The following is a 54,617-nucleotide window of genomic DNA, read 5'->3' on the forward strand; positions in this document are numbered from 1 at the left end:
CGGGTGCTGCTGCTGGGCCGCACGCCCGTCCCGCTGGACTCCCCCGACCCGGCGGCCGGCCTCACCCCGCTCGCCCTGGTGGTGCTCCAGCAGCGGCTGCGCTCGGACGCCGCCGAGACCCTGCGGTACTTCGAGAGCCAGCGGGTCAGGGCCAAGGTCATCTCCGGCGACGCGGCGGTCTCGGTCGGCGCGGTGGCCGGCCACCTGGGCCTGCCGGGCGCCGACCACCCGCTGGACGCCCGCTCCCTGCCCGCCGACCCGGAGGAGCTCGCCGAGACCGCCGACCGGACCAGCGTCTTCGGCCGGGTCACCCCCCAGCAGAAGCGCCGGCTGGTCGGGGCGCTGCAGTCCCGCGGCCACACCGTGGCGATGACCGGCGACGGCGTCAACGACGTGCTCGCGCTCAAGGACGCCGACATCGGCGTGGCGATGGGCACCGGCTCCGACGCCACCAAGGCGGTCGCCCAGATCGTGCTGCTCAACGACTCCTTCGCCTCGCTGCCCTCGGTGGTGGCCGAGGGCCGCCGGGTGATCGGCAACATCGAGCGGGTCGCCTCACTCTTCCTGGTGAAGACCGTCTACTCCGTCCTGCTGGCGCTGCTGGTGATCTTCACCCACTCGCCGTACCCGTTCCTGCCCCGGCACTCCACCGTGCTGTCCTCGCTGACCATCGGCATCCCGGCCTTCTTCCTCGCGCTCGCCCCCAACAACGAGCGGGCCCGCACCGGCTTCGTGAAGCGGGTGCTGCGGCTGGCGATCCCCGGCGGCGCCATCGCCGGTGTCGGCACCTTCGTCGCCTACACGCTCGCCCGCACCGACCACGCGACCGACCTCAAGGCCGACACCAGCGTGGCCACCCTGACGCTCTTCCTGATCGCCATCTGGGTCCTCGCCATCGTCGCCCGCCCGTACAGCTGGTGGCGCCTGCTGCTGATCGGCACCATGGGCGGCGCCTTCGCGCTGGTCCTGCTGGTCCCGCCGCTGAAGAGGTTCTTCGACCTCTCCCTGGTCGGCTTCCGCGACCCGCTGACGGGCGTCGCCGTCGCGGTGGTCTGCGGCATCGCCCTGGAGGTCGCCTGGCGCGTCATGAAGCGCCGCGGCATGGAGTGACGGGCCAGGACCGCCACTGCGTGACAAGCTCCCGCGCGCACCCGATGATGACCCCGAAGGGGGTGCCGGATGGCGCGCAGGGGCGGGGACTTGGAGGCGTTCATCGCCTTCCTGGGCGGGTTGCCGGCCGTCGGCCTCACCGCCCTGGCGATGGCCGGCCTCGGCATGGCGGTCAGGCCGACGCCCGCGCTGCGGACCGCCGCGCTGGTGACGCTCGGCGCGGTCTGGCCGACCGTCACCGTCACGGTCTACCTGCGGCTGCGGGCGCGCCCCCGCTGAGACCGGGTGCGCGCCCGTCCGGGCTCAGCCCTCGAAGTCGCGGGCGGCCGAGAGCTCGTAGGCGCGGTCCGGCTCGCTGAGGGCGGCCAGCACCTCGAAGCGGCGGTGCCACTGCCCGACCGACCAGGCCAGGCCGGCGGCGAGGCCCTCCGGCGTGGCCGCGTGCAGCAGACCGGGCACCGGCGGGACCTCGAACTCGTCGTCCTCGTCGCCGGCCTCGGCCAGCTCCGGGTCGTACGGCGGCTCCGGGGTGTCCGCCCCGGTGTCCCAGCGCCAGTCCACCGCCGCCTCGCCGCCGTCGGGCCCGACGACCAGCAGGTCCTCGTGCTCCTCGTACGCGACCGGGCAGCCCGGCAGCAGTTCCCGCACCACCGCGGGGACCCGGTGCAGCACGCCCTCGGAGAGCACCCGGCCGCCCGCCACCTCGCTGGCCAGCGACACGTGCAGCCGCTCCGCGAGGTCCGCGGCCAGCGCCGGGGCGACCGGCAGCAGCGGGTACGGGTGCAGCAGCTGGACCAGGTCGGGGGCGTCCGCGACGACCGCCTCGGTGGCGTCCACCACCACCGTGTGGTCCGGCCGCCGACCGGTGGCCGGGTCCAGCGGCGGCAGCGCCCGCACCACGTCCAGCGGCTCGATCCGCCCGGTGTCCACCCGGGCCAGCGCGGTGTGGATGCCGTGCAGCTGGCGGTGGCCGACCTCGGCGGCCGGGTCGGTCATCCGGTCCAGCACCTCGTCCGGGCCGTGCGGCTCGGCGAGCAGCGCGGCCAGCGTGGTGCGCACCCCGAGCGCGTGCAGGAACTGCTCGTCCAGGGTGGTGCGGGCCTCGTCGTACAGGCCGCGCAGCAGCGGGTCGGCCCCGGCGGACCGCAGACCGGCCGGCTCGCGGCCCTCCAGCACCGGGTGGTCGCGCAGCCACCACGCGGTGTACGGCGGCAGGTCGGCGTACGAGCCGTCCGGCAGCAGGGTGCGCACCGGGGTGACCACGGCGTCCCGGTACGGCGGGCGGGCCAGCGCGGCGAGCGCCTCCGGCCAGGCGTCGTCGTCCACCAGGTCGAGGTCGCGCACGGCCAGCAGCTCGGCGGCCACCGGCGGGACGCCGACCGCCTCGTCGGCCTGGAGCGCCTCCAGCACGTCCTCGGCCCACTCGGCGAGCCCGTCCGGCGCCTCGTCCAGCAGGCCGGTGGGGTGGCCGCCGGCCGCGCGGTCGGCCGGGGCGGTGGGGTCGAGCCGCTCCAGGTCGTCCGGGTCGAGCACCACGTCCTCGGCCCGCACCAGCACGAAGTCCGCCGGCACGCCGACGGCGGCGAGCACCTCGGGGCCCCAGCGCTCCAGCAGCTCGTCGTCCACCCAGCCGGCGTCCTCCTCGCGGGCGAGCATGGCGAACGGGCTCCCGGGCAGCACGAGTTCACCCGCCCGGGCGGGCTCGCCCTCGTCGTCGAGCAGCGCCAGCCTGGCCAGCCACGGGTGGGCGCCCGGCTCCGGGGCGGCGGCCTTCACCAGCGCCAGGACGGCGTCGGCGAGTTCCAGCGCGGCGTCCGGGTCGTCCTCGGCCAGCTCGTAGGAGCGGGCGACGGCGGCCCGCACCTCGGGGGTGTCCAGCACCCCGGCCGGGGTGGCGGTGCCGGCGCCGAGCCTGGCCAGCAGCGGGTGGGCCGCCTCGGGGTGGGCCAGGCGCAGGTCGAGCGCGGCGAGCGCGTCCGCGAGCGACTCGGGGTAGCCGGGGAAGGCCGCCCAGTCTGCGTCCTCGGAGGGCAGCAGGACCCGCCGCGGCCCGGTGACCGTCCGCCCGTCGGCGAGCGGTACGGGCAGCGCGCCGAGCGCCTCCGGGTCGGCCGCGCCGAGCGCCGCGTACAGGTTGCGCCACCACGCGGGCTCGCGGTCCAGGCCGCCCAGCTGGTCCACCACCTCGGCCAGCGGCACCCGGCGCACGTTCAGCACCCGCAGCTCGGTACGCCGCTCCAGACCGGCCGGCAGCAGCCCGGGGAAGATCGGCGAGAGCGCCTCGACCACCGAGCCGTCCGCGCCCTCCAGCAGCGTCGCGTCCCGGGGCCGCAGCGCCGGCGTGCCGTCCTCGACCGGCGCCGGGTGCGGCAGGAACGGCGTTTCGGGCAGCCGGGAGAGCACCGCGGCGCGCAGCGCGTTGTCCAGCGCCCCCTGGCCGAGCGGGGTGGGCACGAGGCCGAGCGAGCCGAGGTCTGCGCCGCGGGCGCGCAGCAGCTCGGCGTAGCTGTCGGCGGCCCGCTCGGTGAGGAAGTCGGCCAGCGGCCCCGGGGCGACGTGCCGGCGGGTGGAGTCCAGCGGGTAGGAGGCGATCAGCAGCGCGGGCAGGCCGACCGGCTCGTCGCTCGGCGTGGGCGCGTGCAGCACGGAGGCGATGGCGGGGCGCTGCGGGACGCCGTCGGGGCCGACCGGGACGGCCCAGGTCACCGTCCAGTACGGGCGGGCGCGCTCCTCGGTGGGCCGGTCGGTGAGCAGCTCGGCGTCGAGCCGGCCGGAGGTGCCGGCGGTCTGCCAGACCGTCTGCCGCGGCCGGCCGTCCGCGTCGTCGGTGACGGTGACCTCGGTGACGCCGTCGGGGCGGGTCTCGGCGGCCTCCCTGGTGAGCGTCCGGGTGCCGTCCGGGGTCTCCACCACGACCTCGCGCAGGCCGGGCAGGGTGAGCAGCAGCGCGTCGTCGATCCCGGCCAGCAGACGGCGGGTCAGGTCCTCGGCGGCGGCGTCCCGCAGCGGCAGCACGACCACCGTGTCGTAGCCCGCGGGGGCCGGGCCCTCGGCCGCGAACGGCAGCCGCAGCAGCGGCACGTGGCCGTCCCTGCGGCGCAGTTCGTCGGCCAGCTCGGGCTGCGCCCCGGCCAGCGCCCCGGCCTCGCCGAGCGACCAGCGAACCCCGCCGGTGGCACTCAGCACGGCGGGCTCGTCGGTGACCGCGAGGACGGCGGCGAAGCCGACCCCGAACCGGCCGACGGCGGGCTCCTCGCCGCGCTTGGAGGAGGCGCGCAGGGTGGACAGCGACTCGACGGCGGCCGCGTCCAGCGGGGCGCCGGTGTTGGCGGCGGCGAGCACGCCGTCGGCGAGGGTCAGCCGCAGCCGGCCGGGGCCGTGGCCGGCCCGGACCGCGGCGTCGGCCGCGTTCTGCGCCAACTCCACGACCAGGCGGTCCCGGTAGCCGCCGAGCGCCAGCTCCTCCTCGGCGTTGGCGTCCTCCCGGAACCGGGCCGGCGAGGCGGCCCAGGCGTCCAGCACCCGCCGGCGCAGCGCGGCGCTCCCGAAGGGGTCCGCGGGGTGCTCGTCCGTGCCGCTGCCGATGATCCGAGGTTCCACTGGACCTGCCGCCTTCCGCCGCCCTGTACGTCGTAGGGCATTCTTCCCTGCCCCACCGACTGCTCCCGACCACGGCCCCGCCGCCCGCGGCCCGGGCGGGGCCACAGGGCGGCGCCGCGGGGCGCGCGGCGCCGGGACGGGTCCGGCCGGTCCCGGGCCGGCCCCGGAGCGGCGTGCGCCGCCCTGAGGCGCCCGGAAAGCACCGCGGCCCGCGCCGGTCGGTGACCGGGCGGGCCGCGGAGGCGATCGGGCTCAGGAGTGGCCGAGCTCCTCGGCCGGGGCGTCGGGTTCGACGGAGCCCGAGGTGCGGTCGGCGTGGAGCGGGAGCGGCTCGACCACCAGCTCGTCCAGGATCAGCTCGGACGGCGCCGGCGGGGCCGGGATGACGGCCGCCTCGGAGTGCCCGCCGCAGCCGTACGCGAAGGAGACGATCTGGCCGTCGGCCGGGCCGAACTCGTTGCCGCACACGCCGAAGGCCTGCCCGATCGAGCCGCCGATCGGGACCAGGAAGCCACAGCTCGCGCACGAGGCCGGGGCGGCCTGCGCCATCGGGGTCTGCGGTCCGTGGGCCTTCTCCCAGCGCTCGGCGGCCAGGTGCAGGCCGAGCCGGGAGAGCACCCGGCTGCGGCCCATGCCGAGTTCCTCGGCGACGGCGTCGATCCGGGCACGGGCCGGGGCGGGCTGGACGTGCGGGTCGGTGACGACCAGGTCCTCGTCGTCCGCCAGGGCGACCACGGAGTTCGGCGCGGGTTCGTCCTCGCCGCTCCAGCCGGGCTCCAGCCGCACGTCGTCGGCGTCGGTGGGCAGCAGGTCGCCCGGGCCCATGTCACCGGGGCGCAGCCGCTCGCTCCACGGCACCCACTGGGGGGCGAGGACCGCGTCGGCTCCCGGGAGCAGCACGACCTCGTCCAGGGTGACGTTCTTGGCGCGCGGGGCGCGGGCGACGGTGACCGCCCAGTGCCAGCCCCGGTACGCCGCGTCCAGGCACTCGAAGGTGTGAGTGACGACGCGGTCGGCGTCCGCCTGGACGCCCAGGTGCGGCCCGACGGCCTCCGGCCCGACGGCCTCCTCGGCTGCCTGACGGGCGAGTTTGACGGCCTCGGCACAGAGCCGGTCGGGGGTACGGCTTCGCATCGCAGCACTCACGGCGTCGATTCTCTCCCAGTTCTTCTGTCGCCCACGGCGTGTTGCCTGTTCCGTCGCGGCTCGGTAGTCCCTCGTCCATTCTGCGCGACCGGAAGCCCCCTCGGGTACCGACCGCGCCGCTCGACCGGCCGACCGGCGCTGTGGCGACTCGGAGGGCGGACCTTGGGCAGGCTACCCGCCGCTCGGTGCCCCGGCACAGTCCGGGGCGGACGCGACCCTTCCGGGGCCGCGCCGAGCGGGGCCCGATCCCGCGTCGGCGCGGCGTTTCTGGGGCAGGATGGGCTTGTGGCGGACCACGACCCGTCGCAGCACGCACTGCGCGCCTCGCAGGCCGACGGACCCGACCGGACGGACGCCGTGCCGCGACAGCAGCCTCCGGTCCCCGGCGCGGGCGAACCGCGGCCGGCGGACCGCACCGAGGTGTCCGCCGCCCCGGTGGACCTGCGCAAGCCCGAGGACCCGAGCGGGCCCGAGGACGGCGCGGGCCCGGCCCCGGCGGAACCGGACGAGGGCGAGGTCCCCGAGCCGCGCCGCCCCTTCCTGCTGCGCACCGCCTCCGCGGCCGGCGCCCGCACCGGCAAGGTGGTGCACGGCACCGGCCGCCGGATCCGCCGGGCCACCTCGGCCGAGGGCGCGGGCGAGTCCGGCCTCGCGAAGCTGATCGAGCTGCACGCGCTCAACTCCTTCGGCGACATGCTGATCACCGTCGCGCTGGCCTCCACCATCTTCTTCTCGGTGCCCACCGGCGAGGCCCGCGGCCGGGTCGCGCTCTACCTGATGATCACGATGGCCCCGTTCGCCGTCCTGGCCCCGGTGATCGGCCCGCTGCTGGACCGCCTGCCGCACGGCCGCCGGGCCGCCATGGCGATGGCGATGCTGGCGAGGGCGGTGCTGGCCTGGACGATGGCCGGGGTGATCGTCGGCGGCGGCATCGCGCTCTACCCGGAGGCGCTGGGCGTCCTGGTGGCGTCCAAGGCGTACGGCGTGGTGCGCAGCGTGGTGGTGCCCCGGCTGCTGCCGAGCCGGCTGTCCCTGGTGAAGGCGAACTCCCGGGTCACCCTGGCCGGGCTGCTGGCCACCGGCGTGGCGGCCGGGGTGGGCGGGCTGCTGCACCTGGTCGGCCCCGGCTGGCCGCTGCGCGGCGCCTTCCTGGTGTTCGTGATCGGCACCCTGATGGCCTTCCACCTGCCGCCCGCGGTGGACTCGGCCAAGGGCGAGCAGCGCGCCGTCCTGCACGCCGAGGTGCACGGCGAGGGCTCGCACCTGATCCACCACAGGACGCCGCCGGTCCGGGCCTCGCTGCGCACGGTCGGCCCGTCGGTGATCCTGGCGCTGCGGGCGATGTCGGCGATGAAGTGGCTGGTCGGCTTCCTGGTGATGTTCCTGGCCTTCCTGCTGCGGCAGGAGCCGATCGGCGGCCTGCGGCCGACGGTGGCGCTGGGCGTGGTGGCGCTGGCGGCCGGGACGGGCAACGCGCTGGGCTCGGTGCTCGGCTCCTGGCTGCGCACCCGGGGCCAGGAGCCGACGGTCGCCGTGATGCTGCTGCTGGCGACCGGCGTGACGGCGGCGGCCGCGCTCTGGTACGGCGTGGTAACGGTGGTTCTGGTCGCCGGGGTGGCCGGGATGGCGGCCTCGCTGGGCAAGCTGGCGCTGGACGCGCTGATCCAGCGGGACGTCCCCGAGGCGGTGCGGACCTCGGCGTTCGCCCGTTCGGAGACCCTGATGCAGCTGTCCTGGGTGGCCGGCGGCGCGGTCGGCATCCTGCTGCCGCTGAACGGGCGGCTGGGTCTGTCGATCGCCGCCGGTGTGGTCGGACTGGCGCTGCTGTGGACGATCCACTCGCTCTTCCGGGTGGGTCTGCGGCGCCACTCGACGGCCCCCCGGGTGGCCTGACGGGGCGGGCGGCAACACGCGGTGGCCGACCCCCGCGTCGCGTGATCGGCCGGGCCCGGTAGATTCTGACGCATGAGCCTCAATTCCCGTGCCATCGCCGCCCTCGGCGCCGTCGTCGTGGTCGGCGCCGCCACGGTGGGCACCTCCGTCGCCATCGCCGCCGGCCAGACCGCGCACGTCTCCCACCAGGCCACGCTCACGGTCGGCAACTCCTCGATCGTCGCGGAGCCGCTGTGCTGGAACGCCGGCAGCCCGCTGACCGAGGACATCCAGGAGGAGTGCCAGCGCAAGGCCACCGAGGCCCTCAAGAACGGCACGCTGCCCTCCTCGGACGTCGTGTCGAGCGACCGGGTCGGTGTCGGGGTCTCCCCGAACGTCGCCAAGACCGGCTGGTGGGCCTTCACCAACGGCGGCTCGACCGGCCAGGGCGGGCGCTACAGCCTGTCCTCGTTCGCCCAGGGTTCGACCTGGTCGGGCGCCCAGCAGGCCAACAAGGTGCTGAACGCCAGCGGCAAGACCCTGGTCACCGTGGTCGAGGCCGAGAAGGACTCGGACAACCCGACCGCCGTCTGGTACTTCCAGCTGAACACCAAGGACAACAGCTGACGGTCCCGCGATGACCGCGCACGCCGTCACCGACGGCCGGGGCGAGCGGCCGGGCCCCGCACGGGCCCGGCTGCTCGTCGTCGTCGCGGTGCCCGCCGAGGCCGAGGCGGTGCTGCGCGGCCTGCCCGGCGGGTCCGCCGCGCTGCCGCTGCCCGGCGGCACGCTGCACCGGGCCGCCCGGGCGCCGGTGGACGTGCTGGCCGCCGGGGTCGGCCCGGCCGCCGCCGCTGCCGCCACCGCCACCGCGCTGGCGGCGCACCCGTACGCCCTGGCCGTCTCGGCCGGGATCGCCGGCGGCTTCGCCCCGGTCGCCCCGGTCGGCGCCACCGTGCTGGCCGACGCGATCGTGGCCGCGGACCTCGGTGCGCAGACCCCCGAGGGCTTCGCCGACGTCACCGAACTCGGCTTCGGCACCGTCCGGCACACCCCGCCCCCGGCCGCCGTCGCGCTGGCCGCGCGGGCGCTGGGCGGCCCGGACCTCGCCGTCGGCCCGGTGCTGACCGTCTCCACCGTCACCGGCAGCGCGGAGCGGGCCGCCGCGCTGGCCGCCCGTCACCCGGGGGCCGCCGCCGAGGCGATGGAGGGCTTCGGCGTGGCCGAGGCCGCCGCCCGGTACGGCGTGCCGGCCCTGGAACTGCGCACCGTGTCCAACCCGGTGGGCCCGCGCGACCGGGCCGCCTGGCGGATCGGCGAGGCGCTGGCCGCCCTGGAGCGGGCCTTCGCCGCGCTGCCCGTCCACGAACTGGCCACGGCCCACGAACCGGCCGCCGGCCACGAACCGATCGAGGAGGCCGGCCGTGGCTGAACGGCTGAGCATCGCGTACTCGCCCTGCCCGAACGACACCTTCGTCTTCCATGCCTGGGCGCACGGCCTGGTGCCGGGGGCGGACGCCCCCGAGGTGACCTTCGCCGACATCGACGTCACCAACGGCCTGGCCGAGCGCGGCGAGCTGGACGTGCTGAAGATCAGTTACGGCGCGCTGCCCTGGGTCCTGGACGAGTACGTCCTGCTGCCCTGCGGCGGCGCGCTGGGCCGCGGCTGCGGCCCGCTGGTGCTCACCCTGCCGGGCGTGGACTCCCCCGCCGACCTGGCGGGGAAGACCGTCGCGGTGCCCTCCGAGCGCTCCACCGCCTACCTGCTGTTCCGGCTCTGGGCCGCGAAGGCGGTGCCCGGCGGCTTCGGCGAGATCGTCGTCCTGCCGTTCCACGAGATCATGCCCGCCGTCAGGGACGGCCGGGTGGACGCCGGCCTGGTGATCCACGAGGCCCGCTTCACCTACCGGCAGTACGGACTGCACAGCCTGGCCGACATGGGCGAGGCCTGGGAGCGGGAGACCGGCCTGCCGATCCCGCTGGGCGCGATCGTCGCCAGGCGCTCGCTCGGCGCCGAGCGGCTGCGGGCGATCGGCGACGCGATCCGCGCCTCCGTCCGGCAGGCCTGGGCGGACCCGGCGGCGAGCCGCGGGTACGTGCTGGCGCACGCCCAGGAGATGGACCTGGGCGTGGCCGAGCAGCACATCGGGCTGTACGTCACCGAGTTCACCGAGGACCTCGGCGAGGAGGGCTACGCGGCCGTCCGCGCGCTGCTCACCCGGGCCGCCGCGGAGGGGCTGGTGCCCCCGCTCGACCCGGGTGCGCTCGCGTTCTAGCCGCTCGTCCCCGCGGTCAGACGTCGAACTGGTCGGCCACCGCGCGCAGCAGGCCGGCCAGCTTCTGGCCGGTCGGCTTGGCCGGGTAGCGCCCGCGCTGGAGACCGGGCAGCACCGCGTCCAGCGTGGTGATCAGGTCCTGGACGATCGGCGCCATGTCGTCGGCGCTGCGGCGCTGGGCGGCGGCCACCGAGGGCAGCGCGTCCAGCAGCTGCACGGCCATCGCCTGGTCCCCGCGGTGGCCGGCGACCACGCCGAACTCGACCCGCTGGCCCGGCTTCAGCGACGTGACACCGTCGGGCAGCGCCTTGGTGTGGACGAAGACGTCGCCGCCGTCGTCGCGCGACAGGAAGCCGAAGCCCTTCGTCTCGTTGAACCACTTGACCTGGCCGGTGGGCATCTCGAACAGTCCTCGAATGGGTGTGAGGGATCCCGGCCCTGGCCGGGGATCACTGGGTGGTGGGGAGAAGCGGCCGACCGCGGCTCGGCGCCGGTGGGCGCTCGTGGTCGGCACGCTGTCAGGAGCAGACTAACGGTCCGTCACTGCCTCGTCCGCGTTCCGCGAGGGATACGCGCTCCGAGGCCCGTACGGGGCGGCGGGAACGCGGGATCTCGAGGTCGGGGGCAACCCGGCCGTGGCACGGCCGCGGCGCGGCTCCGCGCGGTCCATCGGCTCACACCCCCGGGTCTGAGGACTCGGGACGCGCCTACAGCGCCCCTCGGCACCCCGTGCATACCCCCGCTCAGCAGGGATCAAAACGTTCAGCTGCCGGAAAACTGCGCAACGTGACCGGCCCGCTCCGGTGGGCACCCCCGGCGGCCGCTCTGCCAGACTGGGGGCAGTTCCGACCGGCCCGTAGGAGTGAGCAGACGTGAACAGCCAGAGCACCGACCCCGGCGACGTGTACGTCAAGGCCGGGGCGATCGTCTTCGGTCTCGGCGCGCTCGCCACCCTGGTCACCTTCGTCCCGCTGTTCCTGCACCTGACGCCGCTGCCGACGGTCGCGTACTGGCTGAGCATGCTGATGCCGGCCGGCTTCCTGGCGGCGCTGACCGGGCTGCTGCTGAACGCGCGGGCCCAGCGCCGCCGGATCGGGCCCGTCGAGTCCTGAGCGCCGCCGGGGGCCAGGGCCGGTACCGCGACGGCGCTTGCGGCGCTAGTGCCCGGCCAGGTGCCGGGCGAGCCAGTCCGGGAAGCCGGTGAGGTCGTCCAGGACGACGTCCGCGCCCGCCGCGCGCAGCTCGTCCGCGCCGTACGGCCCGGTGGCCACGGCGACCGCGACCGCGTCGGCGTGCCGGGCGCCCCTGATGTCGCCGAGGTGGTCGCCGACGTAGACGCTCGCGCCGTGCTCGCGCAGCGCCTCGCCCTTGGTCTCCGCCCACAGGTCGCCGATCACGGCGTCAGCGGCCATCCCGGCGTGCTCCAGGTGGAGGCGGGCGTTCGGCTCGTACTTGCCGGTGATCACCGCGACCCGGCCGCCGTGGGCGCGGACCGCCTCGACGGCGGCGTACGCGCCGGGCAGGGCCACGGTCGGGGCGAAGGCGTGGTCGCGGTAGAGCTCCCGGTAGCGGGTGGCCACCCGTTCCACCTCGGCCTCCGGGAACCAGTTGCGGATCTCGTCCAGCAGCGGCGGGCCGAGCCGGGTGACCGCCAGGTCCGCGTCGATGTGGGTGCCGGTCTCGGCGGAGAGCGCCAGGTAGGTGGCGCGGATACCCGGCCGGGTGTCCAGCAGCGTCATGTCGAGGTCGAAGCCGACGGTCAGCGGAGCAGATGAGGTCGCGGGCATGCCGCCAGGCTACCCAACGGGCGCCGCGGCCCACGAGGCGATTTGCCCCGGCTTCGCGGTGGAACTTAGGTTTGCCTGAGTTGTCTGCGGAGAGGGCCCATGACCGACACCAGCGCACCGCCCGGTGCGCCCCGCGCGCCGTACCGCGCGCCGCGGCGCCGAATACTGTGGCTCGCCGCCGCACTCGCCGTCCTGGCCGCCGCGGTGCTGCTGAGCCTGGCGGTCGGCAGCAGGACCGTCCCGTTCGGCGAGACCCTCGACGCCCTGCTGCACGGCGGCGACACCGCCAACGCCGTGGTGATCCGCGAGCTGCGGGTGCCGCGCACGGTCGTCGGACTGGCCGTCGGCGCGGCGCTCGGCCTGGCCGGGGCCGTCATGCAGGGCCTGACCCGCAACCCGATCGCCGACCCCGGCATCCTCGGCGTCTCGCAGGGCGCGGCGGCCGGCGTGGTGGTCGCCATCTCCGGCTTCGGCGTCTCCACCCTCACCGGGTACGTCTGGTTCGGCTTCGCGGGCGCGGTGATCGCCACCGTGCTGGTGTACGGGCTCGCCGGGCGCGGCCGGGGCGGCGCGACGCCGATCAAGCTGGCGCTGGCCGGCTCGGCGATGTCCGCCTTCATCGCCTCGCTCAACACCCTGGTGCTGACCACGGACGCGGCCACCATGGACCAGTTCCGCTTCTGGCACGTCGGCTCGCTCTCCGGGCGGACCTCCGACGTGGCCTGGCAGCTGCTGCCGTTCCTGGCGGTCGGCACGGTGCTGGTGGTCGCGGTGGCACGCGGACTGGACGCGCTGGCGCTCGGCGACGACACCGCGAAGGGCCTGGGCGCCAAGACCGGCCCGGTCCGGGTGGTCGGCGCGCTCGGCGCGACCGTCCTGACCGGCTCCGCGGTCGCGGCGGCGGGCCCGATCGCCTTCGTCGGCCTCGCCGTCCCGCACGCCGCCCGCGCGGTGGCCGGCGCCGACCACCGCTGGATCCTCGCCTTCTCCGCCGTCCTCGGCCCGGCGCTGCTGCTGCTCGCCGACACCCTCGGCCGGGTCCTGTTCCCGCCGTCCGAGGTCCCGGCGGGCGTGATGACCGCCCTGGTCGGCGTCCCGGTGCTGGTCGCCCTGGTGCGCCGCAGGAAGGTGGTGGCGGCATGAGCGGGCTCACGGCTCCGGTCTCCCTGCGCGGCTACGGCGTCGTCCGGGCCGGGCGGGCGTCCTTCCTGGTGCACCGGCGCTCGGTGGCCGTCGCCGCCGGGCTGCTGGTGGCGCTGGCGGTGACCGTGGTGGCCTCGCTCTGCCTCGGCGAGTCCACCGTGCCGCCGGGCGAGGTGGTCAAGGTGGTGCTCGGGCAGCCGAGCCCGCACGAGCTGGTGGTCGGCGAGTTCCGGCTGCCCCGGGTGGTGGTCGGGCTGCTGGTCGGCCTGGCGCTCGGACTGGCCGGGGCGCTGATCCAGACCGTCGCCCGCAATCCGCTGGCCAGCCCCGACGTGGTCGGCGTGACCTGGGGCGCGACCGCGACCGTGGTCGGCCTGATGGCGTACGGCGTGGTCGGCTCGACCGGCGAGGCCCCGTACGCGGCGGTGGCCGGCGGCCTGGTGGCCGGGCTGCTGGTGTACGCGCTGGCCTGGCGGCGCGGCCTGCACGCGCAGCGCTTCGTGCTGATCGGCATCGGGATCAGCGTCGCGCTCTCCTCGCTGACCTCCGTCTTCCTCACCAAGGGCGACGGCTTCCAGGCCCAGGCCGCCAAGGTCTGGATGACCGGCAGCCTGAACGGCTCCGGCTACGACCAGGCCGGGTGGCTGGCCTGGGTGCTGCTCGCCGCCCTGCCGGTCGCGCTGTGGGCGGCCCGCGCCCAGCGGTCGATCTCCTTCGACGACGCCACCGCCGTCGGCCTCGGCCTGCGCCTGGACCGGATCCGCCTGGGCATGGCGCTGCTGGGCATCGTGCTGGCCTCCTGCGCGGCCGGGGCCGCCGGGCCGGTCGACTTCGTCGCGCTGATGGCCCCGCAGATCGCGCTGCGGCTGGCCCGCTCGGCGCAGGTCCCGCTGTTCTGCTCGGCGCTGACCGGCGCGCTGGTGGTGGTCCTCGCCGACCTGATCGCCCGGCGGCTGCTGGCGCCGACCGAGCTGCCGGTGGGCGTGGTGACCGGCATGGTCGGCGCGCCGTACCTGATGTGGCTGCTGATCCGATCCCGCCGTGGAGGTTCCTGATGTCCGCCCACCCGCCGTCCGGACACCAGCCGTCCGCGCACCCGCCGTCCGGACACCGTCTGGAGGCCAGGGGCCTCACCCTGGCCTACGACGCGCGCACGGTCGTCGAGGACCTGGACGTCACCGTCCCGGACGGACGGGTGACGGTGATCGTCGGCCCGAACGCCTGCGGCAAGTCGACGCTGCTGCGGGCCCTCGGCCGGCTGCTGAAGCCGGTCCGGGGCGCCGTGCTGCTGGACGGCGAGGAGCTGGCGCGGATCCCGACCAAGCGGATCGCCCAGCGGCTCGGCCTGCTGCCGCAGTCGCCGACCGCCCCGGAGGGCATCTCGGTGGCCGACCTGGTCGCGCGCGGCCGCCAGCCGCACCAGAGCTGGTGGCAGCAGTGGTCGCCGGAGGACGAGACGGCGGTCGCCGAGGCGCTGGAGCGCACCTCCACCGCCGAGCTGGCCGAACGGAGCATGGACGAACTCTCCGGCGGCCAGCGCCAGCGCGCCTGGATCGCGATGGCGCTCGCCCAGGGCACCGACATCCTGCTGCTGGACGAGCCGACCACCTACCTGGACATCGCGCACCAGGTCGAGGTGCTGGACCTGGTCCGCCGGCTGAACGTCGAACGCGGCCGGACCGTCGTCGCCGTGCTGCACGACCTCAACCAGGCCGCCCGGTACGCGGACCACCTGGTGGCGATGCGGGACGGCCGGGTGGTGGCGCAGGGCGCGCCCGGGGACGTGGTGACGGCCGAGCTGGTGCGGGAGGTGTTCGGGCTGGACTCGGTGGTGGTGCCCGACCCGGTGACCGGCACCCCGCTGGTCGTGCCGGGCGCCCCGTGGGCGACGAAGGCGGCGGCCGTGGAGGCCTGAGGGGAAGGGGGCGCACTCGGCGGCTCCCGCGCCCGGCCACGCCCGCACTTAACGGCACTTTAGCCTCCATTTCGGACATAATTCGACGGCGCCCCGATCCCGCCTCTCCGCCCGAGGACCGCCGATGCCCCGGATCTCCCGCCGCACCTTCCTCACCGGCCTCGGCGGAGCCGCGCTCGCGGGGACCGCGGGCTGCACCGCCCGGCCGCCGGCCCCGGGGGCCTCGGACGGCCTGGGCACCGGCGCCTCGCCGTCCCCCTCCCCGGTGCCCCCGGTGACGGTGAACGCCGCCACCGGCCCGGTGGTGGTGCCGGGCGCGCCGATGCGGGTGGTCGTGCTGGACACCGACGTGCTCGACTCCGCGCTGACCCTCGGCATCACCCCGGTCGGCGCCGCGCTCCCGGGCCGCGACACCCGCTACCCCGCGTACTGGCCGGACTCCAGGACGGCCGGGATCCGGCTGGTCGGCCCGGCCGGCGCGCCCGACCTGCCGACCGTACGGGCCCTGCGGCCCGACCTGATCCTGTCCAGCCAGACCCGCGACGGCGACCGCTACGAACAGCTGCGGGAGATCGCCCCGACGGTGCTCACCCAGACCACCGGGGCGCCGTGGAAGGCGAACGTCCAGCTGCACGCCCAGGCGCTGAGCCGGGAGGCCGCCGCGGCGGCCTTCGCCGGGTCGTACCAGAAGCACGCCGGGCAGGTGGCCCAGACGCTGGCGGCGGCGAAGCTGTCGGGGCGCAGGGTGAGCCTGGTGCGGTTCGTGGAAGGCGGCGGCATCCGGATGTTCGGCCGGCAGAGCTTCCCCGGGACGGTGCTCGCCGACGCCCAGGTGGGCCGACCGGACGCGCAGAACGTCGACCAGCCGGACGTCGAGGTCCCGCCGGACCAGCTCGCCAGGGTGGACGGCGACCTGCTGCTGTACGCGACGTACGGCGATCCGGACCTGTCGGGTGCCAACGCGACGCTGGCGAGCCCGGGCTGGCGGGCGCTGGGGGCGGTCAAGGGGCACCGGGCGTTCCCGGTGGACGACCAGCTGTGGTTCCAGGGCATCGGGTACACCGGGGCCAACTACCTGCTGGACGAGTTGCAGCGCTTCCTGGGGTTCTAGGGCGTGCGGCTCCCCGCCGGGGCCGCGTAGCGGGCCGGGGAGACACCGGCGGCTGCGGTGAAGTCCCTGGTCAGGTGCGCCTGGTCGGCGTAGCCCAGTTCGGCGGCGAGCGCGGCCAGGTCCAGCCCGCCGTCCGCGCCGGCCCGTTCGGCGGCCTCGTGGAGGCGGGCGCGGCGCAGCACCCACTTCGGGGAGGCGCCGACGTACTCGGCGAACAGGCGCTGGAGGCGGCGGACGGTCAGGCCCAGCTCGGCGGCCAGCGCGTCGACCCGGCAGAGGTCGGGCCTGCCGGTGATCCGGTCCACCACGGCGGCGACCTCGGCGGCGACCGGGTCGGGGGCGGGCAGCCGGGGGCCGAGGAATGCGTCGGCGAGGGCGGCGGGGCTGCCGGGCGCCGCCAGGATCTCCGCGGTGAACCGGTCGGCCCCGGCTCCGAAGTACTCGGCGGCGGGCACCGAGCGGTCGGCCAGCCGGCTCACCGGGTGCCCGGCCAGCGGGCGGAACGCACCGGGGCGGAACCGCACGCCCAGCACGTGCCCCGCGCCCTCCAGCCGGCGGACGAAGAGCGAGCGGTCCACCCCGTACACGCGCGCCCCCGGAGCCTCGAAGACCAGGTGGACGTTGGGGTGGGCGAGCACCTTCTGCTCGTACGGCGGCAGGCCGTGCAGGTCCCAGCGGACCAGCCAGTAGTACTCGACGAACCGCGCCACGGCCGGGTCGGGCGCGAGCCGGTCCACGGTGATCAGCTCGGCCGCCCTGGCCGGGTGGAGCACGCCGCGGCCGAGGTCGGGAGAGTCCGGGGAGTCCATGGCGGCCAGGCTAGCCGTCGCGTTTCTTCAAGACCGGCGGGTGCGGGCCGGTGCAGGATCGACGCCATGAACGCCCACCCGATGCACCCGTTCCTGGCCCGTGCCGCCTCCGCGGCGGCCGGCGTCGCCGCCGCCGTCCCGGCCGGCCGGCCGCTGGACGCACCGACGCCCTGCACGGAGTTCGACACCCGTGCGCTGATCAACCACTGGGTGCTGTACACCTCGCACGGCCTGGAGCACCGGGCCCGGCGGACCGAGCTGCCCGAGGAGCTGGTCTCGCGGGACTTCACCGCCGACGCCGACTGGCGCTCCGCCTACGCGGCCCGGCTGGAGCGCGCGGTCGCGGCCTGGGCCGACCCGGCCGTCTGGGAGGGGGACGTCGACCTCGGCGGCGCCCCGGTACCGGCCGTCGGGATCGCCCGGATGCTGTCCCTGGAGCTGCTGCTGCACGGCTGGGACGTCGCTCTGGCGACCGGCGGGCGGATCGAGGTCGACGAGGAACTCGCCCTGCTGGCCGGGGAGATCGTGGCGGAGAACGCCGAGCTGTACCGGCAGTACGCGGGCTTCGCCGAGTCGGTGGCCCTGCCGGAGGACGCCTCCGCGTGGGACCGCGCGCTGGCCGCCTCGGGGCGCGATCCGCGCTGGAAGGCCTGAGCCCGACCCGGTACGCGGGGCCGGCGGGCAGCGGTCAGCCGTCACCCGCCGCTCGTCACCCGCCGCCCGTCACCCGCCGCCCGTCACCCGGAGCGGAGCGCCGCCCTGAGCCTGGCCCGCAACAGCCGTACGGCCGGGGACTGCTGGTCGAGGCGGGCGACGAGACCGAGCCGGGCGTACGTGGCGGCGTCGGACAGCGGGACGGCCCGCAGCCCGGCGCCCGCCGCGGAGGAGGCGCTGAGGACGGCCACGCCCGCGCCGCGCTCGGCCAGCCGGAGCAGGGCGGCCGGCGAGCTGGCCTCGATGTCCACCCGCGGGTCGAGGCCGAGCCGGCGGCAGGAGTCCCGGTAGGCGGCGCGGATGCCGGTGCCGGAGGAGAGGCAGAGGATCTTCTCGCCCCGCAGGTCGGCGAGCCGCAGCCGGGCCCGGTCGAGCGGGTGCCCGGCGGGCACCACGGCGGCGATCGGCTCGTCGACGGCGACGGTGGCCTCCAGCCCGGCGCAGACCTCGCCCGCGTAGCCGATCAGGGCCAGGTCGAGGGAGCCGGCCAGCACCTGGGCCTGGAGGTCCTCGGACGGCCCCTCGTGCAGGCTGAGTTCGATGCCGGGGTGGCTGCGGCCGAGGTCGGCCACGGTGTCCAGGAAGGGCGGGATCGAGCAGCCCGTGATCATGCCGAGCCGGACCCGGCCGCGGACGGCGTCGGCGAACTCGGCGGCGGCGTGCCGGATCGCGTCGAGGGTGGCCAGGGCGTTCTTCGCCAGCGGGAGGACCGCCTCCCCGGCCGGGGTGAGGCGCACCTGCCGGCCCGCCCGTTCCAGCAGCTGCTGGCCCAACTCGCGCTCCAGCTTGGCCACCTGGGTGCTGATGCCGGACTGGCTGACGTGCAGCCGGGCGGCCGCGGCGGTGAACGTCCCCTCGTCGACCACGGCGGCGAAGTAGCGCAGCTGGTGCATCTCCATGACCGGTGACGATATTCGACCGGGGGCTCCGCCGGCCGGACGGACGGGCCGCGACCGCGACCGCGCGAGGCGGTCACGGCCCGCGGGTGTCACGGCCCACCGGTGTCACGGCCCGGGGGCGTCACCGGCCGGGGGGCGTCACCGACGGCGGTCCTTGCCCAGGATCTCCGTGCCCTGTGCCTGCCCCATGGTCGTGCCGGCCTTCTTCCCGTCGGGCAGCTCGGCCTCGATGCGCTCCTTGCGCACCTGACCGGTGACGGTCCGCTCCTCGACGCGTTCCTCCGTCACCAGCCGCACGCGCTCGACCGGGACGGCCTCGGTGCGCACGACCGGCCGCTCCGCGTGCAGGGTGACCTCGTACTCGGCCTCCGAGATGAGCTCACCGGACATCGCGGCGCCCCGGTTGGCGTCGGTGATGGGCTCGTGCTCGACGTGGACCTCCTCGTGCCGCACCGGCACGGTCTGCCGCTCCTCCTCGGTGACGACGTACTTGCGCAGCTTCGCGTGGCCGGCCTCGTACCGCTCGACGCCGACGCTCATCCGCTCCTCGGAGCGGGTCATCGCCTCGTCCTTCCCGTGGTGGACACCGGCCCGCCCTGCGGCGGAGCCGACGGCACCCGGAGCGGCGGCGGCACGGGTGGTGGCACTCGGCGGCATCGCGGTGTGGCCGATCCCGGTGGCGGCGGCCCCGGTGGCGGCGGCCCCGGTCGCGCCCGCGGCACCGGCCGTGCCGGTGCGGCCGGCGGCGGTCCCGGCGGTGGCGCCCCCGGCAGCGGCGGCAGCGCCCGCGGCGGCCCCACCGCCCGCGCCGGGCCGGTTGGCGGCCTTCCAGGCCTCGTCCAGGTCGATGCCGTAGTACTGGTAGAGCCGCCGTTCCTCCCGCTCGGAGAGGTGCCCGCCGCGGTCCACGTCCACCAGCGGCGCGTCCTTGACCTTCTCCTTGGGGTACGGCACCTCCAGGTGGTCCCCGACGACCCGGGCGTCGCGGATCGGGACGAACGACTCGCTCGCGCCGAACCACCCGGTCTTGACGCTGACCCACTCGGGCCTGCCGGTGGTGTCGTCGAGGAACATGTGGTCCGCTTTGCCGATCTTGTTGCCCTGTGCGTCGTGGACGGGGTGGTGCAGCATCGAACGGGCCTGCTGTTCAGTGATCACGGTTCACGCCTCCTTCACGTTCCAGCGCTGAGCGCCTTACCAGGCACCGGAGTCCGAAACCACCTCAGCTGACATTCACTCATCGTGATGACGGTGAGCCGACGATCACGCACCGCGCACATCATTCATAACCAGGGGCGATGGATTCCATCCGATCCATCTGTTGGACGGATGAGTAAGACGGCCGGGAGGATGAAGACATGACGACGAAGACCGCACGTGAGCTCGCCGAGACCTACTTCACCGCCTGGGAGGCGGGCGACTTCGAGACCGTCCGGGGGCTGCTGGCCGACGATGTCGACTTCGTCGGCGCGCTGGGGACCGCCTCGGGAGTGGAGGAGGCGCTGGCCGGGCTGAAGGGGCTCGGGCGGGTGCTGGAGAGGATCGACGTGAAGATCCGGGTGGCCGAGGGCGACGAGGTGATCACCTGGTTCGAGCTGTGCACGAGCATCGCGCCGCCGGCCCCGACCGCGAACTGGATGCACGTCGAGGACGGGAGGATCACCCGGATCCGGGTGACCTTCGACCCGCGCGGGCTGCTGGCCGGCTTCGGCGGGTGAGACGGCCCCGGGCCCGTCCTCGACTCCGGAGACGGACCCCGCGGCCCGGCCACTCACCGGGCCGCTCCGGCCGGCCACTCACCCGAGCGGTCATTCCCGCAGGCGACGCACGGCGGGGCGCGCTACGACTGGGGTAGAGGTCCCACTCATTCCACTCCCCTCCGGGAGCCCCACCATGAACGAACGGACGCCCCCGCGCCCCGCCGTCGGCGCCACCGTGCACCAGGTCCAGTCGGACGGGAGCACCGGTCCTGCCCTCGCCCACGGCTTCCTCCTCGGCCCTCGGACGGTCCTGGTGCCCGAACCGCCGAGAACCGTCGGCGACCCGTGGCAGAGCCTCGCCGTCCGCATCACCGTCGACCCCGGCGACGGCCCGGAGGCCCTGCGTGTGGCCGGCATCGGCCTCTCCCCCCTCGACACCGACGACGTCCGGACCGCGGCGGCCTTCCTGGCCCTGCTCACGCCGTCCCGGCACGCGACCGGCATCCCCGAGGTCACCCGGGAGCAGCTCGTCGAAGCCCTCCGGCAGTACCACGGCGACCTGTGGGCCGCACACGTCGCACTCGGCTATCCGATCCGCCCGCCGGAGCACGCCGCGGCACCGGAACCGTGGTGGTCCGACGTCCAGACCGCCGGAGTCCCGCCGTTCACCGAGGCCTGGTGCTGCCTCGGCTCGAACCACTCGTGCTGCCGGGAACTCCGGTTGTGACGGACGGCGCCCGCCGCCGGAGGTCACCGGCCGGCACGGCACCGGACACCACGGCACCGGCCGGCGCGGCGCAGACCGGCACGGTGCAGGCCGGCACGGTGCAGGACGTCGCGCTGGCGCTGGCGATCACCGTCCCCGACGTCTTCTTCTACGCGGCCCCGCTCGCGCCGGGAGTGACCGCGCGCGACCAGCTGCTGGTGGCCGTCTTCGCGCTCCCGGAGGCCGCCGCCCTGGCCTTCCGCCGACGGTGGCCGGTGGCGGTGTTCGCCGTCGTCTGGGCCGCCGCCGTCGGCGCGGCGCTGCTCTCCCTGAACGCCGACTTCGGCTTCACGCCCTTCTTCGGCCTGCTGACCGCGCTGTACACGGTGGCCCGGCAGAGCGACCGGCCCACCGCCCTCACCACCCTCGTGGTGACGGGCCTCCCCGTCGCCCTGGGCATCTGGAACCCGATCGCCACGGGGGCGGTGCGCCCCGGCTACCAGACGGCGACGATCATCAGCGGCATCGCCTTCTACCTGCCGGTCACCGCCGTGGCCTGGGGCGCCGGCCGCTGGGTCCTGGCCGCCGCCCTCGCCGCCGAGCACGACCAGCGCGAACTCGCGCGGGCCCGGCAGGCCGTCCTCAGCGAACGCGTCCAGATCGCCCGCGAGTTGCACGACATCGTGGCCAACGCGGTGGCCGTCATCGTGCTCCAGGCCGACACGGCCCGCAGCACGGCGCCCGCCGACCCGGACCGGCTGGCCGGCGCCCTCGGCGACATCGAGGCGCTGGGCCGCAACGCGATGGCCGAACTGCGCCGCATGCTCCGGCTGTTGCGGACCGCCGACGTACCCGTGGCGGACAGCGCCGTACGACGCGGACTCGCCGACCTCGGCCCGCTCCTGGAGGACGCCCGCCGGGCCGGCGTCCTGATCGACCTGGAGGTGCGCGGCACTCCGGCCCACCTCGACGACAGCGTCGACCTGACGGCCTACCGGCTGATCCAGGAAGCCGTCACCAACATCATCAAGCACTCCGGCCCGGGCAGCCACGCCGCGGTGCGGATCGACTGGTCCGAGGTGCTGACCCTCGACGTGGTCGACGACGGCGCGGGCCGCCGCCCCGAGGCCCGTCGGGAGCTGTCCACCGGCCACGGCCTGCTCGGACTCGCCGAGCGCATCGCGCTGTTCGGCGGCGAGCTGACCGCCTCGCCCTACCGCTCGGGCTTCCGGGTCACCGCCACCCTGCCGCTCTCCCCGCCCCTCGGAACTCCTGGCTGACCGTCACCGGCGACCGGTCACAGCACCGCGGGCTCCCCCAGGTACCTGGTCGTGAAACCGAGGAGCAGCACGTAGCGGCCCTCGGCCGGCCGCGTCACCTCGCTCGGCCGCAGGGGCTCCCAGGTCAGGTACTCGGCCCGCTGCCCCTCGTCGTTCCGGTAGCGCCGGCTGCCGTGCCGCTCGTACCAGGAGTCCTCGCCGGACCTGAGGAGTTCGGGATCCGGCGCCGGGGCGACGCTCACGGCCAGTTCCGCCCCGGCCTCCGCCTCCGCCGACGGCGTGAGCGTCACGGACGGGGTGATCGGCCTGGCCGCCGCCGCTTCCACCTCCCCCGGCGCCGGGTCGGCGGGCGGCCGGTGCGCGTCCTCGTCGGCGGCGACCAGACCCTGCCACGACTGGTGGTTCTGCCAGCCCTCGGCACCCAGGTACCGGTCCACCTCGGCCAGCCGCGACCGGACGTCGCCGTCGTCGAAGGCCAGGTACACGTTCACGGTCCGTTCGCAGGCCGTCGGCAGCCACCGGCCTCCGGACCACATGTCGCTGCGGTAGTCCGTCCGGCACACGTCGACCGTCGACCTCCCCAACGCCTGGGCCCACGGCAGCAGTTCGGGCAACCGGTCGATCCGGCCGTCCATCCGCTGCGCCGCCGCCCGGCGGGCCTCCCCGGTCTCCGGGGCCTGGGCCAGACCCGGGACGTCCGGCGCGGCCGGAATGGCCGTGGCGAGGTAGGACCGCCACCCCAGCGAACCGGCGCCCACGACCGCCACCCCCAGGACCACGGTCAGCACCGCTCGCAGCCAGAACCGATCCACGCCCACTCCGCCCTCCGACCACCCTGCCCTGGCATGGTACGGGCACGAACGCGGAAACGACCCGGGCGGTGCCGGCGGAAGGCGGTCGCGCGCGGGGAGGACGGGGCCGGGCCGTCCTCCCGCGCGGACCCGCGGTCAGTCCTTCCCGCCACCCTGCCAGGCCGCCCGCTGACGCAGCGCGATCCGGTTGCCGTCCGGGTCGACCGCCTCGATCCGGACGCCGAAACCGTAGTCCTCCGGCTCCTCCTGCTCGAAGAGCACCCCGCGCCCGCGCAGCACCTCGAAGTCCGCCCGCAGGTCGTCGGATTCCAGGAAGACCGGCCCCGGCGTGCCCACCCCGGGCTTCCGCCCGGCCGGCAGCCCGGCCGACGCCGGGTGCGGCCAGAGGACGATCTCCAGCGCGCCGCCCGGGGCGGCCACGGTGAGGAACCGCCCGTCCGGGCCCGGGTGGTCGACGCGCTTCTCCAGGCCGAGCCCGTCGACGTAGAACCCCAGGGAGCGCTCCTGGTCGGTCACGTAGACCGTCACGTACATGATGTCCGTCAGCATCGTGCTGTTCCTCCGTACCCTCGGTGTCGCCCTGTCGCTCCACCGACGGATCCCGGCGGCCGGATGTGACGGTCACCCGCCGGAGACGACCCCGGAGCCGGAACCGGAGCGGAGGGGCTCACCCGTCCGGTGCAGGTGGACGAAGATCTCCCGGTAGGAGCGGAACAGACCCGTCTCGCAGTACGGGACGCCCTTCTCGGCGCAGAACTCCCGGGTGATCCGGGCCGCCCGCCCGAGCGCCGGGGTCGGCATGCTGGGGAAGAGGTGGTGCTCCACCTGGTAGTTGAGACCGCCCATCACCGCGTCGATGACCGCTCCGCCGCGGACGTTGCGCGAGGTGAGCACCTGGCGGCGCAGGAAGTCGAGCTTCATCTCCGGCGTCACCATCAGCATGCCCTTGTGGTTCGGGGCGAAGACGCAGCCCAGGTAGACGCCGAGCAGCGCCTGGTGCACGGCGAGGAAGGCGACCGCCTTGCCCGCGGGGAGAGCGGCGAACACCAGGCCGAAGTAGGCCGCGAAGTGGACGACCAGCAGCACGCCCTCCAGCAGCGGGCGCTTCATCATGGGGCTGCGCAGCGCGCGGAAGCTGTTGAAGCTGAGGTTGAGGCCCTCCAGCAGGAGCAGCGGGAGGAACAGGTACGCCTGCCGGCGGCCGATGAACCGGGCGAGGCCGCTCGCCTGCCGGGCCTGCCGCCTGGACCACACCAGGAGTTCGGGGGCGACGTCCGGGTCCCGCTCCTCGTGGTTCGGGTTGGCGTGGTGGCGGGTGTGCTTGTTCATCCACCAGCCGTAGCTCATGCCCATCAGCAGGTTGGCGACGATCCGCCCGCCCGCCTCGCTCGGCAGCCGCCGGTCGAAGACCTGACGGTGCGCCAGATCGTGGGAGAGCAGGCCGAGCTGGGCGAAGACGACGGACATCGCCGCCGCCAGGACGAGCTGCCACCAGGTGTCGCCCAGCGCGAACAGGGCGCACCAACCGCCGAGGAAGGCGGCGAGCACCAGGCCCGCGCGCACGGCGTAGTAGCCGTGGCGCCGGCCGAGCAGGCCCTCGGCGGCTATCCGGCGGGTCAACTGGGCGAAGTCGCTGCCGCCGCTCCCCGGCCGGGGAAGGAGGGCTTCGGGCGCTTCGGGCGTCATCACGGGCTGCGCAGGCATGCCCCGATTCTGCTGCGGCCGCCCGGGCCGGGGAACGGGGAAAGCACCCGTCCCGTAGGGGTGTTAACCCCCTTGCCCGCGCCGGGGCCCACCCGGGCGCGATCCCCGGCGCGGGCACCGCACGGCCCCGGCCGGACGGCCGGGCGCACCCCCCCCCGGGGGCCGTCCGGCCCGGATGCGGCGCTACCCGGCCGCGGGCCCGCCGAGCGCGGCGCGGACCAGGCGCAGGACGGCCGGGGTGGCCGCGGTCAGGTCACCGCCGTCACCGCCGTCACCGCCGGCGGCCCGGCCGCCCGCCCGCTCCACCTCCGCCGCCAGCCCGTCGAAGGTCTCGAAGGCGGTGAGGACGAAGAGCAGGCCCACGGCGTCCGGCGGCGCGGCGGGCAGCCGGCCGCACAGGACGGCGGCGCCCTCCCGGCGGCGGGCGTCACGGTCGGCGATGACCCGGCCCACCTCCTCGTCGAGCGCGGCGAGCGCCCGCAGCCTGCGGGTGCAGACCCGGTCGACCGCCCAGAAGCCGCCCAGCACCTCGACGAAGCGGTCCACCGCCGCCCAGGGGTCGGCCAGTGAGAAGGCCTCGCCGAGCCCGGCCATGCCGCCCTGCGCGGCGAGGGCGTCGCACACCGCCTCCAGCAGGCCCGCCTTGGAGCCGAACTGGTAGTAGACGGTCGCCCTGGCGACATCCGCTCGGCGGGCGACCGCGTCCAGCGACACCCCGCCGGTCTCCGTCAGGTGCGCGCGGGCGGCCGCGACGATCCGGGCTCGGGTCTCGTCGACCTCCGCCTGCCGCTGTCCCATCCGGTAGGACCGGGGGCTCATCCCGCTCGCCTCCACTCGTTCCGCGTGAACTGGCAGTATCGCCGATCGGTTCACCCGGGCCCGGGCCGCCCCGCCCCCCGCCGGGGCGGCCCGGGCGCTCAGAGCATGACCCGCCCACCGCTGACGTCCAGGGTCTGCCCGGTGATCCAGGAGGACGCGTCGGAGGCCAGGAACAGCGTGGCCGAGGCGATGTCCGCCGCTTCGCCGAGGCGCCCCAGCGGGTGCGCGGCGGCGACCGTGGCCCGGACCTCCGGCGGCATCTGCGCGGCGGTCCGCTCGGTGCGGACGGCGCCCGGCGCGATGGCGTTGACCCGGACGCCGTCGCCGGCCACCTCCAGGGCGAGGTGCCGGGTGAACATCAGCACGCCCGCCTTGGCGGTGGCGTACGCCGCGGAGGCGCCGCTGGGCAGTCGGCCCGCGGTGGAGGCCATGGTGACGATCGAGCCGCTGCCGCGCGCCGTCATGCCGGGCAGGAAGGCCCGGACGGTGAGGTAGGTGGCGGTGAGGTTGCCGTCCAGGACGGCCCGCCAGTGCTCCTCGGTCTCGCGGACGGTCGGGACGGGGTAGCCGTCGCCGCCGGCGAAGGCGGCCAGGACGTCGACCGGTCCGAGCTCGCGCTCGATCCGTTCGGCGGCGGAGCCGAGTGCCGCCGCGTCCGTGCAGTCGGCGACCAGGCCGACGGCCCTGGCGCCGTCCGCCCGCAGCTCCCCGGCCACCTCCGCCAGCGCCGCCTCGTCGCGGCCGAGGACGGCGACGGCCGCGCCCTGCATGGCGAAGGCGCGGGCGGTCTCCGCGCCGATGCCTCGACTGCCGCCGGTGATCACGACCACCCGGCCGTCCAGATCCGGGTATCCGGCCTGTCGAACTCCCATGTGCCATCGCTCCTTTGGGCTTGCGTTCGCGGTGTGCTGTGGTTCACTTGGTTTCATTCATACAGTCCGTCTGAATGAATCGCAAGACGCACACCCAGCAGGACGCACACCCCGCAGGACGCGCACCAAGCGAGCCCGCACCGGGCCCGCCCGAGTCCACCGGGACCGCCTGAGTCCCGGACATCCCGAGGAGGAACCGATGAGGATCGCCGTCGTGGGCGCCACCGGACGCACCGGCCGGCTGGTGGTCGAACTCGCGCTGGCGGCCGGGCACACCGTCACCGCCGTCGCCCGCGACCCCGCCCGGCTGCCCGGGTTCAGCCACGGCACCGTGCTCACCGCCCGCGCCGACGTCGGCCGCCCCGGCTCCCTGTACGAACCGCTGAACGGCCAGGACGCCGTGGTCGCCGCCCTCGGCACCACCGGCCGCCGGGCCACCACCGTCTTCTCCGACGGCGCGAGGGAGTTGACCGCCGCGGTCCGGGACGGCGGCGCCGGGCACCTGGTGACGATGAGCTCGGCGGGCCTGGACACCAGCCGGCTCCCGCTCGCCCAGCGAGTGGTGAGCAGACTGGTGGTCGACCGGCTGTACCGGGAGATCCACCACGACCTGGCCCGGATGGAGGCGGTGCTCGCCGGCTCCGACACCCCCTGGACGGTCGTCCGGGTGCCGATGCTCAAGGACGGACCGCCGGCCGTCGGCCCCCAGGTCTCGTACGACCGGCCGCTCCCCCGGGCCGGCACCGTCACCCGCGCCACCGTCGCCCGCTGGATCACCGACCACCTCGGCGACCCGGAGGCCTTCCGCCGCGTCGTCCACCTCGCCGACGACTGATGCTCCGTCAGCACCGCGAGGAGCGGCGGCCTACCGGCAGCCGGCCGTCAGCCGACGGTGACTCTGCCGACAGGCGTCGACTCGGGCCGCGTGCACGTCATCTCCGACGTCTTCGGCCACCACGGCCCGAGCGGCGGGGACGGCACCGTCAGCCTCCACGGCCACAACGGCGGCACCCCCGCCGTCCTGGACAGCTCCGGCCACTTCATCCACAAGCAGCCGACCCGGCACGGCCGTCGGAACGGCGGCCGGGCCGGCCCCCGCCCCCGCGGAGACCGGCCCGGCCGCGTTCGGCAGGCGTGCGGCCGCTCAGCCCTGCTCGCCCTGCTGCGGCGGGCGGCGGCGCAGGGCGAGCAGCAGCAGGACCACCGCCGACAGCCCGGCGGCCAGCCGCAGCACGCCCGGGGCGGACGTCCAGCTGATCTCGCCCAGCGGGGAGCCCGACTGGAGGCCGCCGACCTGTCCTCCCCCGCCCTGCCGGGCCTGCCGCATGGAGTAGAACGTGGACCCGCTGATCGTGATCAGCGGAATGCCGAGGACCACGAACTTGCGCATCAGCTCGGAGATCTGGCGGGACAGGTAGCCCAGGCCCCAGCCGGCCAGCATGACCGGGAAGACGCCGGAGACCGCCCCGCCGGCCAGCAGGCCGCAGGAGAGCAGGACCAGCGGGGAGGGCCTGCGGGCGGGCGCGGCCTGCTCCTGCTCCTTCCTCCCCTTCCTCCCCTTGGCCTTGTCCTTGCCCTTGGTCTTCCCTGCGGGCGGAGCGGGCTCGGGCGCCGTCCGCCCGAACAGGCCCCGGCGCGGCTTCTTCTTCAGCTCGGCGGGCTCGGCGGGTTCCGCCGCCGTCCCGGGCCCGGCCGCCGCCTCGTCCCCCTCGGCGGCGCGCTGCTCGGGGATCGGCTTCGGCGCGGGCCGCGGCCCGTCCGAGAAGTCGAACATCGTCATGGTCCACGGGCCGGTGCTCGACACCGTCGGCGGCGGGATCGCGTCCGCCCGCTCCTCGGTGACGGCCGTGTCCGGCAGGTCCAGCGACACGGACGGGAAGCCGGCCACACTCGGCGCCGGCGGGTCGTACACGCTGTCGGGGTCGAAGTCGGGCCCGGGGTCAGGCGCGGCCGCGGGCGGGACGTCGGCGGCCCCGCCGGACGCGGCCTCCGCCGGGCCGCCGCCCGAACGCTCGCTCCACGGCCCGCTCTTGCGCCACCACTCGCCGTCCGTCATCACCGACCACCCGCCTCGCCCGTACCGGCCACCCACGAACCGCCCTCGGCGAGACGCTACCCACCCCGCCCCCGACCGCGCGAGTCCGTCCGCCCCGCTCGTCACCGCCGTACCGCGGTACGGCGAGCGGTACGACGCGGTACGACGAACGGCGCGATGGGCGGCACGGCGAACGGCACGGCGAGCAGTACGGCGATACGGCGCCGTGCGGGACACCTCGCCGTCCCCGCACCCGACTAACCTAGGTCGAATGACCACACAGCAGGGCCCTCAACGCCGGGGCAGGTCCGCCACCGGCCCACGCACCCTCGCCGAGGAACTGCGCGCCCGTCCCGACGACGCGCTCGCCGCCCTGCTCCGCACCCGCCCCGACCTGCTGAACCCCGTCCCCGGCGACCTCACCCAGCTGTCCGCCCGGCTCTCCTCGCGCGCCTCCGCGCTGCGCGCCCTGGAACGGCTGGACCGGTTCACCCTCCAGGTCGCCGAGGCCCTGGCCACCGCCCAGGACGGCGCCTCGCTGGCCACCGTCCGCACCCTGCTGACCGGCCCGGCCAAGGTCAGGCCGCACCCCGGCGCCACCCCGCTCACCCCGGCCGACCGGTCCGCCGTCGCCGACGCCCTGCCCCGGGCCATCGCCACCCTGCGCGACCGGGCGCTGCTCTGGGGCCCGGACAACGGCCTGCGACTGGTCCTCGCCGTCCGCGATGCGCTCGCCCCGACCGCCAACAACCCGGGCCGCACCGGCCTCGGCCCCACCCTCGCCGACGTCACCACCGGCATGTCCCCGGCCAGGCTCCAGCAACTGCTCGCCTCGGCCGGGCAGCCCCCCACCCCGGACCCGGTCACCGCCGTCGCCGCGCTCACCGGCCTGCTCACCGACCGCACCCGCTGCGCCGCGCTGCTCGACACCGCGCCCGAGGCCGCCCTGCGGCTGCTGGAGCGGCTGGTCTGGGGCCCGCCCACCGGCACCGTCCCGGACGCCACCCGCGCGGTCACCGCCGAGGACGCCCAGAGCCCGGTCGAGTGGCTGCTCGCCCGCGGCCTGCTGCTGCCCACCAGCCCCGGCAGCGTCGTGCTGCCCCGCGAGCTCGCCCTGCACCTGCGCGGCGGCCGCACCCACCGCACCGTCGAACCCGTCCAGCCCGAACCCGAGCCCGCCGCCGCCCCGCGCGACCCCCAGGCCGTGGACGGCGCCGCGGCCGGCCAGGCGCACACCGCGGTCAAGACCGTCGAGGAACTGCTCGACCACCTCGGCCTCACCCCGCCGCCCACCCTGCGCGCCGGCGGCCTCGGCGTCCGCGACCTCAAGCGCACCGCCCAGGCCCTGGAGAGCACCGAGCAGCAGACCGCTTTCTGGCTCGAACTCGCCTACACCTCAGGGCTGCTGGCCCCCGACGGCGAGGCGGACGAACGCTGGGCCCCGACCCCCGGGTACGACACCTGGCTGCACCTGGACACCGCCGAGCGCTGGTCCGTCCTCGCCACCGCCTGGCTCGCCGCCACCCGCGTCCCCGCCCTCACCGGCACCCCGGACGGCAAGGGCAGGCCGCGCGCCGCCCTCGGCCCCGAACTGGACCGCACCCTGGCCCCGTCCGTCCGCCGCGCCGCCCTCGCCCTGCTCGCCGAACTCCCGCCCGGCACCCCGGCCACCGCCGGGGAACTGCTCCCCGCCCTGCGCTGGCAGCGCCCGCTGCGCGGCGGCCCCACCGGCCAGGACGGCCGCGAGCTGCGCGACGACCTCACCGCCTGGACCCTCGACGAGGCCGAACTCCTCGGCATCACCGGCCGCGGCGCCCTGGCCTCCCCCGCCCGCGCCCTGCTCACCGCCGAGGCCGACCCGGCCGAGGTGCTCGCCCCGCTGCTCCCGCAGCCCCTGGACCACGTGATCCTCCAGCCGGACCTCACCGCGATCGCCCCCGGCCCGCTGCTCACCCCGCTCGCCCACGCCCTCGCGCTCTGCGCCGACATCGAGTCCAAGGGCGGCGCCACCGTCTACCGCTTCACCCCGGCCTCGGTCCGCCGCGCCCTCGACGCCGGCCGCACCGCCACCGACCTGCGGGCCTTCCTGGAGCAGCACAGCCGCACGCCCGTCCCGCAGCCGCTCGCCTACCTGATCGACGACGTCGCCCGCCGGCACGGCATCCTGCGCGTCGGCGCCGCCTCCTCCTACCTGCGCTGCGACGACCCGTCCCTGCTGGGCGAGGTGCTCGCCGACCGCCGCTCCGCCGAACTGCGGCTGCGCCTGCTCGCCCCCACCGTCCTGGCCTCCCAGGCCGCCCCGGACGTCCTGCTCGCCGCCCTGCGCGCCATGGGCTACGCCCCGGCCGCCGAGTCCGCCGAGGGCGACGTGCTGATCACCCGCCCGGACAGCCACCGCACCCCGCCCCGCACGGCGCCCGTCCCGGTCCCCGACGGCCCGCCGACCCCCGACGACGTCCTGCTCGCCGCGGCCGTCAAGGCCGTCCGGGCCGGCGACCGCGCCGCCACCGCCAACCGCCGCGAACCCGCCCCCGACCCGCGCCACCTCCCCCGCACCGCCGCCGCCGAGACCCTGGCCACCCTCCAGACGGCCGTCCTGCTCGGCGAGCGGGTGTGGATCGGCTACCTCAACGCCGAGGGCATCGCCAGCCAGCGGATCATCGACCCGGTCAAGGTCGAAGGCGGCTTCGTCACCGCCTTCGACCACCACGCCGACGAACTCCGCACCTTCGCCCTGCACCGCATCACCGGCGTCGCGGAACTCGACGAGTGACCCGCGGGCCTCAGTGCCCCTGCTGCGCCTCCTTCATCTTCTCCTGCACGGCCTTGTCCGCCAGGCTGCCGATCTGCCCCTGCCCGACCGGCACCGCACCCCCGGTGACGGTGTCCGCGAGCAGGAACCCGGGCGCCGCGATCAGGCCGCCGGGCCCCTCGCCGATGCCCGCGAGGGCGTGGGCCGAACCGGCCGAACCGGCGGTGGCCGCGAAGGCCGAGCCCATCAGGGCGAGGGCGGTGAGAACACGCTTCGACTTCTTCATGGCCAGCCCAACGAGCGACCACACACCGTGGTCACTCCGGGACACCCTCCCGCGCACCACCCGCGATGCGCGACACTGGAGGGTCTGCGTCAAACCACCCTGTCAGCCAGTGGAGGGCTTCCCCGCGTGAACGACGGACCGCTCATCGTCCAGAGCGACAAAACTCTTCTCCTGGAGATCGACCACCCCAAGTCCGCCGACTGCCGTCGCGCCATCGCGCCGTTCGCCGAGCTGGAGCGGGCGCCCGAACACGTGCACACGTACCGGGTCACACCGCTCGGGCTGTGGAACGCGCGAGCGGCCGGGCACGACGCCGAGCAGGTGGTGGACGCCCTGGTGACGTACTCGCGCTACCCGGTGCCGCACGCGCTGCTGGTGGACGTGGCGGACACCATGGGCCGGTACGGGCGGCTCCAGCTGCTCAAGCACCCGACCCACGGGCTGGTGCTCACCACCACCGACCGGCCGGTGCTGGAGGAGGTGCTGCGCTCCAAGAAGATCGTCCCGCTGGTCGGCGCCCGGGTCGACCCCGACACCGTGGTGGTGCACCCCTCCGAGCGCGGGCAGATCAAGCAGGTGCTGCTCAAGCTCGGCTGGCCCGCCGAGGACTTCGCCGGGTACGTGGACGGCGAGGCGCACCCGATCGACCTGGACGAGGACGGGTGGCAGCTGCGCCCGTACCAGGCGCAGGCCGTCGAGGGCTTCTGGCACGGCGGCTCGGGCGTGGTCGTGCTGCCCTGCGGCGCCGGCAAGACGCTGGTCGGCGCGGCCGCGATGGCGCACGCCAAGTCGACCACGCTGATCCTGGTCACCAACACCGTCTCGGCCCGCCAGTGGAAGCACGAGCTGGTCAAGCGCACCTCGCTCACCGAGGACGAGATCGGCGAGTACAGCGGGACGCGGAAGGAGATCCGCCCGGTCACCATCGCCACCTACCAGGTGATGACCACCAAGCGGAAGGGCGTCTACGCCCACCTGGAGCTGTTCGACGCCCGCAACTGGGGCCTGGTGGTCTACGACGAGGTGCACCTGCTGCCCGCGCCGGTGTTCAAGTTCACCGCCGACCTCCAGGCCCGCCGCCGGCTCGGCCTGACCGCCACCCTGGTGCGCGAGGACGGCCGCGAGGGCGACGTGTTCAGCCTGATCGGCCCCAAGCGCTTCGACGCGCCGTGGAAGGAGATCGAGGCGCAGGGCTACATCGCGCCCGCCGACTGCTGCGAGGTGCGGGTCACCCTGACCGACTCCGAGCGGCTCTCCTACGCGACCGCCGAGCCCGAGGAGCGCTACCGCTTCTGCGCCACCACCGCGACCAAGCGACGGGTGGTGGAGGCGCTGGTCAGGAAGCACGAGAAGGACCAGACACTGATCATCGGCCAGTACATCGACCAGCTGGACGAACTCGGCGAGGTCCTGGACGCCCCGGTGATCAAGGGCGAGACCAGCAACGCCCAGCGCGAGAAGCTCTTCGAGGCCTTCCGGAACAAGGAGATCGGCGTCCTGGTGGTCTCCAAGGTGGCGAACTTCTCCATCGACCTGCCGGAGGCCACCGTGGCCATCCAGGTCTCCGGGACCTTCGGCTCCCGCCAGGAGGAGGCCCAGCGCCTCGGCCGGGTGCTGCGCCCCAAGGCGGACGGCCACTCGGCGCACTTCTACTCGGTGGTCGCCAGGGACACGGTGGACCAGGACTTCGCCGCCCACCGGCAGCGCTTCCTCGCCGAACAGGGCTACGCGTACCGGATCATCGACGCCGACGACGTGCTGTAGGACCGCGGTTCAGTACCGGACACCGTCGCGCCCGAGGAAGATCACGCGCGCGGCGGTGTCCAGGGCGATACCGACGTTGCGGACGGCGGTGCTCAGCGGGTTGCGGTGGCGTCCGGAGACGGCGGTGGCGCCGGCCGGACCGGATCGTGGGGTGCGGTTCGTGGTGCTCATGTCTTCAACGGTAGGCACCCGACCGGCCGAGGGCATCACTCCAAAGGCCGTACCCGCAGGTGCGCGGCTCGTCCTCCCGGTGTACCGCGGCCCGGGACCGGGGTAGGGGGCGACCCCGGGGCCGGGGTCGGGGGCGACCCCGAGACCTGCGGGACTGGTACCCCGGGGCGGACGGGTCTAAGATCGTCCGTCTGCCCCCTCCCGAACCGTGGTACCTGCTGAAGTCCCGCAGGCAGCCGGGGGAGGCGCCGACCGTACGGCAACCGGCCGGCACACCCACCGTGAGCTCCTACGATCCGCTGCGCCCGCCACCGGGACAGCCGGGAAGGTTCGCTGTGCCCGCCACCCCCACCACCGACCCCCTCCAGCGCGAACGCGACCACCTGGCCGCGTCCAGGGCCGCGCTGCGCGCCATGCGGGCGGACGTCGAATCGCTCGACATCCGCGACGTGACCGGCACCTGGGTCACCGCCATGGTGCTCCAGAACCAGATCACGGCCAGGATCGCCGCACTGGCCGACCTCTCGCACACCCCGCTGTTCTTCGGCCGCCTCGACTACCTGCACGCGATCAGCGAAGAACTCAGCGAGGGCAGCGGAGGCGAGAGCTTCTACATCGGGCGCCGGCACGTCCACGACGCCGACGGCGACCCGATGGTGATCGACTGGCGCGCGCCGGTCTCCCAGCCGTTCTACCGGGCCAGCCGCACCGACCCGCTGGACGTCGAGCGCCGCCGCCGCTTCGGCTACACCGGCGGCGAACTCACCGCCTACGAGGACGAGCACCTCAGCGACCCGGCCGAGAGCGAGACCTCCTCCGCCCTGCTGGCCGCCGAGATCGAGAAGCCCCGCGTCGGCCCGATGCGCGACATCGTCGCCACCATCCAGCCCGAGCAGGACGAGATCGTCCGCTCCGACATCACGGGCACCATCTGCGTCCAGGGGGCGCCCGGCACCGGGAAGACCGCCGTCGGCCTGCACCGGGTCGCCTACCTGCTGTACGCGCACCGCGAGCGCCTCGCCAGGACCGGCACCCTGGTGATCGGGCCGAACAACGCCTTCCTCTCCTACATCGAGCAGGTGCTCCCGGCCCTCGGCGAGCTGGAGGTCGCCCAGGCCACCGTGCAGCAGCTGGTCGGGCACGTCGAGGTGCGGGGCGAGGACGTCCCCGAGGCGGCCCGGCTGAAGGGCGACGCCCGGATGGCCGAGGTGCTGCGCCGGGCGGTGCGCTCGGGCATCACGCTGCCCGCCGAGCCCTGCGTGGTGGTCCGCGGCTCCCGCCGCTGGCGCGTTCCGGTGTACGAACTGGTCGAGATCATCGAGGAGTTGAAGGGCCGCGAGGTCCGTTACGGCGCCGCCAGGGACGCCCTGCCGCAGCGCATCGCGCACACCGTGCTGCTGAAGATGGAGCAGGGCGGCGAGGCCCCGGACGACCGGGTGCAGGACGCGGTGGCCCGCAACCCCGAGGTCAAGGCGGTGGTCAAGGAGTGCTGGCCGGCCGTCGACCCGGCGAAGCTGGTCCTGCGGCTGCTCTCCGATCCGGCGTTCCTGGCCGAGTGCGCCGAGGGCGTCCTCACCCCCGAGGAGCAGCGGGCGGTGCTCTGGCCCAAGCCCGGCCGCTCGGTGAAGACCGCGCGCTGGACGGCGGCCGACGCCGTCCTGGTGGACGAGGCGACCGACCTGGTGCAGCGCACCCCCTCGCTCGGCCACGTGGTGCTGGACGAGGCCCAGGACCTCTCCCCGATGCAGTACCGGGCGGTCGGCCGCCGCTGCACCACCGGCTCGGCGACCGTCCTCGGCGACCTCGCCCAGGGCACCACCCCGTGGGCGACCGCGAGCTGGCCGGAGGCGCTGCGCCACCTGGGCAAGCCGGAGGCGCACATCGAGGAGCTGACCAAGGGCTTCCGGGTGCCTGAGGAGGTCATCGGGTACGCCTCCCGGCTGCTCCCGGCGATCGCCCCCGGCCTGGCCCCGGCCTCCTCGGTCCGTGACGCGCCGGGGTCGCTGACGATCCGCCGGGTCGCGGACGGGGAGTGCACCGAGGCGGTCCTGGCGGCCTGCCGGGAGGCGCTGGAGCACGAGGGCTCGACCGGCCTGATCGCCGCCGACGCCCGCGTCCCGCGGCTCGCCGAGGCGCTGACCGCGGCCGGTCTGCCGTACCTCTCCCCCGGCGACGAGACCAGCGCGGAGGCCAGGCTCACCCTGGTCCCGGCCTCGCTGGCCAAGGGCCTGGAGTACGACTACGTGGTGCTGGACGAGCCGGCCGCGGTGGTCGCCGGGGAGCCGGACGAGCGGACCGGTCTGCGGCGGCTGTACGTGGCGCTGACCCGGGCCGTGTCCGGGCTGACGGTGCTGCACGGCGAGCCGCTGCCCGAGCAGCTGCGGTAGTGCGCGAAAGGGCCGGTCCACGGGGACCGGCCCTTTCGAACGGCGTCCGTCGCGGGCACCCGCAACGACGCTCAGGCGTCGATCATCGCCCGCCAGTCGGCGACCTTGGCCGGGTCCACCGGTGTCCGCCAGCCGTCGACCCGCACCGCGCCGCCGACGTGGAAGGCGTCGAACCCCTCCGCCCGCAGCTCCTTCAGGTGCTCGGCCCGCAGGCCGCCGCCGATCAGGATCCGCTGCCGGTACCCGGGCTCGCCGGCCCTGGCCAGCTCGGCCGACAGCACGTCGCGCCCGGCGTCCACCCCGGCGACCGCGCCGGAGGTGAGGAAGGTGTCCAGGCCGGGCAGCCCGCCGACGGCGGCCCGCAGCGCGGCCCGGTCGGTGCTGTGGTCGATCGCCCGGTGGAAGGTCCAGCGGCAGCCGGCGATCGTCTCGGCGACGGCCGTGGTGGCGGCCAGGTCGACGGCGCCCCCGGCGCCGAGGAAGCCGAGGACGAACTCCTCGGCCCCCTCGGCCCGCAGCGCGGTGGCCCGGGCGCACAGCTCGTCCACGTCGCCGGGGGCGAAGCCGTCCCGGATCCGCAGCATGACCCGCAGCGGGATGCCGACGGCGGCCCGGATCCGGCCGAAGTCCTCGACGGACGGGGTGAGCCCGTCCGCGGCCATGTCGGTGACCAGTTCGAGCCGGTCGGCGCCGCCCGACTCGGCGGCCTGGGCGTCCTGGGGCGTCAGCGCGATGACTTCGAAAATTGGTCTAGACATATTCGACAGCCTGCCACATCCGCCCTCCCCCGGAAACTCCGAGGAGGCCATTCCGGTCATACCGGAGCGGCCTCCTCGTGGGCACCGGTCACGCCGCCGCGTGGACCTCCGGGACCGTCTCCCGACGCCCGAACCGGTGCACCGCCACGGCCACCAGCACCAGCGCGGCGACCGTCGGCGCCGCCATCGGCAGCAGGTGGGAGATCCCGCCCGAGCCGCGCCAGATGTTGAACAGGCAGCCGGGCCCGGCCAGCACCAGCGCCGCCACCCCGACGGCCATCGGCGCGAACCGTCCGCGCAGTCCGGCGAAGGTCAGCAGCAACGGGGCGATCAGCATCACCACGAACCACTGGCGGTCCAGCGGGAAGGTGGTGTCGTCCCAGCTCTGGGCGGCCGCCAGCAGCCCGCCCGCCGCGATCGAGGCCAGCACCAGGCCGGCCGTGCGCCAGGTCGGCCGCGGCAGCAGGTCGGTCGGCGCCGCGACCAGCAGCACGGCCGCCACCACGAACGGCAGCGAGGCCATCCCGATGTAGCCGCTCCACCACACGTCGAAGGACGAGTTCCACGCGGCGTCCGCCAGGTCGTACAGCCCCATCGCGCCCAGGACCAGCGCACTCACCCGCACCGCCGTCCACCGCCCCAGCAGGGCCGCCACCGCGAGCAGCGCGGCGGCCACCGGCGGACAGAACGACGAGAAGTAGACGCCGTACGAGTCGTCCCAGGAGAGGTGGATGGCGATCCGGTCCGCGGTGGTCAGCCAGGCCACCAGCATGGCGCCGGCCGCGGCCCCGGCGAGCATCGGCGCGACCAGCGCCAGCAGCCGCCCGGCCGCCGAGGCGCCGGTCAGCCCGAGCCGCACCCGCAGCCCGTACGCGGCCAGGCCGAGGACCTCCCGGGCGACGGCCGGCCGGCCGCCCGCCGCCGTCGTGTCGGCGAACACCTCGGCCAGCTCCTCGCCGCGCTCGTGGCGGTAGCGCGCCGGGTAGAGCTGGAGCGCGGCCCGCAGCACCGCCGAGGGCCCCGCGCCGATCACCGGTGTGGTCATGAGAGGCCTCCCCCCGTCGCGGGCCGCCCCTGCGACCCGGTCTTGCCCGGCAGCATCGACCGGATCCTGGTCAGCCGGCGCTCGGCCTCGGTGGCGACCGCCCGCAGGCGCCCGGCCTCGGCGGCCAGCGCGTCCCGGCCGGCGTCGGTCAGCGCGTAGCTGCGCCGGGCGCGGCCGTCCACGACCTCCTCGGCGGCCACCTCGATCAGGCCCTGGCCCAGCAGCCGGTCGAGCGCCCCGTAGAGCGTGCCGGTGCGCATCTTGACCCGGCCGTCGGAGATCGCGGCGATCTCCTGGATGAGCGCGTAGCCGTGCCGCGGGGCGTCGGCCAGCGCGGTGAGCAGCAGCAGCGTGGGCTCCTGCATGGAGCGTTCTGTCATACGACTACATATATCGTCAACCTACCTATAGGTCCAGTGCGGGGCCCGGCCGCCACAATGGTCGCCATGCCGATCACCGAGCCCGACCCCGCCACCACGGCGCCCGACCCGTCCGGCACCGAGGCCGGCCTGCTCGCCGCCTGGACCGCCCTGCTGCACCGCTGCGGGGCCGGCGCCGACCCCGAGCCCTACGGCCGGGAGCTGCTGCGCCGCTGGTCGGAACCGCAGCGCCGCTACCACCGCGTCGCACACCTGCACGCGGTGCTGCGGCACGTCGACGAGCTGGCCGGACACGCCGCCGACCCGGACGCGGTCCGCCTGGCGGCCTGGTTCCACGACGCCGTCTACCGCCCCGACCGCACCGAGAACGAGGAGCGCAGCGCCGCCCTGGCCGTCCGCGCGCTGACCGCCGCCGGACTGCCCGCCGAACGGGTCGCCGAGGTCGAACGCCTCGTCCTGCTCACCGTCGGCCACGACCCCGCCCCCGGCGACCGCGACGGCGAGGTGCTCTGCGACGCGGACCTCGCCGTCCTCGGCGGCACCCCCGAGGCGTACGCGGCGTACGCGGCCGCCGTCCGCGCGGAGTACGGCTTCGTCCCCGCGCCGGACTTCACGGCCGGCCGGGCCGCCGTCCTGCGCCGGCTGCTGGCCCTGCCCGCCCTCTACCGCTCCCCCGCCGCCCGCGAGCGCTTCACGGCGGCCGCGCGCGCCAACCTGACGGCCGAACTCCGGGAGCTGACCGGCCAGGACCCGTCCGACACCCCTTAGAGCGCCCTACGGCAGCTTGCCCACCGGTGCCACCACCGCGCCCCGCTTGCCGCACACCCAGTGCGGCTCCGGCCCCAGCTCGGGCTCCACGCCCAGCGCGTGCGGGTCCCCCTCGGCCGCGCAGTCGGCGCACAGCGGCCAGCGCCCGTACTCCTCCAGCAGCGCGTCCTGGACGTCCTGGGCGACCAGCCCGAGCACGTACTCGGTGCCGTCCGGCCACTGCTCCAGCCACCAGCGGCGGTGCGTCACGGCCTGTTCCACCAGCGAGACGACGGCGGCGTCCGCCACGTCCCGCGCGGTGAGGTCGGCCAGGATCAGTGCCCGGGCGTTGTGCAGGGCGGTCTCGATGTCGTCGGCAGCCATCCGTCCATCCTCTCCCCGATTCCCCCGAACGCCGAAACGCCGCGTGGGCGGCCCCCCGAAGGGGACCGCCCACGCGGACGGGGAACCAGCCGATCCGATCGAAGCGATCAGGATCAGAAGTCCATGTCACCGCCCGGCATGCCGCCGCCGGCGGCCGCGGCGGCCTTCTCCGGCTTGTCGGCGATGACGGCCTCGGTGGTGAGGAACAGCGCCGCGATGGAGGCGGCGTTCTGCAGCGCGGAGCGGGTGACCTTGGCCGGGTCGATGATGCCCGCGGCGACCAGGTCGACGTACTCGTTGGTGGCGGCGTTCAGACCGTGACCGGCGGGGAGGTTGCGCACCTTCTCCACCACGACGCCACCCTCCAGGCCGGCGTTGGTCGCGATCTGCTTGATCGGGGCCTCCAGCGCGACCTTGACGATGTTGGCACCGGTGGCCTCGTCGCCGTCCAGCTCCAGCTTGTCGAAGGCGACACCGGCCTGCAGCAGCGCGACGCCACCACCGGCGACGATGCCCTCCTCGACGGCGGCCTTGGCGTTGCGGACGGCGTCCTCGATGCGGTGCTTGCGCTCCTTGAGCTCCACCTCGGTGGCCGCGCCGGCCTTGATGACGGCCACGCCGCCGGCCAGCTTGGCGAGGCGCTCCTGGAGCTTCTCGCGGTCGTAGTCCGAGTCGCTGTTCTCGATCTCGGCACGGATCTGGTTCACGCGACCCTGGACCTGGTCGGCGTCACCGGCACCATCGATGATGGTGGTCTCGTCCTTGGTGATGACCACCTTGCGGGCGCGGCCCAGCAGGTCGATGCCGGCGTTCTCCAGCTTGAGGCCGACCTCCTCGGAGATCACGGTGCCACCGGTGAGGATGGCGATGTCGCCGAGCATGGCCTTGCGGCGGTCGCCGAAGCCCGGGGCCTTGACGGCGACGGACTTGAAGGTGCCGCGGATCTTGTTCACGACCAGGGTCGACAGGGCCTCGCCCTCGACGTCCTCGGCGATGATGACCAGCGACTTGCCGCCCTGCATGACCTTCTCCAGCAGCGGCAGCAGGTCCTTGACCGAGCTGATCTTGGAGTTGGCGATGAGGATGTAGGCGTCCTCGAAGCTCGTCTCCATGCGCTCCAGGTCGGTGGCGAAGTAGGCCGAGATGTAGCCCTTGTCGAAGCGCATGCCCTCGGTGAGCTCGAGCTCCAGACCGAAGGTGTTGCTCTCCTCGACGGTGATGACGCCTTCCTTGCCGACCTTGTCCATGGCCTCGGCGATCAGCTCGCCGATCTGGGTGTCAGCGGCGGAGATGGAGGCGGTGGAGGCGATCTGCTCCTTGGTCTCCACGTCCTTGGCCTGGGCCAGCAGCTGGTCCGAGACGGCGATGACGGCCTTCTCGATGCCGCGCTTCAGGGCCATCGGGTTGGCGCCGGCGGCGACGTTGCGCAGACCCTCGCGAACCAGGGCCTGGGCGAGCACGGTGGCGGTGGTGGTGCCGTCACCCGCGACGTCGTCCGTCTTCTTGGCGACCTCCTTGACGAGCTCCGCACCGATCTTCTCGTACGGGTCCTCGAGCTCGATCTCCTTGGCGATGGAGACACCGTCGTTGGTGATCGTGGGGGCGCCCCACTTCTTCTCCAGCACGACGTTGCGGCCCTTGGGGCCGAGCGTGACCTTCACGGCGTCGGCGAGCTGGTTCATGCCACGCTCAAGGCCGCGGCGAGCTTCCTCATCAAAGGCGATGATCTTGGCCATCTGAAGTGGTCCTCCGGGACACGGTCGACTGCTCGGACCAAGGGGTGCCCGCGACGGACGGCCCTGGTGTGCGGGGGTCCATTCCCCTACCGCTCCCGGGGGCCTCACCGACCCGGTCCGCTGTCACTCTCACGCTGTGAGTGCTAACGCCAATGATTAGCACTCAGGGTGGTCGAGTGCAAGCCCCGGCGATGATCCGCGAGCCGCCGACGGGACCGTCCTGGAACGCCGACGGGCCCGTACGACACGCGTCGCACGGGCCCGTCGAGAAGCGAGTGGTCACCAGCCGTAGGGCCGCGCCGAGCTCCTGGGGTCGGAAGGGGTCATTCCGCCGCGGCGCGAACCATGTCCGCCTGCGGGCCCTTCTGTCCCTGGGAGATCTCGAACTCGACCCGCTGGCCCTCCTCGAGGGTGCGGTAGCCGTCCATCTGGATCGCGCTGTAGTGGACGAAGACGTCCGCACCACCGTCGACCGCGATGAAGCCGTAGCCCTTCTCCGCGTTGAACCACTTGACGGTGCCCTGAGCCATTCCGAACTCCCCTAGTGCTGTGCTGGCCCTTCACGCGCCCGCAGGTAGCGGGCCCGGGTTGGTTTGAAGGCCGGCCCGGGGAACCCCCCCTGGGCACAGCCGTGCACGCCGCAACCCTCCGCACGGGACACCGAACGGCCTCCGGTGAGCGGGTGATTGCGTCGACCGCCGCTGAATGTATCCGGATCGACGCCCTCTGCAACAGGGCCAGCCACCGGTAATTCCGCCAAGGCGACAGGGGACAGGACGGGTTGAATCGGAATAATCTCCGCATTCCACGCCGGACATAGCGGACGAATTACTCAAATGCCTGCGGGAATTCTGACATCCGCCTGACATGTTTTACGGTCCGTGCCCAGCAGCCGGACTCCCCGGGCCGAGCACTGCGGGGGCCGAAAGGGAAACCCTGTTCCCAGCCGAGCCACACTCTACTCCGACTCGAACCGGAAATATTCCCGCGGGAATGCAAGCGGTCGCCCGCGCGTACGGAGAACGGAATTCCGTACGCGCGGGCGACCGCGGGTGCTCGCGCCGGCTCAGCAGCCGCCGGCCACCGCCGGGATGATCGAGACGCCGGCGCCGTCCTTGATCTCGGTCGCCAGGCCCTCGGCGAAACGCACGTCGTCGTCGTTCACGTAGACGTTCACGAAGCGGCGGAGCTTGCCGGTGTCGTCCAGGATGCGGGCCGAGATGCCCGCGTGGTTCTTCTCCAGGTCGGCGATGACCTCGGCCAGGGTGGCACCCTCGGCGGTCACCTCGGCGGCGCCGCCGGTGTAGGTGCGCAGGATGGTGGGGATGCGGACGTTGGCGCTCATGACTCTCCTTGCGGGGGTGGGGCCTGACGGGTGGTTCAGAGGGACGCGAGGCCGGCGGCGCGGAAGGAGTCCAGCGTCGGGCGGATGACGGCGGTCATCCCGGCGTCGGAGACGGCGTCCAGGGTCTTCAGGCCGTCACCGGTGTTGATCGCGACGGTCTCCTTGGCCGGGTCCAGCTGCCCGGTCTCGACCAGCTTCTTCAGCACGCCGACGGTCACCCCGCCCGCGGTCTCGGCGAAGATGCCCTCGGTGCGCGCCAGCAGCCGGATCGCCGCCACGACCTCCGCGTCCGTGACGTCCTCCACCGCGCCACCGGTGCGGCGGGCGATGTCCAGCACGTACGGACCGTCAGCCGGGTTGCCGATCGCCAGCGACTTGGCGATGGTGTCCGGCTTCACCGGCTTGATCACGTCCCGGCCGGCCTTGAACGCGGCCGACACCGGCGAGCAGCCCTCGGCCTGGGCGCCGAAGATCCGGTACGGCCGGTCCTCGACCAGGCCGAGCCTGATCAGCTCCTGGAGGCCCTTGTCGATCTTCGTCAGCTGCGAGCCCGAGGCGATCGGGATCACGATCTGCTCCGGCAGCCGCCAGCCGAGCTGCTCGCAGATCTCGTACGCCAGCGTCTTGGAACCCTCGCCGTAGTACGGCCGCAGGTTCACGTTGACGAAGCCCCAGCCCTCGCCGGCCGAGTCACCGATCAGCTCCGAGCAGAAGCGGTTCACGTCGTCGTAGTTGCCCTCGATGCCGACCAGCTCGCCGCCGTACACCCCGGCCATGACGACCTTGCCCTGCTCCAGGTCGTGCGGGATGAACACGCAGGACTTGAAACCGGCCCTGGCCGCCGCCGCGCCCACCGCACCGGCCAGGTTGCCTGTGGAGGAGCAGGACAGCGTGGTGTACCCGAACGCCCTGGCCGCCTCGATGGCACAGGCCACCACGCGGTCCTTGAACGAGTGGGTCGGGTTCCCGGAGTCGTCCTTGATGTGCAGCTGGGCGGTGAAACCGAGCTCGCGGCCCAGGTTGTCCGCCTTCACCAGCGGGGTCCACCCCGGGTTCAGGTTCGGCTTGGAGGCGACGTCGGCCGGGACCGGCAGCAACGGCGCGTAGCGCCAGATCGACGCCGGGCCGGCCTCGATCCGCTTGCGCAGCTCCTCGGCGGCCTCACCGCCGAACTCGTAGGCGATCTCCAGCGGGCCGAAGCACTCCAGGCAGGCGAAGCTGGGGCCGAGCGGGAAGCGGGTGCCGCACTCCCGACAGGACAGGGCGGCGGCGGGGCCGAGGTCGACGGATGGGGGTCCCCCCGGCCGACGGCTGGGGGAGGGTGCGGCGATGTCGATAGCCATGGTGGCGGAGGCCTCTCTCCTCATCTTCCCCGTGGCGCGGTCGCGGCACGGGACGGAATTGGCACCTGTCCCGCCGGGGGCCGTCGAGGACGGCCGGGCGAGAAGGTTGCCGGGACGTCAACGGGCCGTTCCCTCAGTCCCTCTGGATGAGCTTGTGAAATTGTGGTGGTGCTCGGCGGCGACCCCGGCGTGCAAAGGTCCGACCGCTGTACGAAGACTGTATCCGAAGGCGTCAACTCCGAACGGGACCGTCCGCCAAGCGAGATGACCCGTCCCACCCGACTCGCCGAGGAGACCTCCGTGCCCGCCGAACCGACCTCCGAGCTCCTCCCGCAGGCGGCGTCCTGGCTGCACCGCCGCTCCTGGAGCGCGGCCGACCGGCCGGTCCACACCCTCCTCGCGGCCAAGGAGCGCACCGGCCGCACCGTCAGCGTCGTCCTCCCCGCCCTGGACGAGGAGGCCACCGTCGGCGACATCGTCCGCATCATCCGCCGCGAGCTGATGGAACGCCTCCCGCTGGTCGACGAGCTCGTCGTCGTGGACTCCGGCTCGACCGACGCCACCGCCGCCGTCGCCGCCGAGGCCGGCGCCCGGGTGGAACACCGCGACCGGATCCTCCCCCGCCTGCCCGCCGTCCCCGGCAAGGGCGAGGTCCTCTGGCGCTCCCTGCTGGTCACCCGCGGCGACATCGTCTGCTTCGTCGACGCCGACCTGCGCGAGTTCGACCCGGCGCTCGTCTCCGGCATCGTCGGCCCGCTGCTGACCGACGAGTCCATCCAGCTGGTCAAGGCCATGTACGACCGCCCCCTGGAGTCGGAGGGCGCCGTCCTGCCCGCCGGCGGCGGCCGGGTCACCGAACTCGTCGCCCGCCCCCTGCTCAACCTCCACTGGCCGGAGCTGGCCGGCTTCGTCCAGCCGCTCGGCGGCGAGTACGCGGCCCGCCGCCCGCTGCTCGAACGGCTGCCCTTCCCCACCGGCTACGGCGTCGAACTCGGCCTCCTGGTCGACGCCCTGGAACTGGCCGGCCTGGACGCCCTGGCCCAGGTGGACGTCGGCGTCCGGCACCACCGCCACCAGGACGGCCAGGCCCTCGGCCGGATGGCCGCCACCATCTACCGGACCGCCCTCGAACGCCTCGACCGCGCCCACCGCCTCAAGGCCTCCGCCGACCTCGTCCGCCCCCACCTCACCCAGTTCACCCGCGCCCCGGAGACCCTCTCCCAGCCTTCGGCCGGGGGGACCCCCATCTTCACGCCCCGCACCTACGAGATCACCGCCCTGGAACGGCCCCCGATGCACACCGTCCCCGAGTACGCCACTCGGCACTGACACGTTTGCCACCCCACACCCCCGGCAACATCCCAACCATGGGCGATCTCACGACCAACCGTTCGAGTGCGACCGGCACCGCCCCCGTCCTGGTGGCCTCCAACCGGGGACCGGTGTCCTTCAGCACCTCCGACGACGGCACGCTGACCCTGCGACGCGGCGGCGGCGGCCTGGTATCCGGCCTCTCCGCCATCGAGGACCCGAACGCCGTCTGGGTCTGCGCCGCCCTCAACGACTCCGACCGCAGAGCCGCCGCCGAGGCCCCCCACGGCCGCCTCGACCTGGCCGGCCACGACGTCGGCGGCCAGGCCGTACGCATGCTGGACATCGACCCCCGCACCTTCGCCCGCGCCTACAACGGCGTCGCCAACTCCACCCTCTGGTTCGTCCACCACCTGCTCTACGCGACCCCCACCGCGCCCGCCTTCGACGCCGGGTTCCGCACCGAGTGGGCCGCCTACCTGGCCTACAACGAGGCCTTCGCCGAAGCCCTGGCCGCCGAAGCCGCCCCGGGCGCCGCCGTCCTCGTCCAGGACTACCACCTCTCGCTGGTCCCGGCCCTGCTCCGGGAGGCCCGCCCCGACCTGCGCACCGGCCACTTCTCGCACACCCCCTGGGCGCCGCCCGAGTACTACCGGATGCTGCCCGACGACGTCGGCAGGGCCGTCCTGACCGGCATCCTGGGCGCCGACCGGGCCGGCTTCCTGACCCACCGCTGGGCCCGCGCCTTCGCCGCCTGCTGCGAGGACCTCCTCGGGGCGACCGTCGACCACGACGCGCTCACCGTCACCTTCGAAGGCCGCACCACACGCCCCCAGCCTTCGGCCGGGGGGACCCCCACTCGGCGAACTACACGCCTCGGCGTCCACGCCCTCGGGGCCGACGCCGACTTCCTGCGCGAACGCGCCCACCGCCCCGACGTCGACGAGCGCCTCGCCGCGCTCCGCGAGGCCGTCGGCGACCGCCGCACCATCGTCCGGGTCGACCGCACCGAACTGAGCAAGAACATCGTCCGCGGCCTCCAGGCGTACCGGCACCTGCTCCGCACCCGCCCCGAGTGGCACGACCGGGTGGTGCACATCGCCTTCGCCTACCCGTCCCGCACCGACCTCGCCGAGTACCGGAACTACACCGCCGCCGTCCAGGACCTCGCGGCCGCCATCGACGAGGAGTTCGCCACCCCCACCTGGCGGCCGCTGATCCTGCACGTCGACGACGACTTCCCGCGCTCCCTCGCCGCCTACCGGCTGGCCGACGTCGCCCTGGTCAACCCCATCCGCGACGGCATGAACCTGGTCGCCAAGGAGGTGCCCGTGGTCTCCGACCACGGCTGCGCCCTCGTCCTCTCCCGCGAGGCCGGCGCCCACGCCGAACTCAAGGACGACGCCCTCACCGTCAACCCCTACGACGTCATCGCCACCGCGGAGGCCCTCCACACCGGCCTCACCATGAGCCCGGAGGAGCGCGCCGGCCGCACCAAGCGCCTCGCCGAGGCGGCCACCGCGCTCCCCCCGCAGCAGTGGTTCCTGGACCAGCTCAACGCCCTGTGAGCGCCTCCCCCAGGGCCTCCAACAGCTCCACCACGCCCTCCGGCCCGGCGACCACCAGGTCCGCCCGGTCGGCCAGCTCCCGCACCGGCGCGTCCCCCACCGCGCCGGCGCACACCAGCACCCCGGCCACCCCCTCGCCGCGCAGCTTCTCCACCGCGGCGAAGGCCGCCACGTCCCCCAGGTCGTCCCCGGCGTAGAGCACCGAACGGGCCCCCCGCTCCCGCAGGAACCCGGTCAGCGCCGCCCCCTTGTCCACCCCCGGCGGCCGCAGCTCCAGCACCAGCCGACCGGGCTCCACCACCAGCCCGTACCCGGCCGCCAGCTCCCCCACCGGCGCCCGCAGCAGCTCCAGCGCCTCCTCCGGCCCCGCCGCCCGCCGGGTGTGCACCGCCACCGACCGCCCCTTGTCCTCCACCCACGTCCCCTCGGGCGCCCCCACCCGCTCCAGCACCTCGGGCAACGCCGCCCGCACCCCGGCGACCCCCGGGTGCACCTCCGGCGCCGACAGCTCCCCGTCCTCCCACCGCTCGGCCCCGTAGTGCCCCAGCACCACCACCCCCGGCAGCCCCGCGAACCCCCCGTACTCCACCGCCAACCCGGCCGGCCGCCCCGTCACCACCACCACCGCCCCCACCACCGAGGTCAACCGCCGCAACGCCCCCACCACCCCCGGATGGGCCCGCGCCTGCCCGGGATCCGCCACGATCGGCGCCAGCGTCCCGTCGAAGTCCAACCCGATCACGGCCTCCCCGGGCGCCGCCAGGACGGCCCGCACCCCGTCCCGCCCAGCCCCGGTCCCCGGCACGAACTTCTCTTCAAAACCCATACCGAAGCCCCTACCCCGGACCACCCCCCTCCGCACCCACCCGCCCAGCCGAGCCCCCACCCGCCCCTCCCCCCTGTCCCCACCCACCTACCTGTCCCACCCACCCGCCCACCTGTCCCCACCCACCCACCCGCCCTTCCCCCTCCAGGCGAGAGGGACGCGCCGCGGGCGGGGGCGGCGCAGAGGGTGGCCCGGAGAGGGGCGTGACGGGTGATTTTCAGACTGCCACCGCCGTCGGGCGTCGCACCCACGAGCAGGGCAGTCCGAAAATCATCCAGCCCCCGGAGCGGCCACCCCCGGAGCCGACCCCGCCACCCCACCCTCCCGAAAGCCCCCCGTTCAACGAGCCCCCCGCCGAGCCTCCCGCACCCGCCGCAGCCGATTCACCAGCACCGGCGCGTGCGCCAAGGCCTCCTCCCGGTCCAGCAGAGCGTTCAGCACCTGGTAGTACCGCGTCGAGGAGAGCCCCAGCTCCTCCCGGATCGCCCGCTCCTTGGCCCCCGCCGTCCGCCACTGCCGCCCCTCCAGCGCCAGCACCGCCCGCTCCCGCTCACTCAGCTCGGCCAGCTCACCCACCGGAAACCCTCCGCCCACCGCTACGGAGTGTCATTCTCCCGCGCGACCCCGACACACACTGCTCGCCCCGCCGCCCAGGACCCCCCGCTAACGTCACCCCCATGACCACGCCCGCCTTCGCCCTGCACATCCCCACCGCCGACCTCGACCCCGACCCGCTCGACCCGTCCCAGATCGTCTCCGGCACCCCCGAGGTCACCGGCAGGGTGCTGTCCGAGTCCGCCGACGGCCGCCACCTGCGCGGCATCTGGCAGATCACCCCCGGCGTGGTCACCGACGTCGAGGCCGACGAGATGTTCGTGGTGCTCAGCGGGCGAGCCACCGTCGAGGTCGAGGGCGGCCCGACCCTGGAGGTCGGCCCCGGCGACTGCGCGGTCCTGCGCGAGGGCGACCGCACCACCTGGACGGTCCACGAGACCCTCCGCAAGGCCTACGCCATCACGCTCCCCTGAGCCCCGCCCGACACCGCACCACCCGAAAACGCACCACCCGAAAACGCACCGCCGGGGCCGGGGGGGAACCCCGGCCCCGGCGGCGTCCCCGGCCCTACTTCCGGACCTTCGCCGCTTCCTTCGCCGCCGACTCCTGGAGCCCGCCGAGCACCTGCTTCGGGTCCCCCGTCACCGCCTGCCCGATCCCCGCCTTGATCCGGTTGCTGACCTCGCCCCAGGCCGGGTCCCCGAACGGGTAGAAGCTCGCGTTGGTCAGACCGACCGCGAACTGCTTGAGGTCCTCGTGCTTCGGATCCGACGACATCTGGGTGAACGCGTCCTGCGTGACCGGCAGCAGGTTGTACTGCTCGTCGAACTTCAGCTGGTTGTCCTTGCCGTAGACGAACGACAGGAACTTCTTGATCTCGTTCTTGTGCCCGTTCGCCTTGAACGCCGTCATCCAGTCCGCGACCCCGAGGCTGCCGGTCCGCCCCACCCCGTCCTTCTTCGGGATCGGCGCCGTCCCGAAGTCGATCTTCCCGGCGGTCGCCATCCGCAGCAGTGTCGGATGCCCGTTCAGCATCGCGACCTTCCCGGCGGCGAAGTCCTGGAACACCGGGGTGCGGTTCATCGCGCCCGGGTCCGGGTACGTCAGCCCGGTGCCCACCAGGTTGCTCTTCAGCCAGCCGAACGTCGCCTGGTTCTGGGCGCTGTCGATGGTGTAGTTGCCCACGTCGTCGGAGATGCTGCCGCCGCCGCTCAGCGTCCACAGCATCGACTCGGCGGGTGCCTCCTCAGGCCCCAGCGGCAGCCCGTACGGGGTCACCCCCGGCACCTTGGCCTTGATCTTCTCCGCGTCCTGCCGCAGTTCGTTCCAGGTGGCCGGCGGCTGGGTGATCCCGGCCTGCCGGAACACCGCCTTGTTGTAGAAGAGCACCCGCGACGAGGACACGAACGGAATCCCGTACTGCGTCCCGAGCACCTGTCCGGCGTGTGCGAAGGTCTCCAGGAACTTCGCCTGGGTCTCCACCGAGAGCACCTCGGAGGCCGGGTACAGCCGGTCCGCCGCGACCTGGTCCGCGAAGCCGCCGGTCTGGAGCAGGTCCGGCGACTTGCCGGCCGCGATCATGTCCTCGACCTTCTTGCCGATCTCGGTCCAGCTGTCCACCTCGACGCTGACCTTGATCCTGGGGTTGGCCGCCTCGAACTCCCTGGCGAGCGCGTCCCAGTAGTGCTGGGAGCTGGTCTCGGGGCTCTCGCCGTAGTCGGCCGCGACGAGTCTGAGGGTGACCGTCCCGTCGTCCTGCCCTCCGCACGCGCTGACCGCGGTGAGCACCAGTGCTCCGGCCAGCGCACCGCCGAGCACACGGGTGGGAACGTGGACGCGTCGGTTCAACGCGGGTACCGCCTTCGGGGGGATGAACGGCCGGAACGGGGGAAATCCGGCGGGGGGACGCGCAACACTGCCAAACCCGCCGACCACCGGTCCACACCACTGACCAGGCCCGCCCCAGTAGTTACCGAAGTGCTCGGAGTCATTGCACGATGCGCAACAAAACCCCCGCTTCCACCCCCCGTACCCCGTCCCTCGCCCCGGCGCAAAGCCCCCCACAATCCCGCAGCTGCGACAAAGCTCACCCAGTATGGACCAGACCAATCCGACAACTGGACTAGACCTCTTCTACCCACCCAAGGGAAACTGTCCTCCGTGAAGCACGTCATCGCACTCGATGTAGGCGGCACCGGCATGAAGGCCGCGCTGCTCGCCCAGGACGGCTCCGTGCTGTTCGAAGCACGCCGACCGACCGGGCGGGAACACGGCACGGACGCCGTTGTCGCCACCATCCTCGACTTCGCCGCCGACCTGGCGGACGAAGGCCGCAGCCGTTTCGGCGTCGCCCCGCTCGCGGCCGGTGTCGCCGTCCCGGGGACGATCGACGAGAAGAACGGCATCGCGGTCTACTCCTCCAACCTCGGCTGGCGCGACCTCCCGCTGCGGAGGCTCCTCGGCGAGCGTCTGGCCGGACCGGACGGCGGCGCGATGCCGGTGGCCCTCGGCCACGACGTGCGCTCCGGGGGCCTGGCCGAGGGCCGGCTCGGAGCCGGCCGGGGCGTCGACCGCTTCCTGTTCATCGCCCTCGGCACCGGCATCGCCGGCGCCATCGGCATCGACGGCCGGATCGAGGCCGGCGCGCACGGCTACGGCGGCGAGATCGGCCACGTCGTGGTCCGCCCCGGCGGCCCCCTGTGCGGCTGCGGCGCCCGCGGCTGCCTGGAGACGCTGGCCTCGGCCTCCGCCGTCTCCCGTGCCTGGGCCGAGGCCAGCGGTGACCCCGACGCCGACGCGGCATCCTGCGCCGCCGCGGTGGACGCCGGGGACGACCGCGCGCTGGCGGTCTGGCAGCAGGCCGTCGACGCCCTGGCGGACGGCATCTTCCTGGCCCAGAGCCTGCTCGACCCGTCCACGGTGATCGTCGGCGGTGGTCTGGCCGAGGCCGGCGACACGCTCTTCACCCCGCTGCGCGCGGCGGTCACCGAGCGACTGACCTTCCAGATGCCCCCGAAGGTCGTACCAGCCATGCTCAAAGACACCGCCGCTTCCCTGGGCGCGGGCCTGCTCGCCTGGGATCTGCTCTCGATGGAGGTGACCGCGTGACCACCGCGGACCGTGACCGTACTGCCCTGGCCGGCGCCCGACTGGTCCTGCCCGGCGGCGTCGTCGAGGGCGACCGCCTCGCCGTGGAGGGCGAGCGCATCGCCGCCTTCGGCGGCGACACCGAGCCCGGCGACCTCGACCTGACCGGGTACACCGTCGTACCCGGCTTCGTCGACCTGCACGTGCACGGCGGCGGCGGTGCCGCGTACACCTCGGGCATCGCCGAGGAGGCCCTGCTCGCCGCCCGCACCCACCTGGAGCACGGCACCACCACCACGGTGGCCTCCACCGTCACCGGCGAGATCGACGAGGTCGCCCGCCAGGCGCACGTCCTCTCCGAACTCGTCGAGGACGGCGTCCTGGCCGGCATCCACTTCGAGGGCCCGTTCATCTCGCACAACCGCTGCGGCGCCCACCGCCCCGACCTGCTGCGCGACCCCGACCCGGCGCTGGTGCGCAAGCTGGTCGACGCCGCCCGCGGCCATGCCAAGATGGTCACCCTGGCCCCCGAACTGCCCGGCGGCCTGGACTCGGTGCGGATGCTCGCCGACCTCGGCGTGATCGCCGCCGTCGGCCACACCGACTCCGACTACGCCACCACCCTGGAGGCGATCGAGGCCGGCGCCACCGTCGCCACCCACCTGTTCAACGCCATGCCCGGCATCGCCCACCGCGCCCCGGGCCCGATCGTGGCGCTGCTGGAGGACGAGCGGGTCACCGTCGAGCTGATCAACGACGGCGTGCACCTGCACCCCTCTGTGCTGGACCTCGCCTACGGCACCGCCGGCGCGAACCGGGTCGCCCTGATCACCGACGCGATGGGCGCGGCCGGCATGGGCGACGGCCTCTACCCGCTCGGCCCGCTCCAGGTCGAGGTCAAGGACGGCGTCGCCCGGCTGGTCGAGGGCGGTGCGATCGCCGGCTCCACCCTCACGCTGGACGTGGCGTTCAAGCGCTCGGTCACCGTCAACGGGCTGAGCCTGAACCAGACCGTCGAGTCGCTGTCCGCCACCCCGGCCCGGCTGCTCGGCCTGAGCGACTCGATCGGCTCGCTGGAGACCGGCAAGCTCGCCGACCTGGTCGTGGTCGACTCCGAGAGCTACGACCTGGTCGCCGTGATGCGCCGCGGCCGGTGGGTCATCGGCGGCGACGCGTTCTCCACCGTCAAGCCCGCCTGAGCGACGCCGACGGCCGCCCTCCCCCTGCGGGGACGGGCGGCCGTGTCGTGTTCCGGGGGCGTCAGCCGCTCGGTTCGATGGTGACCTGGTCGATCAGGACGGCCCCGGAGGGCACCGTGAAGGTCACCGAGTTCGACCCGGCCTGGAACTGCGGCAGTATCCAGGTGCTGTACCAGGCGGCCGCCTGGTCCTTGGGAGGGGTCCCGTAGATCTTGTACGACAATCCGCTGGGCCATTCCTTGCCGTTCACCACGGCCCCGCCCTTGAGCTCCGCGCCGGAGTAGTTGTAGTGCACGTACATCTTGTAGGTGCCGGCCGTGGCGATCTCACCGGTCCAGGTCACCGAGCCGCCCGGCTGGAGCGTCAGGTAGCTGCCGTCGGCCGACTTGGCGCCCTTGACGCTGTTGCCGGACGGCGCGTTCTGCGCCTGGAGCTGGCTCGCGTCCACGCTCGTCGGGCCGGAGACGGGGGTCGTGGTCGCCGAGGGGGTGGTGCTCGCGGTGGCGGCCGTCGGCGCGGGGCTGCCCGAGACCGGCGGGGCGGCGGTCGTGGTGCCGCCCTTGGTGTCCTTCTCGCCGCCCGGATCCCCGGTGGAGAGCGCTATCCCGGCGCCGATCGCTATCGCCGCGACCACGGCGACCGCACCGATCACCGCGCCCTTGCTCCGGCCGCTGCTGCGGGGCTCGTCCCCCGGCTGCGGCCTGGAGTGCTCCGCGTAGCGGGTCTGCTGGGTGGGCGCGGCACCGTACTCGGGCTGCTGCGGCGGGCCGGGCTGACCTCCGTACGGGGCCTGCTGCTGGCCGCCCGGGTACCCCTGCGGCGGCATGCCCTGCTGGCCGTACGGCTGCTGCTGCGCCCGCGGCGGCCCGGCCTGCGGGTAGCCGTACTGCGCGCGCCCGACCTCCATCGGGCGGCTGTACGGCGTGCGCGGGACCCCCTGCTGCGGCTCGGCCGGCTGCCCGGTGGAACCGTCGGCCGGGCGGTAGAGGTAGCCGAACGGGTCGTCGTCCTGCGGGGCACCGCCCCCCTGGCCCTCGGGCACTCCGTTGCTGCCGGCGGTCGTCACGGTGGTCTGCTCCCCCATCCGGTGCGCCGCCTGCTGCGAGCGGCGCAGATCATGGACGCTGTCGTACCGGGAACCCTACCTGTCGTACCTGACAGCGGGAAAAGAACCCTTGACAACTCATGGGTAACCCGGCCCGGCCGGGGTGGATCCGGGCGAACCGCGGCCTTCCGCGGGCTCAGCCCGCGCGCCGGTGCGAGCGCTCGCCGCGCGCCCCGCGCACCGCCCCGCCCCTGGCCCGCTTCTCGTCGTACATCCGCTCGTCCGCGGTCTGCAGCACCTCCTCGATGCTCATCCCGCAGCCCGCCCAGCCGACCCCGAGGCTCACCCCCACCCGCATCGCCCGCCCGTCGATCCGCATCGGCGGGATGATGGCGCCGCGCAGCCGGTGGGCGAGGTCCTTGGCCTCCTCCCGGCCGATCCCGTCGGCCAGCACCACGAACTCGTCGCCGCCGAGCCTGGCCACCGTGTCGCCGTCCCTGACGGCCTGGCTCAGCCGCCGGGCGACCTCGACCAGCACCGCGTCGCCCGCGTTGTGGCCGAACCGGTCGTTGATCGACTTGAAGCCGTCCAGATCGCAGAAGAGCACCGCGAGACCCTTGTCCAGCGCCGCGGCACCGCCGGAGCGGAACGGCGCCGACCAGGCGTCGCCGCCGGGCCCGTACTCGGCCGGGACCACCGCGTGCACGTGCTCCCCGTAGCCCGCCGGGCCGACCCCGGTCGGCAGGCCCTCGGACAGCCCGTAGCCGTGCACCGGACCGGCGTACGGGTCGGTGCCCTCCAGCCCGCCGTGCGCCGCGTGCGCGCTGTAGGAGTCCGCCTGGTAGCCGTACGGCTGCGGGTAGGCCGCCTCGACCTGCCCGGCGGCCGCGCCGACCGGCTGCGGCTGGGCGCAGAGCCGGCGGCCCAGCCTGGCCTTGAGTTCGGCGCCGTTCGGCAGCCCGGTGAGCGCGTCGTGGCTGGCCCGGTGGGCGAGCTGGAACTCGTGCCGCTTGCGGTCCTCGATGTCCTCGACGTGGGTGAGCAGGAAGCTCGGCCCCTCGGCCGCGTCCGCGACGATCGAGTTCCGCAGGCAGACCCACTGGTAGCCGCCGTCGCGCCGGGACAGCCGCAGCTCCGCGCGGCCGCTCTCGGCGCTGGTGCGGTCCAGCAGCGCCCGGTCCTCGGGGTGCACGAGGTCGGCGAAGCTCTGCTGGCGCAGCACCGCCCTGGGCCGGCCGAGCAGCCGGCACAGCGCGTCGTTGACCCTGGTCAGCTGACCGCGCCCGGCGCCGTGCAGTTCGGTGATCGCCATCCCGCTGGGCGCGTACTCGAAGGCCTGGCGGAAGCTCTCCTCACTGGCCCGCAGCGCCTGCTGCTCCTTCTCCAGGCGGGCCAGCGCGCGCTGCATCTCGGCCCGCAGCCTGGCGTTGCCGATCGCGATGGAGGCCTGTAGCGAGAACATCTCCAGCGCCTCGCGGGTCCACGCCCCGGGCCGCTTGCCGCTGCGCGGGCGGTCCACCGAGAGCACGCCGAGCAGGTCGCCGCCGGCGCTGTACATCGGGGCGAGCAGTCCGTCGGCGGGGTGCCAGTCGTTGGCGTACACCGGCAGCGGGCCGTC

Annotated in this window: 53 protein-coding genes and 1 riboswitch (2 of these 54 cut by a window edge); of the genes, 25 read left to right on the forward strand and 28 right to left on the reverse strand. The window is 74.6% G+C overall.

Features of this window, described 5'->3' with window-relative positions:
• Both ACZ7C5_RS26775 and ACZ7C5_RS26780 read left to right on the forward strand, forming a co-directional pair.
• Window positions 1-1,110: the end of an HAD-IC family P-type ATPase gene (locus ACZ7C5_RS26775; RefSeq protein ID WP_401088732.1), read on the forward strand. 1,353 nt of this gene lie to the left of the window's left edge; 1,110 of the gene's 2,463 nt are visible here — the last part of the coding sequence; its start codon lies off the left edge, out of view; it ends in the stop codon at window positions 1,108-1,110.
• A 69-nt stretch (window positions 1,111-1,179) separates the two neighbouring features.
• A complete protein-coding gene (locus ACZ7C5_RS26780; RefSeq protein ID WP_401088730.1) occupies window positions 1,180-1,389 on the forward strand; it encodes a hypothetical protein in 210 nt (69 codons plus the stop codon).
• A gap of 24 nt (window positions 1,390-1,413) precedes the next feature.
• Here ACZ7C5_RS26780 and ACZ7C5_RS26785 read toward each other — a convergent pair whose 3' ends face one another.
• Together ACZ7C5_RS26785 and ACZ7C5_RS26790 are read right to left on the reverse strand one after the other, a co-directional pair.
• On the reverse strand, window positions 1,414-4,710 hold the full coding sequence (locus tag ACZ7C5_RS26785; RefSeq protein ID WP_470323612.1) for a sacsin N-terminal ATP-binding-like domain-containing protein: 3,297 nt from the start codon (window positions 4,708-4,710) through the stop codon (window positions 1,414-1,416).
• A 252-nt stretch (window positions 4,711-4,962) separates the two neighbouring features.
• Window positions 4,963-5,844, reverse strand: coding sequence for a DUF3027 domain-containing protein (locus tag ACZ7C5_RS26790; RefSeq protein ID WP_470323641.1), 882 nt, complete (start codon window positions 5,842-5,844; stop codon window positions 4,963-4,965).
• 552 nt (window positions 5,845-6,396) lie between these two features.
• Here ACZ7C5_RS26790 and ACZ7C5_RS26795 point away from each other — a divergent pair.
• The 4 genes from ACZ7C5_RS26795 to ACZ7C5_RS26810 all read left to right on the forward strand — a co-directional run bounded on the left by ACZ7C5_RS26795 (window position 6,397) and on the right by ACZ7C5_RS26810 (window position 10,004).
• The gene (locus ACZ7C5_RS26795; protein ID WP_470323642.1) at window positions 6,397-7,749 is read left to right on the forward strand and encodes an MFS transporter; all 1,353 of its coding nucleotides are present in this window, start codon (window positions 6,397-6,399) and stop codon (window positions 7,747-7,749) included.
• A 72-nt stretch (window positions 7,750-7,821) separates the two neighbouring features.
• Window positions 7,822-8,355, forward strand: coding sequence for a hypothetical protein (locus ACZ7C5_RS26800; protein ID WP_401088726.1), 534 nt, complete (start codon window positions 7,822-7,824; stop codon window positions 8,353-8,355).
• A gap of 10 nt (window positions 8,356-8,365) precedes the next feature.
• Window positions 8,366-9,160, forward strand: coding sequence for a futalosine hydrolase (locus tag ACZ7C5_RS26805; protein WP_470323613.1), 795 nt, complete (start codon window positions 8,366-8,368; stop codon window positions 9,158-9,160).
• On the forward strand, window positions 9,153-10,004 hold the full coding sequence (locus ACZ7C5_RS26810; protein WP_401088722.1) for a 1,4-dihydroxy-6-naphthoate synthase: 852 nt from the start codon (window positions 9,153-9,155) through the stop codon (window positions 10,002-10,004). Before ACZ7C5_RS26805 ends, ACZ7C5_RS26810 begins: the two co-directional genes overlap by 8 nt.
• A 16-nt stretch (window positions 10,005-10,020) precedes the next feature.
• Here the strand turns inward: ACZ7C5_RS26810 and ACZ7C5_RS26815 are convergent, their stop codons facing one another.
• Entirely contained in the window at window positions 10,021-10,404 is a 384-nt protein-coding gene (locus tag ACZ7C5_RS26815; protein WP_188300873.1) for a cold-shock protein, read from the reverse strand.
• A 472-nt stretch (window positions 10,405-10,876) separates the two neighbouring features.
• Between ACZ7C5_RS26815 and ACZ7C5_RS26820 the strand changes: the two genes are divergently transcribed.
• A complete protein-coding gene (locus tag ACZ7C5_RS26820) occupies window positions 10,877-11,116 on the forward strand; it encodes a hypothetical protein (RefSeq protein ID WP_401088719.1) in 240 nt (79 codons plus the stop codon).
• Between the two features lie 45 nt (window positions 11,117-11,161).
• On the opposite strand, the gene ACZ7C5_RS26825 is transcribed toward ACZ7C5_RS26820, so the two are convergent.
• Window positions 11,162-11,791 (reverse strand): HAD family hydrolase, encoded by a 630-nt coding sequence (locus ACZ7C5_RS26825; protein ID WP_401088717.1) that lies wholly within the window; start codon window positions 11,789-11,791, stop codon window positions 11,162-11,164.
• A 99-nt stretch (window positions 11,792-11,890) separates the two neighbouring features.
• Between ACZ7C5_RS26825 and ACZ7C5_RS26830 the strand changes: the two genes are divergently transcribed.
• The 4 genes from ACZ7C5_RS26830 to ACZ7C5_RS26845 all read left to right on the forward strand — a co-directional run bounded on the left by ACZ7C5_RS26830 (window position 11,891) and on the right by ACZ7C5_RS26845 (window position 15,960).
• The gene (locus ACZ7C5_RS26830; protein WP_470323614.1) at window positions 11,891-12,934 is read left to right on the forward strand and encodes a FecCD family ABC transporter permease; all 1,044 of its coding nucleotides are present in this window, start codon (window positions 11,891-11,893) and stop codon (window positions 12,932-12,934) included.
• Window positions 12,931-13,989: a FecCD family ABC transporter permease gene (locus ACZ7C5_RS26835; protein ID WP_470323615.1), complete on the forward strand. Its 1,059-nt coding sequence runs from the start codon at window positions 12,931-12,933 to the stop codon at window positions 13,987-13,989. Before ACZ7C5_RS26830 ends, ACZ7C5_RS26835 begins: the two co-directional genes overlap by 4 nt.
• Window positions 13,989-14,849, forward strand: coding sequence for an ABC transporter ATP-binding protein (locus ACZ7C5_RS26840; protein ID WP_188300868.1), 861 nt, complete (start codon window positions 13,989-13,991; stop codon window positions 14,847-14,849). Before ACZ7C5_RS26835 ends, ACZ7C5_RS26840 begins: the two co-directional genes overlap by 1 nt.
• 124 nt (window positions 14,850-14,973) lie before the next feature.
• Window positions 14,974-15,960, forward strand: coding sequence for an ABC transporter substrate-binding protein (locus ACZ7C5_RS26845; protein WP_401088712.1), 987 nt, complete (start codon window positions 14,974-14,976; stop codon window positions 15,958-15,960).
• Here ACZ7C5_RS26845 and ACZ7C5_RS26850 read toward each other — a convergent pair.
• Window positions 15,957-16,769: an AraC family transcriptional regulator gene (locus ACZ7C5_RS26850; RefSeq protein ID WP_401088710.1), complete on the reverse strand. Its 813-nt coding sequence runs from the start codon at window positions 16,767-16,769 to the stop codon at window positions 15,957-15,959. The genes ACZ7C5_RS26845 and ACZ7C5_RS26850 overlap by 4 nt on opposite strands.
• A gap of 66 nt (window positions 16,770-16,835) precedes the next feature.
• On the opposite strand from ACZ7C5_RS26850, the gene ACZ7C5_RS26855 reads away from it, so the two are divergent.
• Entirely contained in the window at window positions 16,836-17,423 is a 588-nt protein-coding gene (locus tag ACZ7C5_RS26855) for a TIGR03086 family metal-binding protein (RefSeq protein ID WP_401088708.1), read from the forward strand.
• Window positions 17,424-17,506: 83 nt separating this feature from the next.
• Here ACZ7C5_RS26855 and ACZ7C5_RS26860 read toward each other — a convergent pair whose 3' ends face one another.
• Window positions 17,507-18,382: a LysR family transcriptional regulator gene (locus ACZ7C5_RS26860; protein ID WP_401088706.1), complete on the reverse strand. Its 876-nt coding sequence runs from the start codon at window positions 18,380-18,382 to the stop codon at window positions 17,507-17,509.
• 138 nt (window positions 18,383-18,520) lie between these two features.
• Window positions 18,521-19,540 carry a PRC and DUF2382 domain-containing protein gene (locus ACZ7C5_RS26865; RefSeq protein WP_401088704.1) on the reverse strand — a complete coding sequence of 340 codons (1,020 nt, stop codon included), beginning with the start codon at window positions 19,538-19,540 and terminating at the stop codon, window positions 18,521-18,523.
• A 200-nt stretch (window positions 19,541-19,740) separates the two neighbouring features.
• Here ACZ7C5_RS26865 and ACZ7C5_RS26870 point away from each other — a divergent pair, with 200 nt between their 5' ends.
• The 3 genes from ACZ7C5_RS26870 (at window position 19,741) to ACZ7C5_RS26880 (ending at window position 22,068) form a co-directional block, all read left to right on the forward strand.
• Window positions 19,741-20,100: a nuclear transport factor 2 family protein gene (locus ACZ7C5_RS26870; protein WP_470323616.1), complete on the forward strand. Its 360-nt coding sequence runs from the start codon at window positions 19,741-19,743 to the stop codon at window positions 20,098-20,100.
• Between the two features lie 175 nt (window positions 20,101-20,275).
• The gene (locus ACZ7C5_RS26875) at window positions 20,276-20,809 is read left to right on the forward strand and encodes a hypothetical protein (protein ID WP_470323617.1); all 534 of its coding nucleotides are present in this window, start codon (window positions 20,276-20,278) and stop codon (window positions 20,807-20,809) included.
• Window positions 20,806-22,068 carry a sensor histidine kinase gene (locus ACZ7C5_RS26880; protein WP_401088698.1) on the forward strand — a complete coding sequence of 421 codons (1,263 nt, stop codon included), beginning with the start codon at window positions 20,806-20,808 and terminating at the stop codon, window positions 22,066-22,068. Before ACZ7C5_RS26875 ends, ACZ7C5_RS26880 begins: the two co-directional genes overlap by 4 nt.
• Window positions 22,069-22,085: 17 nt before the next feature.
• Here the strand turns inward: ACZ7C5_RS26880 and ACZ7C5_RS26885 are convergent, their stop codons facing one another.
• The 5 genes from ACZ7C5_RS26885 to ACZ7C5_RS26905 form a co-directional block, all read right to left on the reverse strand.
• Window positions 22,086-22,880, reverse strand: a complete 795-nt coding sequence (locus tag ACZ7C5_RS26885; protein WP_401088697.1) for a hypothetical protein — start codon at window positions 22,878-22,880, stop codon at window positions 22,086-22,088.
• 135 nt (window positions 22,881-23,015) lie between these two features.
• Window positions 23,016-23,429 carry a VOC family protein gene (locus tag ACZ7C5_RS26890; RefSeq protein WP_401088695.1) on the reverse strand — a complete coding sequence of 138 codons (414 nt, stop codon included), beginning with the start codon at window positions 23,427-23,429 and terminating at the stop codon, window positions 23,016-23,018.
• 72 nt (window positions 23,430-23,501) lie between these two features.
• Window positions 23,502-24,566 (reverse strand): fatty acid desaturase family protein, encoded by a 1,065-nt coding sequence (locus ACZ7C5_RS26895; RefSeq protein ID WP_401088894.1) that lies wholly within the window; start codon window positions 24,564-24,566, stop codon window positions 23,502-23,504.
• A gap of 201 nt (window positions 24,567-24,767) precedes the next feature.
• A complete protein-coding gene (locus ACZ7C5_RS26900) occupies window positions 24,768-25,403 on the reverse strand; it encodes a TetR/AcrR family transcriptional regulator (protein ID WP_401088693.1) in 636 nt (211 codons plus the stop codon).
• 98 nt (window positions 25,404-25,501) lie between these two features.
• Window positions 25,502-26,275: an SDR family NAD(P)-dependent oxidoreductase gene (locus tag ACZ7C5_RS26905; RefSeq protein ID WP_401088691.1), complete on the reverse strand. Its 774-nt coding sequence runs from the start codon at window positions 26,273-26,275 to the stop codon at window positions 25,502-25,504.
• Between the two features lie 199 nt (window positions 26,276-26,474).
• On the opposite strand from ACZ7C5_RS26905, the gene ACZ7C5_RS26910 reads away from it, so the two are divergent.
• Window positions 26,475-27,110, forward strand: a complete 636-nt coding sequence (locus ACZ7C5_RS26910; protein ID WP_401088689.1) for an NAD(P)-dependent oxidoreductase — start codon at window positions 26,475-26,477, stop codon at window positions 27,108-27,110.
• Window positions 27,111-27,419: 309 nt separating this feature from the next.
• Here the strand turns inward: ACZ7C5_RS26910 and ACZ7C5_RS26915 are convergent, their stop codons facing one another.
• Window positions 27,420-28,331, reverse strand: coding sequence for a hypothetical protein (locus ACZ7C5_RS26915; RefSeq protein ID WP_401088687.1), 912 nt, complete (start codon window positions 28,329-28,331; stop codon window positions 27,420-27,422).
• 250 nt (window positions 28,332-28,581) lie between these two features.
• On the opposite strand from ACZ7C5_RS26915, the gene ACZ7C5_RS26920 reads away from it, so the two are divergent.
• Window positions 28,582-31,083: a helicase-associated domain-containing protein gene (locus ACZ7C5_RS26920; protein ID WP_470323618.1), complete on the forward strand. Its 2,502-nt coding sequence runs from the start codon at window positions 28,582-28,584 to the stop codon at window positions 31,081-31,083.
• 10 nt (window positions 31,084-31,093) lie between these two features.
• Here the strand turns inward: ACZ7C5_RS26920 and ACZ7C5_RS26925 are convergent, their stop codons facing one another.
• Entirely contained in the window at window positions 31,094-31,348 is a 255-nt protein-coding gene (locus ACZ7C5_RS26925) for a hypothetical protein (RefSeq protein WP_401088683.1), read from the reverse strand.
• Between the two features lie 126 nt (window positions 31,349-31,474).
• Between ACZ7C5_RS26925 and ACZ7C5_RS26930 the strand changes: the two genes are divergently transcribed.
• Window positions 31,475-33,112: a DNA repair helicase XPB gene (locus ACZ7C5_RS26930; protein WP_188297570.1), complete on the forward strand. Its 1,638-nt coding sequence runs from the start codon at window positions 31,475-31,477 to the stop codon at window positions 33,110-33,112.
• 9 nt (window positions 33,113-33,121) lie between these two features.
• Here ACZ7C5_RS26930 and ACZ7C5_RS26935 read toward each other — a convergent pair whose 3' ends face one another.
• Window positions 33,122-33,283, reverse strand: coding sequence for a hypothetical protein (locus tag ACZ7C5_RS26935; RefSeq protein WP_188297571.1), 162 nt, complete (start codon window positions 33,281-33,283; stop codon window positions 33,122-33,124).
• A 335-nt stretch (window positions 33,284-33,618) separates the two neighbouring features.
• Here ACZ7C5_RS26935 and ACZ7C5_RS26940 point away from each other — a divergent pair, with 335 nt between their 5' ends.
• The gene (locus ACZ7C5_RS26940; protein WP_470323619.1) at window positions 33,619-35,670 is read left to right on the forward strand and encodes a HelD family protein; all 2,052 of its coding nucleotides are present in this window, start codon (window positions 33,619-33,621) and stop codon (window positions 35,668-35,670) included.
• 71 nt (window positions 35,671-35,741) lie between these two features.
• Here the strand turns inward: ACZ7C5_RS26940 and ACZ7C5_RS26945 are convergent, their stop codons facing one another.
• The 3 genes from ACZ7C5_RS26945 to ACZ7C5_RS26955 all read right to left on the reverse strand — a co-directional run bounded on the left by ACZ7C5_RS26945 (window position 35,742) and on the right by ACZ7C5_RS26955 (window position 37,853).
• Complete coding sequence (locus tag ACZ7C5_RS26945) at window positions 35,742-36,428, reverse strand: copper homeostasis protein CutC (protein ID WP_470323620.1); 687 nt, start codon at window positions 36,426-36,428, stop codon at window positions 35,742-35,744.
• An 88-nt stretch (window positions 36,429-36,516) separates the two neighbouring features.
• Complete coding sequence (locus ACZ7C5_RS26950; protein WP_470323621.1) at window positions 36,517-37,473, reverse strand: hypothetical protein; 957 nt, start codon at window positions 37,471-37,473, stop codon at window positions 36,517-36,519.
• Window positions 37,470-37,853 carry a PadR family transcriptional regulator gene (locus tag ACZ7C5_RS26955; protein WP_188297575.1) on the reverse strand — a complete coding sequence of 128 codons (384 nt, stop codon included), beginning with the start codon at window positions 37,851-37,853 and terminating at the stop codon, window positions 37,470-37,472. Before ACZ7C5_RS26955 ends, ACZ7C5_RS26950 begins: the two co-directional genes overlap by 4 nt.
• A gap of 57 nt (window positions 37,854-37,910) precedes the next feature.
• On the opposite strand from ACZ7C5_RS26955, the gene ACZ7C5_RS26960 reads away from it, so the two are divergent.
• Complete coding sequence (locus ACZ7C5_RS26960) at window positions 37,911-38,621, forward strand: HD domain-containing protein (RefSeq protein WP_470323622.1); 711 nt, start codon at window positions 37,911-37,913, stop codon at window positions 38,619-38,621.
• A 6-nt stretch (window positions 38,622-38,627) separates the two neighbouring features.
• Here the strand turns inward: ACZ7C5_RS26960 and ACZ7C5_RS26965 are convergent, their stop codons facing one another.
• From ACZ7C5_RS26965 to thrC, 5 genes are all read right to left on the reverse strand, one after another.
• The gene (locus ACZ7C5_RS26965; protein ID WP_401088639.1) at window positions 38,628-38,984 is read right to left on the reverse strand and encodes a hypothetical protein; all 357 of its coding nucleotides are present in this window, start codon (window positions 38,982-38,984) and stop codon (window positions 38,628-38,630) included.
• A gap of 113 nt (window positions 38,985-39,097) precedes the next feature.
• On the reverse strand, window positions 39,098-40,720 hold the full coding sequence (gene groL, locus ACZ7C5_RS26970; RefSeq protein WP_401088637.1) for a chaperonin GroEL: 1,623 nt from the start codon (window positions 40,718-40,720) through the stop codon (window positions 39,098-39,100).
• Between the two features lie 323 nt (window positions 40,721-41,043).
• The gene (locus ACZ7C5_RS26975) at window positions 41,044-41,250 is read right to left on the reverse strand and encodes a cold-shock protein (protein WP_188297579.1); all 207 of its coding nucleotides are present in this window, start codon (window positions 41,248-41,250) and stop codon (window positions 41,044-41,046) included.
• A 536-nt stretch (window positions 41,251-41,786) separates the two neighbouring features.
• Window positions 41,787-42,065, reverse strand: a complete 279-nt coding sequence (locus ACZ7C5_RS26980) for a MoaD/ThiS family protein (protein ID WP_188297580.1) — start codon at window positions 42,063-42,065, stop codon at window positions 41,787-41,789.
• A gap of 35 nt (window positions 42,066-42,100) precedes the next feature.
• A complete protein-coding gene (gene thrC, locus ACZ7C5_RS26985; protein WP_401088634.1) occupies window positions 42,101-43,408 on the reverse strand; it encodes a threonine synthase in 1,308 nt (435 codons plus the stop codon).
• Between the two features lie 17 nt (window positions 43,409-43,425).
• Window positions 43,426-43,561: riboswitch (SAM riboswitch) on the reverse strand.
• Between the two features lie 111 nt (window positions 43,562-43,672).
• On the opposite strand from thrC, the gene ACZ7C5_RS26990 reads away from it, so the two are divergent.
• Together ACZ7C5_RS26990 and ACZ7C5_RS26995 are read left to right on the forward strand one after the other, a co-directional pair.
• Window positions 43,673-44,737, forward strand: a complete 1,065-nt coding sequence (locus ACZ7C5_RS26990) for a glucosyl-3-phosphoglycerate synthase (protein ID WP_401088632.1) — start codon at window positions 43,673-43,675, stop codon at window positions 44,735-44,737.
• Window positions 44,738-44,775: 38 nt separating this feature from the next.
• Complete coding sequence (locus ACZ7C5_RS26995; RefSeq protein WP_401088630.1) at window positions 44,776-46,287, forward strand: alpha,alpha-trehalose-phosphate synthase (UDP-forming); 1,512 nt, start codon at window positions 44,776-44,778, stop codon at window positions 46,285-46,287.
• On the opposite strand, the gene otsB is transcribed toward ACZ7C5_RS26995, so the two are convergent.
• Window positions 46,274-47,113, reverse strand: a complete 840-nt coding sequence (gene otsB / locus ACZ7C5_RS27000) for a trehalose-phosphatase (RefSeq protein WP_401088628.1) — start codon at window positions 47,111-47,113, stop codon at window positions 46,274-46,276. The genes ACZ7C5_RS26995 and otsB overlap by 14 nt on opposite strands.
• 339 nt (window positions 47,114-47,452) lie before the next feature.
• Window positions 47,453-47,680, reverse strand: coding sequence for a DUF3263 domain-containing protein (locus ACZ7C5_RS27005; RefSeq protein ID WP_188297595.1), 228 nt, complete (start codon window positions 47,678-47,680; stop codon window positions 47,453-47,455).
• A gap of 110 nt (window positions 47,681-47,790) precedes the next feature.
• Between ACZ7C5_RS27005 and ACZ7C5_RS27010 the strand changes: the two genes are divergently transcribed.
• A complete protein-coding gene (locus ACZ7C5_RS27010; RefSeq protein ID WP_401088626.1) occupies window positions 47,791-48,141 on the forward strand; it encodes a cupin domain-containing protein in 351 nt (116 codons plus the stop codon).
• 94 nt (window positions 48,142-48,235) lie between these two features.
• Here the strand turns inward: ACZ7C5_RS27010 and ACZ7C5_RS27015 are convergent, their stop codons facing one another.
• Entirely contained in the window at window positions 48,236-49,516 is a 1,281-nt protein-coding gene (locus tag ACZ7C5_RS27015) for an extracellular solute-binding protein (RefSeq protein WP_401088624.1), read from the reverse strand.
• A 312-nt stretch (window positions 49,517-49,828) separates the two neighbouring features.
• Here ACZ7C5_RS27015 and ACZ7C5_RS27020 point away from each other — a divergent pair, with 312 nt between their 5' ends.
• Window positions 49,829-50,776: an ROK family protein gene (locus tag ACZ7C5_RS27020; RefSeq protein WP_188297586.1), complete on the forward strand. Its 948-nt coding sequence runs from the start codon at window positions 49,829-49,831 to the stop codon at window positions 50,774-50,776.
• The gene (gene nagA, locus ACZ7C5_RS27025) at window positions 50,773-51,954 is read left to right on the forward strand and encodes an N-acetylglucosamine-6-phosphate deacetylase (RefSeq protein WP_401088622.1); all 1,182 of its coding nucleotides are present in this window, start codon (window positions 50,773-50,775) and stop codon (window positions 51,952-51,954) included. Before ACZ7C5_RS27020 ends, nagA begins: the two co-directional genes overlap by 4 nt.
• Window positions 51,955-52,015: 61 nt before the next feature.
• On the opposite strand, the gene ACZ7C5_RS27030 is transcribed toward nagA, so the two are convergent.
• Window positions 52,016-53,038 carry a carbohydrate-binding protein gene (locus ACZ7C5_RS27030; RefSeq protein WP_401088621.1) on the reverse strand — a complete coding sequence of 341 codons (1,023 nt, stop codon included), beginning with the start codon at window positions 53,036-53,038 and terminating at the stop codon, window positions 52,016-52,018.
• Between the two features lie 157 nt (window positions 53,039-53,195).
• On the reverse strand, window positions 53,196-54,617 hold the 3' portion of the coding sequence (locus ACZ7C5_RS27035) for a GGDEF domain-containing protein (protein WP_401088619.1). The gene runs 369 nt beyond the window's last position; 1,422 of the gene's 1,791 nt are visible here — the last part of the coding sequence; its start codon lies beyond the right edge, outside the window; it ends in the stop codon at window positions 53,196-53,198.

The organism is Kitasatospora sp. NPDC036993, from assembly GCF_055607525.1.

Excerpts from the sequence above, each read along its gene's own strand:
- otsB (WP_401088628.1), bottom strand. The coding sequence starts at position 47,113 with ATGGGTTTTGAAGAGAAGTTCGTGCCGGGGACCGGGGCTGGGCGGGAC.
- ACZ7C5_RS26845 (WP_401088712.1), top strand. The coding sequence starts at position 14,974 with ATGCCCCGGATCTCCCGCCGCACCTTCCTCACCGGCCTCGGCGGAGCC.
- ACZ7C5_RS26825 (WP_401088717.1), bottom strand. The coding sequence starts at position 11,791 with ATGCCCGCGACCTCATCTGCTCCGCTGACCGTCGGCTTCGACCTCGAC.
- ACZ7C5_RS26945 (WP_470323620.1), bottom strand. The coding sequence starts at position 36,428 with ATGTCTAGACCAATTTTCGAAGTCATCGCGCTGACGCCCCAGGACGCC.
- ACZ7C5_RS26830 (WP_470323614.1), top strand. The coding sequence starts at position 11,891 with ATGACCGACACCAGCGCACCGCCCGGTGCGCCCCGCGCGCCGTACCGC.
- ACZ7C5_RS27030 (WP_401088621.1), bottom strand. The coding sequence starts at position 53,038 with ATGGGGGAGCAGACCACCGTGACGACCGCCGGCAGCAACGGAGTGCCC.
- groL (WP_401088637.1), bottom strand. The coding sequence starts at position 40,720 with ATGGCCAAGATCATCGCCTTTGATGAGGAAGCTCGCCGCGGCCTTGAG.
- ACZ7C5_RS26950 (WP_470323621.1), bottom strand. The coding sequence starts at position 37,473 with ATGACCACACCGGTGATCGGCGCGGGGCCCTCGGCGGTGCTGCGGGCC.
- ACZ7C5_RS26805 (WP_470323613.1), top strand. The coding sequence starts at position 8,366 with ATGACCGCGCACGCCGTCACCGACGGCCGGGGCGAGCGGCCGGGCCCC.
- ACZ7C5_RS26920 (WP_470323618.1), top strand. The coding sequence starts at position 28,582 with ATGACCACACAGCAGGGCCCTCAACGCCGGGGCAGGTCCGCCACCGGC.
- ACZ7C5_RS26815 (WP_188300873.1), bottom strand. The coding sequence starts at position 10,404 with ATGCCCACCGGCCAGGTCAAGTGGTTCAACGAGACGAAGGGCTTCGGC.
- ACZ7C5_RS26840 (WP_188300868.1), top strand. The coding sequence starts at position 13,989 with ATGTCCGCCCACCCGCCGTCCGGACACCAGCCGTCCGCGCACCCGCCG.
- ACZ7C5_RS26955 (WP_188297575.1), bottom strand. The coding sequence starts at position 37,853 with ATGACAGAACGCTCCATGCAGGAGCCCACGCTGCTGCTGCTCACCGCG.
- ACZ7C5_RS26895 (WP_401088894.1), bottom strand. The coding sequence starts at position 24,566 with ATGACGCCCGAAGCGCCCGAAGCCCTCCTTCCCCGGCCGGGGAGCGGC.
- ACZ7C5_RS26905 (WP_401088691.1), bottom strand. The coding sequence starts at position 26,275 with ATGGGAGTTCGACAGGCCGGATACCCGGATCTGGACGGCCGGGTGGTC.
- ACZ7C5_RS26935 (WP_188297571.1), bottom strand. The coding sequence starts at position 33,283 with ATGAGCACCACGAACCGCACCCCACGATCCGGTCCGGCCGGCGCCACC.
- ACZ7C5_RS26870 (WP_470323616.1), top strand. The coding sequence starts at position 19,741 with ATGACGACGAAGACCGCACGTGAGCTCGCCGAGACCTACTTCACCGCC.
- ACZ7C5_RS26960 (WP_470323622.1), top strand. The coding sequence starts at position 37,911 with ATGGTCGCCATGCCGATCACCGAGCCCGACCCCGCCACCACGGCGCCC.
- ACZ7C5_RS26890 (WP_401088695.1), bottom strand. The coding sequence starts at position 23,429 with ATGCTGACGGACATCATGTACGTGACGGTCTACGTGACCGACCAGGAG.
- ACZ7C5_RS26855 (WP_401088708.1), top strand. The coding sequence starts at position 16,836 with ATGAACGCCCACCCGATGCACCCGTTCCTGGCCCGTGCCGCCTCCGCG.
- ACZ7C5_RS26835 (WP_470323615.1), top strand. The coding sequence starts at position 12,931 with ATGAGCGGGCTCACGGCTCCGGTCTCCCTGCGCGGCTACGGCGTCGTC.
- ACZ7C5_RS26965 (WP_401088639.1), bottom strand. The coding sequence starts at position 38,984 with ATGGCTGCCGACGACATCGAGACCGCCCTGCACAACGCCCGGGCACTG.
- ACZ7C5_RS26910 (WP_401088689.1), top strand. The coding sequence starts at position 26,475 with ATGAGGATCGCCGTCGTGGGCGCCACCGGACGCACCGGCCGGCTGGTG.
- ACZ7C5_RS26990 (WP_401088632.1), top strand. The coding sequence starts at position 43,673 with ATGACCCGTCCCACCCGACTCGCCGAGGAGACCTCCGTGCCCGCCGAA.
- ACZ7C5_RS26925 (WP_401088683.1), bottom strand. The coding sequence starts at position 31,348 with ATGAAGAAGTCGAAGCGTGTTCTCACCGCCCTCGCCCTGATGGGCTCG.
- ACZ7C5_RS26850 (WP_401088710.1), bottom strand. The coding sequence starts at position 16,769 with ATGGACTCCCCGGACTCTCCCGACCTCGGCCGCGGCGTGCTCCACCCG.
- ACZ7C5_RS26800 (WP_401088726.1), top strand. The coding sequence starts at position 7,822 with ATGAGCCTCAATTCCCGTGCCATCGCCGCCCTCGGCGCCGTCGTCGTG.
- ACZ7C5_RS26980 (WP_188297580.1), bottom strand. The coding sequence starts at position 42,065 with ATGAGCGCCAACGTCCGCATCCCCACCATCCTGCGCACCTACACCGGC.
- ACZ7C5_RS26900 (WP_401088693.1), bottom strand. The coding sequence starts at position 25,403 with ATGAGCCCCCGGTCCTACCGGATGGGACAGCGGCAGGCGGAGGTCGAC.
- ACZ7C5_RS26790 (WP_470323641.1), bottom strand. The coding sequence starts at position 5,844 with ATGCGAAGCCGTACCCCCGACCGGCTCTGTGCCGAGGCCGTCAAACTC.
- ACZ7C5_RS26875 (WP_470323617.1), top strand. The coding sequence starts at position 20,276 with ATGAACGAACGGACGCCCCCGCGCCCCGCCGTCGGCGCCACCGTGCAC.
- ACZ7C5_RS26860 (WP_401088706.1), bottom strand. The coding sequence starts at position 18,382 with ATGGAGATGCACCAGCTGCGCTACTTCGCCGCCGTGGTCGACGAGGGG.
- ACZ7C5_RS26780 (WP_401088730.1), top strand. The coding sequence starts at position 1,180 with ATGGCGCGCAGGGGCGGGGACTTGGAGGCGTTCATCGCCTTCCTGGGC.
- ACZ7C5_RS27010 (WP_401088626.1), top strand. The coding sequence starts at position 47,791 with ATGACCACGCCCGCCTTCGCCCTGCACATCCCCACCGCCGACCTCGAC.
- ACZ7C5_RS26995 (WP_401088630.1), top strand. The coding sequence starts at position 44,776 with ATGGGCGATCTCACGACCAACCGTTCGAGTGCGACCGGCACCGCCCCC.
- thrC (WP_401088634.1), bottom strand. The coding sequence starts at position 43,408 with ATGGCTATCGACATCGCCGCACCCTCCCCCAGCCGTCGGCCGGGGGGA.
- ACZ7C5_RS26915 (WP_401088687.1), bottom strand. The coding sequence starts at position 28,331 with ATGACGGACGGCGAGTGGTGGCGCAAGAGCGGGCCGTGGAGCGAGCGT.
- ACZ7C5_RS26975 (WP_188297579.1), bottom strand. The coding sequence starts at position 41,250 with ATGGCTCAGGGCACCGTCAAGTGGTTCAACGCGGAGAAGGGCTACGGC.